61 protein-coding genes and 1 tRNA gene (2 of these 62 cut by a window edge) are annotated in these 55,471 nt (G+C 68.2%); 58 read left to right on the top strand and 4 right to left on the bottom strand.

All coding sequences use genetic code 11. The features are described 5' to 3' along the window. Positions 1-514: the 3' portion of a hypothetical protein gene (locus IE294_RS14420; protein WP_189885929.1), read on the top strand. 194 nt of this gene lie to the left of the window's left edge; 514 of the gene's 708 nt are visible here — the last part of the coding sequence; its start codon lies off the left edge, out of view; its stop codon occupies positions 512-514. Here the strand turns inward: IE294_RS14420 and IE294_RS14415 are convergent. Both IE294_RS14415 and IE294_RS14410 read right to left on the bottom strand, forming a co-directional pair. After that, on the bottom strand, positions 459-1,499 hold the full coding sequence (locus IE294_RS14415; protein ID WP_189885927.1) for an adenosine deaminase: 1,041 nt from the start codon (positions 1,497-1,499) through the stop codon (positions 459-461). The genes IE294_RS14420 and IE294_RS14415 overlap by 56 nt on opposite strands. A gap of 124 nt (positions 1,500-1,623) precedes the next feature. Next, complete coding sequence (locus IE294_RS14410; protein WP_189885925.1) at positions 1,624-2,850, bottom strand: pyridoxal phosphate-dependent aminotransferase; 1,227 nt, start codon at positions 2,848-2,850, stop codon at positions 1,624-1,626. Positions 2,851-3,110: 260 nt separating this feature from the next. Here IE294_RS14410 and IE294_RS14405 point away from each other — a divergent pair. The 54 genes from IE294_RS14405 to IE294_RS14140 all read left to right on the top strand — a co-directional run bounded on the left by IE294_RS14405 (position 3,111) and on the right by IE294_RS14140 (position 51,090). After that, positions 3,111-3,183: transfer RNA gene (locus tag IE294_RS14405), tRNA-Trp, on the top strand. Between the two features lie 106 nt (positions 3,184-3,289). Continuing rightward, positions 3,290-3,577 (top strand): preprotein translocase subunit SecE, encoded by a 288-nt coding sequence (gene secE, locus IE294_RS14400; RefSeq protein WP_014674349.1) that lies wholly within the window; start codon positions 3,290-3,292, stop codon positions 3,575-3,577. 80 nt (positions 3,578-3,657) lie between these two features. Beyond that, a complete protein-coding gene (nusG, locus tag IE294_RS14395; RefSeq protein WP_189885923.1) occupies positions 3,658-4,521 on the top strand; it encodes a transcription termination/antitermination protein NusG in 864 nt (287 codons plus the stop codon). A 169-nt stretch (positions 4,522-4,690) separates the two neighbouring features. After that, positions 4,691-5,125, top strand: a complete 435-nt coding sequence (rplK, locus tag IE294_RS14390; protein WP_014674351.1) for a 50S ribosomal protein L11 — start codon at positions 4,691-4,693, stop codon at positions 5,123-5,125. Positions 5,126-5,225: 100 nt separating this feature from the next. Then, positions 5,226-5,951, top strand: coding sequence for a 50S ribosomal protein L1 (gene rplA, locus IE294_RS14385; protein WP_014674352.1), 726 nt, complete (start codon positions 5,226-5,228; stop codon positions 5,949-5,951). A gap of 166 nt (positions 5,952-6,117) precedes the next feature. Then, entirely contained in the window at positions 6,118-7,038 is a 921-nt protein-coding gene (locus IE294_RS14380) for an SCO4651 family lipoprotein (RefSeq protein ID WP_189885921.1), read from the top strand. Between the two features lie 410 nt (positions 7,039-7,448). Beyond that, on the top strand, positions 7,449-7,979 hold the full coding sequence (rplJ, locus tag IE294_RS14375) for a 50S ribosomal protein L10 (protein WP_014674354.1): 531 nt from the start codon (positions 7,449-7,451) through the stop codon (positions 7,977-7,979). Between the two features lie 111 nt (positions 7,980-8,090). Next, positions 8,091-8,480, top strand: a complete 390-nt coding sequence (rplL, locus tag IE294_RS14370) for a 50S ribosomal protein L7/L12 (protein WP_014674355.1) — start codon at positions 8,091-8,093, stop codon at positions 8,478-8,480. 550 nt (positions 8,481-9,030) lie between these two features. Then, complete coding sequence (gene rpoB / locus IE294_RS14365) at positions 9,031-12,516, top strand: DNA-directed RNA polymerase subunit beta (RefSeq protein WP_189885919.1); 3,486 nt, start codon at positions 9,031-9,033, stop codon at positions 12,514-12,516. Positions 12,517-12,615: 99 nt separating this feature from the next. Beyond that, positions 12,616-16,515: a DNA-directed RNA polymerase subunit beta' gene (locus tag IE294_RS14360; RefSeq protein ID WP_189885917.1), complete on the top strand. Its 3,900-nt coding sequence runs from the start codon at positions 12,616-12,618 to the stop codon at positions 16,513-16,515. An 86-nt stretch (positions 16,516-16,601) separates the two neighbouring features. Continuing rightward, on the top strand, positions 16,602-17,396 hold the full coding sequence (locus IE294_RS14355) for a hypothetical protein (protein WP_189885915.1): 795 nt from the start codon (positions 16,602-16,604) through the stop codon (positions 17,394-17,396). 16 nt (positions 17,397-17,412) lie between these two features. Next, on the top strand, positions 17,413-17,835 hold the full coding sequence (locus IE294_RS14350; RefSeq protein ID WP_189885912.1) for a hypothetical protein: 423 nt from the start codon (positions 17,413-17,415) through the stop codon (positions 17,833-17,835). 271 nt (positions 17,836-18,106) lie between these two features. Further along, positions 18,107-18,478, top strand: a complete 372-nt coding sequence (gene rpsL, locus IE294_RS14345; RefSeq protein WP_003948652.1) for a 30S ribosomal protein S12 — start codon at positions 18,107-18,109, stop codon at positions 18,476-18,478. 2 nt (positions 18,479-18,480) lie between these two features. Next, positions 18,481-18,951 (top strand): 30S ribosomal protein S7, encoded by a 471-nt coding sequence (gene rpsG / locus IE294_RS14340; protein WP_014674364.1) that lies wholly within the window; start codon positions 18,481-18,483, stop codon positions 18,949-18,951. Positions 18,952-18,990: 39 nt separating this feature from the next. Continuing rightward, positions 18,991-21,117, top strand: coding sequence for an elongation factor G (fusA, locus tag IE294_RS14335; RefSeq protein WP_189885911.1), 2,127 nt, complete (start codon positions 18,991-18,993; stop codon positions 21,115-21,117). A gap of 156 nt (positions 21,118-21,273) precedes the next feature. Further along, entirely contained in the window at positions 21,274-22,467 is a 1,194-nt protein-coding gene (gene tuf / locus IE294_RS14330) for an elongation factor Tu (protein ID WP_014674366.1), read from the top strand. Positions 22,468-22,645: 178 nt separating this feature from the next. Beyond that, positions 22,646-23,398: a hypothetical protein gene (locus tag IE294_RS14325; RefSeq protein ID WP_268252787.1), complete on the top strand. Its 753-nt coding sequence runs from the start codon at positions 22,646-22,648 to the stop codon at positions 23,396-23,398. A gap of 111 nt (positions 23,399-23,509) precedes the next feature. Then, entirely contained in the window at positions 23,510-26,566 is a 3,057-nt protein-coding gene (locus tag IE294_RS14320) for a glycosyl hydrolase 115 family protein (protein WP_189885909.1), read from the top strand. A 446-nt stretch (positions 26,567-27,012) separates the two neighbouring features. Then, positions 27,013-27,321: a 30S ribosomal protein S10 gene (gene rpsJ / locus IE294_RS14315; protein ID WP_003948644.1), complete on the top strand. Its 309-nt coding sequence runs from the start codon at positions 27,013-27,015 to the stop codon at positions 27,319-27,321. Positions 27,322-27,337: 16 nt separating this feature from the next. Then, positions 27,338-27,982, top strand: coding sequence for a 50S ribosomal protein L3 (rplC, locus tag IE294_RS14310; RefSeq protein WP_014674369.1), 645 nt, complete (start codon positions 27,338-27,340; stop codon positions 27,980-27,982). 8 nt (positions 27,983-27,990) lie between these two features. After that, positions 27,991-28,647: a 50S ribosomal protein L4 gene (gene rplD / locus IE294_RS14305; RefSeq protein ID WP_189885907.1), complete on the top strand. Its 657-nt coding sequence runs from the start codon at positions 27,991-27,993 to the stop codon at positions 28,645-28,647. Next, positions 28,647-29,066, top strand: a complete 420-nt coding sequence (gene rplW / locus IE294_RS14300; protein ID WP_103812796.1) for a 50S ribosomal protein L23 — start codon at positions 28,647-28,649, stop codon at positions 29,064-29,066. Before rplD ends, rplW begins: the two co-directional genes overlap by 1 nt. A gap of 38 nt (positions 29,067-29,104) precedes the next feature. Next, positions 29,105-29,941 (top strand): 50S ribosomal protein L2, encoded by an 837-nt coding sequence (rplB, locus tag IE294_RS14295; protein ID WP_041665436.1) that lies wholly within the window; start codon positions 29,105-29,107, stop codon positions 29,939-29,941. A gap of 12 nt (positions 29,942-29,953) precedes the next feature. Beyond that, a complete protein-coding gene (rpsS, locus tag IE294_RS14290; protein WP_030641188.1) occupies positions 29,954-30,235 on the top strand; it encodes a 30S ribosomal protein S19 in 282 nt (93 codons plus the stop codon). Positions 30,236-30,278: 43 nt separating this feature from the next. Next, positions 30,279-30,626: a 50S ribosomal protein L22 gene (gene rplV / locus IE294_RS14285; protein ID WP_006130776.1), complete on the top strand. Its 348-nt coding sequence runs from the start codon at positions 30,279-30,281 to the stop codon at positions 30,624-30,626. After that, positions 30,626-31,447, top strand: a complete 822-nt coding sequence (rpsC, locus tag IE294_RS14280) for a 30S ribosomal protein S3 (RefSeq protein WP_014674374.1) — start codon at positions 30,626-30,628, stop codon at positions 31,445-31,447. The genes rplV and rpsC overlap by 1 nt, the downstream gene beginning before the upstream one ends. A gap of 5 nt (positions 31,448-31,452) precedes the next feature. Next, positions 31,453-31,872, top strand: coding sequence for a 50S ribosomal protein L16 (gene rplP / locus IE294_RS14275; protein WP_009190136.1), 420 nt, complete (start codon positions 31,453-31,455; stop codon positions 31,870-31,872). Beyond that, the gene (gene rpmC, locus IE294_RS14270; protein ID WP_003974259.1) at positions 31,872-32,096 is read left to right on the top strand and encodes a 50S ribosomal protein L29; all 225 of its coding nucleotides are present in this window, start codon (positions 31,872-31,874) and stop codon (positions 32,094-32,096) included. Before rplP ends, rpmC begins: the two co-directional genes overlap by 1 nt. Next, positions 32,096-32,380 carry a 30S ribosomal protein S17 gene (gene rpsQ, locus IE294_RS14265; protein WP_014674375.1) on the top strand — a complete coding sequence of 95 codons (285 nt, stop codon included), beginning with the start codon at positions 32,096-32,098 and terminating at the stop codon, positions 32,378-32,380. The genes rpmC and rpsQ overlap by 1 nt, the downstream gene beginning before the upstream one ends. A 133-nt stretch (positions 32,381-32,513) precedes the next feature. Continuing rightward, positions 32,514-32,882: a 50S ribosomal protein L14 gene (gene rplN / locus IE294_RS14260; RefSeq protein WP_003998823.1), complete on the top strand. Its 369-nt coding sequence runs from the start codon at positions 32,514-32,516 to the stop codon at positions 32,880-32,882. A 2-nt stretch (positions 32,883-32,884) separates the two neighbouring features. Further along, positions 32,885-33,208, top strand: coding sequence for a 50S ribosomal protein L24 (rplX, locus tag IE294_RS14255; protein WP_014674376.1), 324 nt, complete (start codon positions 32,885-32,887; stop codon positions 33,206-33,208). After that, entirely contained in the window at positions 33,208-33,765 is a 558-nt protein-coding gene (gene rplE, locus IE294_RS14250; protein WP_030345436.1) for a 50S ribosomal protein L5, read from the top strand. The genes rplX and rplE overlap by 1 nt, the downstream gene beginning before the upstream one ends. 5 nt (positions 33,766-33,770) lie before the next feature. Then, positions 33,771-33,956: a type Z 30S ribosomal protein S14 gene (locus tag IE294_RS14245; protein WP_003948630.1), complete on the top strand. Its 186-nt coding sequence runs from the start codon at positions 33,771-33,773 to the stop codon at positions 33,954-33,956. Positions 33,957-34,167: 211 nt separating this feature from the next. Next, entirely contained in the window at positions 34,168-34,566 is a 399-nt protein-coding gene (rpsH, locus tag IE294_RS14240) for a 30S ribosomal protein S8 (protein ID WP_014674378.1), read from the top strand. A 24-nt stretch (positions 34,567-34,590) separates the two neighbouring features. Beyond that, positions 34,591-35,130, top strand: coding sequence for a 50S ribosomal protein L6 (gene rplF / locus IE294_RS14235; protein ID WP_031167089.1), 540 nt, complete (start codon positions 34,591-34,593; stop codon positions 35,128-35,130). A 3-nt stretch (positions 35,131-35,133) separates the two neighbouring features. Beyond that, positions 35,134-35,517 (top strand): 50S ribosomal protein L18, encoded by a 384-nt coding sequence (gene rplR / locus IE294_RS14230; protein WP_058081557.1) that lies wholly within the window; start codon positions 35,134-35,136, stop codon positions 35,515-35,517. A 36-nt stretch (positions 35,518-35,553) separates the two neighbouring features. Next, the gene (gene rpsE, locus IE294_RS14225) at positions 35,554-36,159 is read left to right on the top strand and encodes a 30S ribosomal protein S5 (RefSeq protein WP_019753099.1); all 606 of its coding nucleotides are present in this window, start codon (positions 35,554-35,556) and stop codon (positions 36,157-36,159) included. A gap of 2 nt (positions 36,160-36,161) precedes the next feature. Beyond that, the gene (rpmD, locus tag IE294_RS14220; protein ID WP_003998814.1) at positions 36,162-36,344 is read left to right on the top strand and encodes a 50S ribosomal protein L30; all 183 of its coding nucleotides are present in this window, start codon (positions 36,162-36,164) and stop codon (positions 36,342-36,344) included. 2 nt (positions 36,345-36,346) lie between these two features. Next, complete coding sequence (rplO, locus tag IE294_RS14215; protein ID WP_014674382.1) at positions 36,347-36,802, top strand: 50S ribosomal protein L15; 456 nt, start codon at positions 36,347-36,349, stop codon at positions 36,800-36,802. Between the two features lie 188 nt (positions 36,803-36,990). Further along, entirely contained in the window at positions 36,991-38,304 is a 1,314-nt protein-coding gene (gene secY, locus IE294_RS14210; protein WP_189885905.1) for a preprotein translocase subunit SecY, read from the top strand. Beyond that, positions 38,304-38,966: an adenylate kinase gene (locus tag IE294_RS14205; RefSeq protein ID WP_014674384.1), complete on the top strand. Its 663-nt coding sequence runs from the start codon at positions 38,304-38,306 to the stop codon at positions 38,964-38,966. The genes secY and IE294_RS14205 overlap by 1 nt, the downstream gene beginning before the upstream one ends. Positions 38,967-39,066: 100 nt before the next feature. Next, positions 39,067-39,903 (top strand): type I methionyl aminopeptidase, encoded by an 837-nt coding sequence (map, locus tag IE294_RS14200; RefSeq protein ID WP_014674385.1) that lies wholly within the window; start codon positions 39,067-39,069, stop codon positions 39,901-39,903. A 162-nt stretch (positions 39,904-40,065) separates the two neighbouring features. Then, positions 40,066-40,287, top strand: a complete 222-nt coding sequence (infA, locus tag IE294_RS14195; RefSeq protein ID WP_003948620.1) for a translation initiation factor IF-1 — start codon at positions 40,066-40,068, stop codon at positions 40,285-40,287. Positions 40,288-40,347: 60 nt separating this feature from the next. Next, entirely contained in the window at positions 40,348-40,461 is a 114-nt protein-coding gene (gene rpmJ, locus IE294_RS14190; protein ID WP_003998809.1) for a 50S ribosomal protein L36, read from the top strand. A 193-nt stretch (positions 40,462-40,654) separates the two neighbouring features. Continuing rightward, positions 40,655-41,035, top strand: coding sequence for a 30S ribosomal protein S13 (rpsM, locus tag IE294_RS14185; protein ID WP_014674386.1), 381 nt, complete (start codon positions 40,655-40,657; stop codon positions 41,033-41,035). Between the two features lie 66 nt (positions 41,036-41,101). Further along, entirely contained in the window at positions 41,102-41,506 is a 405-nt protein-coding gene (gene rpsK, locus IE294_RS14180) for a 30S ribosomal protein S11 (RefSeq protein ID WP_003956432.1), read from the top strand. A 143-nt stretch (positions 41,507-41,649) separates the two neighbouring features. Next, the gene (locus tag IE294_RS14175; RefSeq protein ID WP_003966937.1) at positions 41,650-42,672 is read left to right on the top strand and encodes a DNA-directed RNA polymerase subunit alpha; all 1,023 of its coding nucleotides are present in this window, start codon (positions 41,650-41,652) and stop codon (positions 42,670-42,672) included. Positions 42,673-42,850: 178 nt separating this feature from the next. Further along, the gene (gene rplQ / locus IE294_RS14170) at positions 42,851-43,342 is read left to right on the top strand and encodes a 50S ribosomal protein L17 (RefSeq protein WP_189816460.1); all 492 of its coding nucleotides are present in this window, start codon (positions 42,851-42,853) and stop codon (positions 43,340-43,342) included. Positions 43,343-43,416: 74 nt separating this feature from the next. Beyond that, entirely contained in the window at positions 43,417-44,280 is an 864-nt protein-coding gene (gene truA / locus IE294_RS14165) for a tRNA pseudouridine(38-40) synthase TruA (protein WP_189885903.1), read from the top strand. Between the two features lie 386 nt (positions 44,281-44,666). Continuing rightward, positions 44,667-46,085: a glycosyltransferase family 2 protein gene (locus IE294_RS14160; RefSeq protein ID WP_058083980.1), complete on the top strand. Its 1,419-nt coding sequence runs from the start codon at positions 44,667-44,669 to the stop codon at positions 46,083-46,085. Beyond that, complete coding sequence (locus IE294_RS14155; protein WP_229917158.1) at positions 46,085-47,167, top strand: glycoside hydrolase family 26 protein; 1,083 nt, start codon at positions 46,085-46,087, stop codon at positions 47,165-47,167. Before IE294_RS14160 ends, IE294_RS14155 begins: the two co-directional genes overlap by 1 nt. Next, the gene (locus tag IE294_RS14150; RefSeq protein WP_189885901.1) at positions 47,164-49,005 is read left to right on the top strand and encodes a glycosyltransferase family 39 protein; all 1,842 of its coding nucleotides are present in this window, start codon (positions 47,164-47,166) and stop codon (positions 49,003-49,005) included. The genes IE294_RS14155 and IE294_RS14150 overlap by 4 nt, the downstream gene beginning before the upstream one ends. 37 nt (positions 49,006-49,042) lie before the next feature. Next, positions 49,043-50,347, top strand: a complete 1,305-nt coding sequence (locus IE294_RS14145) for a UDP-glucose dehydrogenase family protein (RefSeq protein ID WP_189885899.1) — start codon at positions 49,043-49,045, stop codon at positions 50,345-50,347. After that, entirely contained in the window at positions 50,347-51,090 is a 744-nt protein-coding gene (locus IE294_RS14140; protein WP_189885897.1) for a polyprenol monophosphomannose synthase, read from the top strand. Before IE294_RS14145 ends, IE294_RS14140 begins: the two co-directional genes overlap by 1 nt. A 12-nt stretch (positions 51,091-51,102) precedes the next feature. Here the strand turns inward: IE294_RS14140 and IE294_RS14135 are convergent, their stop codons facing one another. Then, the gene (locus tag IE294_RS14135; RefSeq protein ID WP_189885895.1) at positions 51,103-51,975 is read right to left on the bottom strand and encodes a hypothetical protein; all 873 of its coding nucleotides are present in this window, start codon (positions 51,973-51,975) and stop codon (positions 51,103-51,105) included. Positions 51,976-52,243: 268 nt separating this feature from the next. On the opposite strand from IE294_RS14135, the gene rplM reads away from it, so the two are divergent. From rplM to glmM, 3 genes are all read left to right on the top strand, one after another. Continuing rightward, positions 52,244-52,687: a 50S ribosomal protein L13 gene (gene rplM, locus IE294_RS14130; RefSeq protein WP_189885893.1), complete on the top strand. Its 444-nt coding sequence runs from the start codon at positions 52,244-52,246 to the stop codon at positions 52,685-52,687. A gap of 42 nt (positions 52,688-52,729) precedes the next feature. Then, positions 52,730-53,242: a 30S ribosomal protein S9 gene (gene rpsI, locus IE294_RS14125; RefSeq protein ID WP_003998795.1), complete on the top strand. Its 513-nt coding sequence runs from the start codon at positions 52,730-52,732 to the stop codon at positions 53,240-53,242. A gap of 178 nt (positions 53,243-53,420) precedes the next feature. Then, positions 53,421-54,779, top strand: a complete 1,359-nt coding sequence (gene glmM / locus IE294_RS14120; RefSeq protein ID WP_189885891.1) for a phosphoglucosamine mutase — start codon at positions 53,421-53,423, stop codon at positions 54,777-54,779. 98 nt (positions 54,780-54,877) lie between these two features. On the opposite strand, the gene IE294_RS14115 is transcribed toward glmM, so the two are convergent. Beyond that, positions 54,878-55,471, bottom strand: partial view of a DUF389 domain-containing protein gene (locus IE294_RS14115; protein ID WP_189885889.1) — the 3' portion only. Its footprint extends 339 nt past the window's final position; the window shows 594 of its 933 coding nt (coding positions 340-933); its start codon lies off the right edge, out of view — the gene reads right to left on this strand; its stop codon occupies positions 54,878-54,880.

The following is a 55,471-nucleotide window of genomic DNA, read 5'->3' as shown; positions in this document are numbered from 1 at the left end:
CCACGTGCCGCTGCGCGACGGCGTCCCGCCCGACGAGGGCGTCGGCGAGCTGGTCGACCTCGTCCTCGTCCACGAACGCCTCGGCCCGCGCCCCAGCCAGTGGCCCGAACTGCGCCGCAGACCACGCCAGGGCGCGCCCCTGACCGTCCGCACCGACGAGGCCCGCACCGCGCGGGACGCCGCCGCCTGGAGCGGGCGCCGGGACCGGGCGGACTTCCGGGGCGACCTGCGGCACGCCACGCACGCGCGTACCTTCTTCCTCTTCGGTCACCGGCAGGCGTTCGCCGAGACGGCCACCCGCTTCGCGGACGCGGCGGGCCGGGGGCCGTACCACAACCGTGCCGGCGAAGGGCGTATGGCGTACCTGGGGTCGTTCCTGCCCCTGGCCGATCCGCCCGGCGGCGGGCACCCCGTCGAGGTGATGGTCTCCTCCAAGCCCTGTCCGCCGTACGCCCACTTCAGGCCGCCGGGCGCGCCAGCCAGTCGTCCACGCCGGCCAGCAGCCGCTTCTTGACCTCTTCCGGGGCGGCCGACCCGCGCACCGACTGCCGGGCCAGCTCCGCGAGTTCGGCGTCCGTGAAGCCGTGGGCGTGGCGGGCGATCTCGTACTGGGCGGCCAGCCGGGAGCCGAACAGCAGCGGGTCGTCGGCGCCCAGCGCCATCGGGACGCCCGCCTCGAAGAGCGTGCGCAACGGCACGTCCTCCGGCTTCTCGTACACGCCGAGCGCCACGTTCGACGCCGGGCACACCTCACAGGTCACGCCCCGGTCGGCCAGCCGCTTCAGCAGCCGGGGGTCCTCCGCCGCCCGCACCCCGTGCCCGATCCGCGTGGCGTCCAGGTCGTCCAGGCAGTCCCGGACCGACGCCGGGCCGGTCAGCTCGCCGCCGTGCGGGGCCGACAGCAGACCGCCCTCCCGCGCGATGTGGAAGGCCCGGTCGAAGTCCCGCGCCATGCCCCGCCGCTCGTCGTTGGAGAGCCCGAAGCCGACCACACCCCGGTCCGCGTAGCGCACCGCCAGCCGGGCCAGCGTGCGCGCGTCCAGCGGGTGCTTCATCCGGTTCGCGGCCACCAGCACCCGCATGCCGAGCCCGGTCTTCCGCGAGGTCGTGTCCACCGCGTCCAGGATGATCTCCAGGGCCGGGATCAGACCGCCCAGCCGGGGCGCGTACGACGTCGGGTCCACCTGGATCTCCAGCCAGCCCGAGCCGTCCGCCAGATCCTCCTCGGCGGCCTCCCGGACCAGGCGCTGGATGTCCTCGGGCTCGCGCACACAGGAGCGCGCGGCGTCGTACAGCCGCTGGAAACGGAACCAGCCCCGCTCGTCCGTGGCCCGCAGTCTCGGCGGTTCCCCGCTGGTCAGCGCCTCCGTCAGCGCGTCGGGCAGCCGGATGCCGTACTTGTCGGCCAGTTCCAGGACGGTGCCCGGTCGCATCGAGCCGGTGAAGTGCAGGTGCAGATGGGCTTTCGGCAGCCCAGAGAGATCACGTACACGCTCCATTCCCAGATCCTGCCGTATGTCCCCGCTGTCCCGGTAGCCGTTTCCCCTCACGTGCTCTTGCTCGCACAAACGAACAGGGGCACCTCCGGGAATCCGTAGGTGCCCCTGTCCAGAAATGGACGACTCAGTCCCTGGCCTCCGCCAGCAGCTTCTGGATGCGACTCACGCCCTCGACGAGGTCCTCGTCACCGAGCGCGTACGACAGCCGCAGATAGCCCGGCGTGCCGAAGGCCTCGCCCGGGACGACCGCGACCTCGGCCTCCTCCAGGATCAGCGCGGCCAGCTCGACGGTGTCCTTCGGGCGCTTGCCGCGGATCTCCTTGCCGAGCAGCGCCTTGACCGACGGGTAGGCGTAGAAGGCGCCCTCCGGCTCCGGGCAGAGCACGCCGTCGATCTCGTTGAGCATCCGCACGATGGTCTTGCGGCGCCGGTCGAAGGCCTCGCGCATCGTCGCCACGGCGTCGAGGTCACCGGAGACGGCGGCCAGCGCGGCCACCTGGGCGACGTTGGAGACGTTCGAGGTGGCGTGCGACTGGAGGTTCGTCGCGGCCTTGACCACGTCCTTCGGGCCGATGACCCAGCCCACGCGCCAGCCGGTCATGGCGTACGTCTTCGCCACGCCGTTGACCACGATGCACTTGTCGCGCAGCTCGGGGAAGAGCCCCGCCAGGGACACGGCGGCGGCCTCGCCGTAGACCAGGTGCTCGTAGATCTCGTCGGTGAGCACCCACAGGCCGTGCTCGACGGCCCAGCGGCCGATCGCCTCGGTCTCGGTCTCGGAGTACACCGCGCCGGTCGGGTTGGACGGGGAGACGAAGAGGACCACCTTCGTCTTCTCCGTGCGTGCCGCCTCCAGCTGCTCCACCGTGACGCGGTAGCCGGTCGTCTCGTCGGCGACGACCTCGACCGGGACACCGCCGGCCAGGCGGATCGACTCCGGGTACGTCGTCCAGTACGGCGCGGGGACGATGACCTCGTCGCCCGGGTCGAGGATCGCGGCGAACGCCTCGTAGATGGCCTGCTTGCCACCGTTGGTGACCAGGATCTGCGAGACGTCGGGCTCCCAGCCGGAGTCGCGCAGCGTCTTCGCGGCGATGGCGGCCTTCAGCTCGGGGAGGCCGCCGGCCGGGGTGTAGCGGTGGTACTTGGGGTTCTTGCAGGCCTCGACGGCCGCCTCGACGATGTAGTCCGGGGTCGGGAAGTCGGGCTCACCGGCGCCGAAGCCGATCACCGGACGCCCGGCGGCCTTCAGGGCCTTGGCCTTGGCGTCCACGGCGAGGGTGGCGGACTCGGAGATCGCGCCGACTCGGGCGGAGACCCGGCGCTCGGTGGGAGGGGTTGCAGCGCTCATGCGGCCCATCGTTCCAGACCGGAAATGACCCCGGCACACGGGTTTCACAGACTGAACAGGAAGGGTCGAGGCGTGAACACGGGTCCGAATCCGGGCCCCGGCCAGGACGATCTTTGGTCACACGGCCCCGTACGGGCACTTTCTGTTCGACGCCGGGGCCCGGACCACGTACACTCTCACCTCGTTGGCCTTCAGCAGCCGCCGCCGAGCCGGTGCACACCGGGCACCCGGTCGGATGCGGTACGTTGGGGGACACACAAAGGGTCGTAGCTCAATTGGTAGAGCACCGGTCTCCAAAACCGGCGGTTGGGGGTTCAAGTCCCTCCGGCCCTGCTACACACACCGCCAGGATGTGTGCGCATGTACGTACAGCAATGCACCGCCGTGCGGCTCAGAAACCGGGCGCGGCACGGCCACGACCCGGGATCAGGTGAGGACAATGACGGACGCCGTGGGCTCCATCGACACGCCTGATGCCCAGGACGAGGTGTCCGAGTCCAAGAAGAGGGCTCGCAAGGGCGGCAAGCGCGCCAAGAAGGGCCCGCTCAAGCGCCTGGCCACCTTCTACCGACAGATCATCGCGGAGCTCCGCAAGGTCGTCTGGCCCTCGCGCAACCAGCTCACCTCGTACACCACCGTGGTGATCTTCTTCGTCGCCATCATGATCGCCCTGGTGACCGTGATTGACTATGGGCTCAACCACGCGGCCAAGTACGTCTTCGGCTGAGCCAAGAGCGAAGGGCGCCGTGGTACCGGCGCCCGTTTTCGCATGTTCCACCCCTATGTATCCAGGAAGAAGCAGCCATCGTGTCTGACCCGAACCTGAACGACGACGCCACCGAGCCCCGAGGGCTGGCTGCCGAGACGGTGGACGACGAGCTCGACATCGTCGAGGGCGCGGACGAGCAGGACGAGTTCGAGGCTGCCGAGGCCGAGGCGGGTGAGCCGGCCGAGGAGGCCGCCCTGCACGCCGAGGACGAGGACGAAGAGGCCGACGAGGCCGACGAGGAGGCCGCCGTCGCGGAGGCCGCCGAGGAAGGGCCCGCCGCTCCGGTGGACCCGGTCGAGGCCCTGCGCGAGGAACTGCGCACCCTGCCCGGCGAGTGGTACGTCATCCACACCTACGCCGGCTACGAGAACCGCGTGAAGACCAACCTGGAGCAGCGCGCCGTCTCGCTGAACGTCGAGGACTACATCTTCCAGGCCGAGGTGCCGCAGGAGGAGGTCGTCCAGATCAAGAACGGCGACCGCAAGACGATCAAGCAGAACAAGCTGCCGGGTTACGTCCTGGTCCGCATGGACCTGACGAACGAGTCCTGGGGCGTCGTCCGCAACACCCCGGGTGTCACCGGCTTCGTCGGCAACGCCTACGACCCGTACCCGCTGACCCTGGACGAGATCGTCAAGATGCTCGCCCCGGAGGCCGAGGAGAAGGCCGCTCGCGAGGCCGCCGAGGCCGAGGGCAAGCCCGCCCCGCAGCGCAAGGTCGAGGTCCAGGTGCTGGACTTCGAGGTCGGCGACTCGGTCACCGTCACGGACGGCCCGTTCGCCACGCTTCAGGCGACCATCAACGAGATCAACCCCGACTCGAAGAAGGTCAAGGGCCTGGTGGAGATCTTCGGCCGCGAGACGCCGGTCGAGCTCTCCTTCGACCAGATCCAGAAGAACTAGTCCATTTCTGGACGTACCGCTTCCGTGCAGGTCAGGCGGGCTGGTTCAGCCCTCCTGACCTGCACGGTTTTTGGCCGCGCATCTATACCCGTTATCGTTGTGCGGTATGCCTGCATCCGGGTGGTCCCCGGAGGCGGGCAGGACCCGAACCGAAAGGACCCGGAGAGCTATGCCTCCCAAGAAGAAGAAGGTCACGGGGCTCATCAAGCTCCAGATCCAGGCCGGCGCCGCCAACCCGGCTCCGCCGGTCGGCCCGGCGCTGGGTCAGCACGGCGTCAACATCATGGAGTTCTGCAAGGCCTACAACGCCGCGACCGAGTCGCAGCGCGGTTGGGTCATCCCGGTGGAGATCACGGTCTACGAGGACCGCTCCTTCACCTTCATCACCAAGACGCCGCCGGCCGCGAAGATGATCCTCAAGGCCGCGGGCATCGAGAAGGGCTCCGGCGAGCCGCACAAGACCAAGGTCGCCAAGATCACCGAGGCGCAGGTCCGCGAGATCGCCCAGACCAAGATGGCCGACCTGAACGCGAACGACCTGGACGCCGCCGCGAAGATCATCGCCGGTACCGCGCGTTCCATGGGCGTCACGGTCGAGGGCTGACCCCAACCCCCCAGTAGTCATGCGGCCGTAGCCGGTCGCACGTGGCAGGGCCTGCTCGGCCCAGGGACCACGACTCCTTCAGAACACACAGGAGCAAGTTGTGAGCAAGCGCAGCAAGGCTCTCCGCGCTGCGGACGCCAAGGTCGACCGGGAGAAGCTGTACGCCCCGCTCGAGGCCGTCCGTCTGGCCAAGGAGACCTCCACGACCAAGTTCGACGCGACCGTCGAGGTGGCCTTCCGTCTGGGTGTCGACCCGCGCAAGGCCGACCAGATGGTCCGTGGCACCGTGAACCTTCCGCACGGCACCGGCAAGACCGCCCGGGTCCTGGTCTTCGCGACCGGTGACCGTGCTGCGGCCGCGGAGGCCGCCGGCGCCGACATCGTCGGCTCCGACGAACTGATCGACGAGGTGGCGAAGGGCCGTCTGGACTTCGACGCCGTCGTCGCCACCCCGGACCTCATGGGCAAGGTCGGCCGCCTCGGCCGCGTCCTCGGCCCGCGTGGTCTGATGCCGAACCCGAAGACCGGCACCGTCACCCCCGACGTCGCCAAGGCCGTCACCGACATCAAGGGCGGCAAGATCGAGTTCCGCGTCGACAAGCACTCGAACCTGCACTTCATCATCGGCAAGGCGTCCTTCGACGACTCCAAGCTGGTGGAGAACTACGGCGCCGCGCTGGAGGAGATCCTCCGTCTGAAGCCGTCCGCCGCCAAGGGCCGCTACATCAAGAAGGCCGCGGTCAGCACCACCATGGGCCCCGGCATCCCGGTCGACCCGAACCGCACCCGCAACCTCCTCGTCGAGGAGGACCCGGCCGCCGTCTGAGCCCGTAGCTCAGCCCGGTAGCCGCGTCAGGTACGCGTGAAGAAGAGGGCGGGCCCTGGAACCTTCGAGGTTCCGGGCCCGTCCTTTCTTTGTGCGACTTTTCGCACGACTGTCAGTGGCCTGGCATACCGTGCAGGCACAGGACACGCATCAGGGGTGGGAGCAGATGATGAGCACGACCGTGCGCCGGGTGGCCCTTTCCGCAGCCGTGGTGGCCGCCCTGACCGGAGTGGCCGCGTGCGGCTCCTCCGACTCCGGCAAGGACGGCGGTGACAAGGCGGCCGGCAAGACCGCGGCGCACGTCAGCCCCATCGCCGCCCTGCGCTCCGCCGAGAAGTCCACCGACAAGGCCGACTCCGCCAAGGTGCGCTCCACCACGTCCATCGGCGACCTCATGTCGATGACCGCGAACGGCGCCCTCACCTGGGGCGACGGCCTCAAGGGCAACCTCACCATCACCTACACCGGCGGCCAGATGGCCGAGCTGATGAAGAAGGCCGGCACGCAGTCGATGGAGGCCCGGTACCTGCCGGACGCCTACTACGCGCACATGAGCGACGCCTACGCCCAGCAGGCGGGCGGCGGCAAGCACTGGATCAAGTACTCCTACGACGACCTCGCCAAGCTCGGCGGCGCCTCCGGTTCGTACATGAAGGACCAGATCCAGAACGCCACGCCGAACCAGTCCGTGAAGATGCTGCTGGCCTCCGGTGACGTCAAGAAGGTCGGCGAGGAGACGGTCTCCGGCGTCCACACCACCCACTACTCGGGCACGCTGAACGTCGCCGACCTCGCGGGCAGGACCAGCGACCTCAGCGCCGAGCAGCTGTCGGCCCTGAAGAAGCAGCTCAGCCAGGCCGGCGTCACCACCGACACCGTCGACATCTGGATCAACGACCAGGACCTGCTGGTCAAGAAGACCGAGAAGGCCGACACGGCCAACGGCGCCATGACCAACACCTCCTTCTACAGCGACTACGGCGTGAAGGTGACCGCCGAGGCACCCCCGGCCGGCGACACCAAGGACTTCGCGGACATGCTGAAGTCCGGCGGCACGCTGACGGGCGGCACCGGCACCACCTCCTGACCTCCCTGACCCCGGCGGCCCTCACGGCCCTCCGAGGCGCGCTCAGCGCCCCTCGGAGGGCCTGCCGCCCTTCACCCTGCCCGCCCGGCCGGCGGAGCCCGCTGTGCCCCGGCCGGAGCGGTCGTAAACGGCCGATTTGCTCGATGGAGCCCCCGTCCCGTACTCTCTTCGAGAAGCCAAAGACCGCTGGTCGTTGCCGCGCTCTCGAACGAGGGTGCGGTGGCCGAAGGATCCGCTGAAAAGTGGGCGACCCGCGCAGGTGACAGTGGAAGAACTCCCGGAGCGCGCGCGCCGAGCGTGTGTGCGGCCGGTCGAGTCCGCCCCGTGCGCCTGCGCCGGGGCGTTTCGTTTTCCCCAGTCCTCCTTCGGGTCCGCGCGGTCCGAATCACCCGGAAGGAGGCCGAGGCTCTATGGCGAGGCCCGACAAGGCTGCCGCGGTTGCGGAGCTGACGGACAAGTTCCGCAGCTCCAACGCCGCCGTGCTGACCGAGTACCGCGGTCTCACCGTGGCGCAGCTCAAGACGCTGCGCCGGTCGCTCGGTGAGAACGCCCAGTACGCCGTGGTGAAGAACACGCTGACCAAGATTGCGGCCAAGGAGGCCGGGATCACGCTGGAGGACCAGCTCTTCGCTGGACCGACGGCCGTCGCCTTCGTCACCGGTGACCCGGTGGAGTCGGCGAAGGGTCTGCGTGACTTCGCCAAGGACAACCCCAATCTCGTCATCAAGGGCGGTGTCCTTGAGGGCAAGGCCCTCTCCGCCGACGAGATCAAGAAGCTTGCGGACCTTGAGTCCCGCGAGGTTCTGCTCAGCAAGCTGGCCGGTGCCTTCAAGGCGAAGCAGTCCCAGGCTGCCTCCGTCTTCCAGGCGCTGCCGTCGAAGCTCGTCCGCACCGTGGACGCGCTGCGCGCCAAGCAGGCCGAGCAGGGCGGTGCCGAGTAATTCGGCTCGCTTTCTGACCCGCACCAACGGCGCGGGTCGCAGCGGGCCGACGTACGCCCGCCTTATCCAGTACATCCGGCACCTGCCGATTTGAGTGGAAGGACCGCCATCATGGCGAAGCTCACCCAGGACGAGCTGCTTGCCCAGTTCGAGGAGATGACCCTCATCGAGCTCTCCGAGTTCGTGAAGGCCTTCGAGGACAAGTTCGACGTCACCGCTGCCGCCGCTGCCCCGGTCGTCGTTGCCGGCGGTGCCGCCGGTGGCGCCGAGGCCGCTGCCGAGGAGGAGAAGGACGAGTTCGACGTCATCCTCACCGGCGCCGGCGACAAGAAGATCCAGGTCATCAAGGTCGTGCGTGAGCTGACCTCCCTGGGTCTGAAGGAGGCCAAGGACCTCGTCGACGGCACCCCGAAGCCGGTCCTCGAGAAGGTCAACAAGGAGCAGGCCGACAAGGCCGCCGAGGCCCTCAAGGGCGCCGGCGCGTCCGTCGAGGTCAAGTAAGACCTTCGCGACCGTCGAAACGGCCCCCTAGGGCTGTAACGCGAACGCACCGAAGGGCGATCATCCATCCGGGTGGTCGCCCTTCGGCGTTCCCCGGGGTCCGGCCTGGGCTGCCTTGCACCTCTGTTCGTGAGGGGTAAGGTGATCTTCGTCGTGTCTCCCGTTGCTCCGGTTCGGGCAAGGAACCCTTGACGAACCGCACGCAGCGCGCAATTCTCAGGACGCGTCGTCACAAGGATCCGAATCCGAGGCATGGATCGGCGACGAAGAGGGCAGTATCAACGTGCGTTGAGGGCAGGCATGCCGAGGGCGTTGACAAGGGCGTTGAGGGCAACGAGGGTCTTCGAAAACCCGCACTGGACATCAGTGTGCCAAGTGGCTACACTGACCCTTTGCGCTGCCTGTTAGCTGTCCCCTGCCCGTCACCAGGGGTCTGCCCTCACTTGAGCACAGTCGACCTAAGCCCCCCTGGCCTGGGGTTTCCGTCCCTGTGTATGGGAGAGGGACCGGTACGCGCGTAGTGAGTCCGAGCCCTCGGAAGGACCCCCTCTTGGCCGCCTCGCGCACTGCCTCGACCGCGAATACGAACAACGGCGCCAGCACCGCCCCGCTGCGCATCTCCTTTGCAAAGATCAAGGAGCCCCTCGAGGTTCCGAACCTGCTCGCGCTGCAGACCGAGAGCTTTGACTGGCTGCTCGGCAACACCGCTTGGCAGACTCGGGTCGAGGAGGCTCTTGAGAACGGTCAGGACGTCCCCACCAAGTCCGGTCTGGAGGAGATCTTCGAGGAGATCTCCCCGATCGAGGACTTCTCCGGGTCGATGTCGCTGACGTTCCGGGACCACCGCTTCGAGCCGCCCAAGAACTCGATCGACGAGTGCAAGGAGCGCGACTTCACGTACGCCGCCCCGCTCTTCGTCACCGCCGAGTTCACCAACAACGAGACCGGCGAGATCAAGTCCCAGACCGTCTTCATGGGCGACTTCCCGCTCATGACGAACAAGGGCACTTTCGTCATCAACGGCACCGAGCGTGTCGTGGTGTCCCAGCTGGTCCGTTCCCCCGGTGTCTACTTCGACTCCAGCATCGACAAGACGTCCGACAAGGACATCTTCTCCGCCAAGATCATCCCGTCCCGGGGTGCCTGGCTGGAGATGGAGATCGACAAGCGCGACATGGTCGGTGTCCGTATCGACCGCAAGCGCAAGCAGTCGGTCACCGTGCTGCTGAAGGCGCTCGGCTGGACGACCGAGCAGATCCTTGAGGAGTTCGGCGACTACGAGTCGATGCGCGCCACCCTGGAGAAGGACCACACCCAGGGCCAGGACGACGCGCTGCTCGACATCTACCGCAAGCTGCGCCCGGGCGAGCCTCCCACGCGTGAGGCCGCGCAGACGCTGCTGGAGAACCTCTACTTCAACCCCAAGCGCTACGACCTCGCCAAGGTCGGCCGCTACAAGGTCAACAAGAAGCTGGGCGCCGACGCTCCGCTGGACGCGGGCATCCTGACCGTCGAGGACATCATCTCGACGATCAAGTACCTGGTGCAGCTGCACGCCGGCGAGACGGAGACCACCGGTGACAACGGCGACACGATCGTCGTCGAGACCGATGACATCGACCACTTCGGCAACCGTCGTCTGCGCAGCGTCGGCGAGCTCATCCAGAACCAGGTCCGCACGGGTCTGGCGCGTATGGAGCGTGTCGTCCGCGAGCGGATGACGACCCAGGACGTCGAGGCGATCACGCCGCAGACCCTGATCAACATCCGGCCGGTCGTCGCCTCCATCAAGGAGTTCTTCGGCACCAGCCAGCTGTCCCAGTTCATGGACCAGAACAACCCGCTGTCGGGTCTCACCCACAAGCGCCGTCTGTCGGCTCTCGGCCCGGGTGGTCTCTCCCGTGAGCGGGCCGGCTTCGAGGTCCGTGACGTGCACCCGTCGCACTACGGCCGTATGTGCCCGATCGAGACGCCGGAAGGCCCGAACATCGGTCTGATCGGCTCGCTCGCCTCCTACGGCCGGGTCAACGCGTTCGGCTTCGTCGAGACCCCGTACCGCAAGGTCATCGACGGCCAGGTCACCGACGAGGTCGACTACCTGACCGCCGACGAGGAGGACCGCTTCGTCATCGCGCAGGCCAACGCGCCGCTGACGAACGACCTCCGGTTCGAGGAGAGCCGCGTGCTCGTCCGCCGTCGTGGCGGCGAGGTCGACTACGTCGGCCCCGAGGACGTGGACTACATGGACGTCTCGCCGCGCCAGATGGTGTCGGTCGCGACCGCCATGATCCCCTTCCTCGAGCACGACGACGCCAACCGTGCCCTCATGGGCGCGAACATGATGCGCCAGGCCGTTCCGCTGATTAAGTCGGAGGCCCCGCTCGTCGGTACCGGCATGGAGTACCGCTCCGCCGTCGACGCCGGCGACGTCGTCAAGGCCGAGAAGGCCGGTGTGGTCCAGGAGGTCTCCGCGGACTACATCACCACCGCCAACGACGACGGCACGTACATCACGTACCGCCTGGCCAAGTTCGCCCGCTCCAACCAGGGCACCTCGGTCAACCAGAAGGTCATCGTCAACGAGGGCGACCGTGTCGTCGAGGGCCAGGTCCTCGCCGACGGCCCGGCCACCCAGAACGGCGAGATGGCCCTCGGCAAGAACCTGCTCGTGGCGTTCATGCCGTGGGAGGGTCACAACTACGAGGACGCGATCATCCTGTCGCAGCGCCTCGTGCAGGACGACGTCCTCTCCTCGATCCACATCGAGGAGCACGAGGTCGACGCCCGTGACACCAAGCTCGGCCCCGAGGAGATCACCCGGGACATCCCGAACGTCTCCGAGGAGGTCCTCGCCGACCTGGACGAGCGCGGCATCATCCGCATCGGTGCCGAGGTCATCGCCGGTGACATCCTCGTCGGCAAGGTCACCCCGAAGGGTGAGACCGAGCTGACGCCGGAGGAGCGCCTGCTGCGCGCGATCTTCGGTGAGAAGGCCCGTGAGGTGCGTGACACCTCGCTGAAGGTGCCGCACGGCGAGACCGGCAAGGTCATCGGTGTGCGCGTCTTCGACCGCGAGGAGGGCGACGAGCTGCCGCCGGGCGTGAACCAGCTGGTCCGCGTCTACGTCGCGCAGAAGCGCAAGATCACCGACGGTGACAAGCTCGCCGGCCGTCACGGCAACAAGGGTGTCATCTCCAAGATCCTGCCGATCGAGGACATGCCGTTCCTGGAGGACGGCACCCCGGTCGACATCATCCTCAACCCGCTGGGTGTGCCGTCCCGAATGAACCCGGGACAGGTCCTGGAGATCCACCTCGGCTGGCTCGCCAGCCGCGGCTGGGACGTCTCCGGCCTCGCGGAGGAGTGGGCCCAGCGCCTCCAGGTCATCGGCGCCGACCAGGTCGCCCCCGGCACCAACGTCGCGACCCCGGTCTTCGACGGTGCCCGTGAGGACGAGCTGGCGGGTCTGCTCCAGCACACCATCCCGAACCGGGACGGCGAGCGCATGGTGCTCCCGACCGGTAAGGCGCGGCTGTTCGACGGCCGTAGCGGTGAGCCGTTCCCGGACCCGATCTCGGTCGGCTACATGTACATCCTGAAGCTGCACCACCTGGTCGACGACAAGCTGCACGCCCGCTCGACCGGCCCGTACTCGATGATCACCCAGCAGCCGCTGGGTGGTAAGGCGCAGTTCGGTGGCCAGCGGTTCGGTGAGATGGAGGTGTGGGCCCTTGAGGCCTACGGCGCCGCGTACGCCCTCCAGGAGCTGCTGACCATCAAGTCCGACGACGTCACCGGCCGCGTGAAGGTCTACGAGGCCATCGTCAAGGGCGAGAACATCCCCGAGCCCGGCATCCCCGAGTCCTTCAAGGTGCTCATCAAGGAGATGCAGTCGCTCTGCCTGAACGTGGAGGTGCTGTCCAGCGACGGTATGTCCATCGAGATGCGCGACACCGACGAGGACGTCTTCCGCGCTGCGGAGGAGCTCGGTATCGACCTGTCCCGGCGCGAGCCGAGCAGCGTCGAAGAGGTCTGACGGGAGTCCGGCGGGGCCCTGACCCACAAGGGCCCCGCCGACCCCCAGGCCCCCGTTTCAGACCACAGACTTAACGACCCTGAGAGGGATTGACGCATAGTGCTCGACGTCAACTTCTTCGACGAGCTCCGGATCGGCCTGGCCACCGCTGACGACATCCGTCAGTGGAGCCACGGCGAGGTCAAGAAGCCCGAGACCATCAACTACCGCACCCTCAAGCCCGAGAAGGACGGACTCTTCTGCGAGAAGATCTTCGGTCCGACCCGGGACTGGGAGTGCTACTGCGGCAAGTACAAGCGCGTCCGCTTCAAGGGCATCATCTGCGAGCGCTGTGGCGTCGAGGTCACGCGTGCCAAGGTGCGCCGTGAGCGGATGGGCCACATCGAGCTGGCCGCCCCCGTCACGCACATCTGGTACTTCAAGGGTGTCCCCTCGCGCCTCGGCTACCTGTTGGACCTGGCGCCGAAGGACCTTGAGAAGGTCATCTACTTCGCCGCGTACATGATCACGTACGTCGACGAGGAGCGTCGTACCCGCGACCTGCCCTCCCTGGAGGCGCACGTCTCGGTCGAGCGTCAGCAGATCGAGAACCGCCGGGACGCCGACCTGGAGGGCCGTGCCAAGAAGCTTGAGTCCGACCTGGCCGAGCTGGAGGCCGAGGGCGCCAAGGCCGACGTGCGCCGCAAGGTGCGCGAGGGTGCCGAGCGCGAGATGAAGCAGCTGCGCGACCGCGCGCAGCGCGAGATCGACCGCCTCGACGAGGTGTGGAACCGGTTCAAGAACCTCAAGGTCCAGGACCTGGAGGGCGACGAGCTGCTCTACCGCGAGCTGCGCGACCGCTTCGGCACCTACTTCGACGGCTCGATGGGCGCCGCGGCGCTTCAGAAGCGCCTGGAGTCCTTCGACCTGGAGGAAGAGGCCGAGCGTCTCCGCGAGATCATCCGCACCGGCAAGGGCCAGAAGAAGACCCGTGCCCTGAAGCGGCTGAAGGTCGTCTCCGCGTTCCTCCAGACCTCCAACAGCCCCAAGGGCATGGTCCTGGACTGCGTCCCGGTCATCCCGCCGGACCTGCGTCCGATGGTGCAGCTGGACGGTGGCCGCTTCGCGACCTCCGACCTGAACGACCTGTACCGCCGTGTCATCAACCGCAACAACCGCCTGAAGCGCCTCCTCGACCTCGGTGCCCCCGAGATCATCGTGAACAACGAGAAGCGCATGCTCCAGGAGGCCGTCGACGCGCTCTTCGACAACGGCCGTCGTGGTCGCCCGGTCACGGGCCCCGGCAACCGTCCGCTGAAGTCGCTGTCCGACATGCTGAAGGGCAAGCAGGGTCGCTTCCGTCAGAACCTGCTCGGCAAGCGAGTCGACTACTCGGCGCGTTCCGTCATCGTCGTCGGCCCGCAGCTGAAGCTGCACCAGTGCGGTCTGCCCAAGGCCATGGCGCTGGAGCTCTTCAAGCCGTTCGTGATGAAGCGCCTGGTCGACCTGAACCACGCGCAGAACATCAAGAGCGCCAAGCGCATGGTGGAGCGCGGTCGCACCGTCGTGTACGACGTCCTCGAAGAGGTCATCGCCGAGCACCCGGTGCTGCTGAACCGTGCGCCCACCCTGCACCGCCTCGGCATCCAGGCCTTCGAGCCGCAGCTGGTCGAGGGCAAGGCCATCCAGATCCACCCGCTCGTCTGCACCGCGTTCAACGCGGACTTCGACGGTGACCAGATGGCCGTGCACCTGCCGCTGTCCGCGGAGGCGCAGGCCGAGGCCCGCATCCTGATGCTGTCCTCGAACAACATCCTCAAGCCGGCCGACGGCCGTCCGGTGACGATGCCGACCCAGGACATGGTCCTCGGTCTGTTCTTCCTCACCACCGACGGCGAGCTGCGTGACACCAAGGGCGAGGGCCGCGCGTTCGGCTCCACGGCCGAGGCGATCATGGCGTTCGACGCCGGCGAGCTCGCGCTCCAGTCGGCCGTGGACATCCGCTTCCCGGTGGGCACCATCCCGCCGCGCGGCTGGACCCCGCCGGCGCGCGAGGAGGGTGAGCCCGAGTGGCAGCAGGGTGACTCCTTCCGCCTGCGCACCACCCTGGGCCGCGCGCTCTTCAACGAGCTGCTGCCCGAGGACTACCCGTTCGTGGACTACTCGGTGGGCAAGAAGCAGCTCTCCGAGATCGTCAACGACCTCGCCGAGCGCTACCCGAAGGTCATCGTGGCGGCGACGCTCGACAACCTGAAGGCGGCCGGCTTCTACTGGGCGACCCGTTCCGGTGTCACCGTGGCCATCTCCGACGTCGTCGTTCCCGAGGCGAAGAAGGAGATCGTCCGCGGCTACGAGGCGCAGGACGAGAAGGTCCAGAAGCAGTACGAGCGCGGTCTCATCACCAAGGAAGAGCGCACTCAGGAACTCATCGCGATCTGGACCAAGGCGACCAACGAGGTCGCCGAGGCGATGAACGAGAACTTCCCCAAGACGAACCCCATCTTCATGATGGTTGACTCGGGTGCCCGAGGAAACATGATGCAGATGCGGCAGATCGCCGGTATGCGTGGTCTGGTGTCGAACGCGAAGAACGAGACGATCCCGCGGCCCATCAAGGCCTCGTTCCGTGAGGGTCTGTCCGTGCTGGAGTACTTCATCTCCACGCACGGTGCCCGTAAGGGTCTGGCGGACACCGCTCTGCGTACCGCCGACTCGGGTTACCTCACCCGTCGTCTGGTCGACGTCTCCCAGGACGTCATCATCCGCGAGGAGGACTGCGGCACCGACCGTGGCCTGCGGCTGCGGATCGCCGACCGTGGCGCCGACGGCGTGCTGCGCAAGGCGGACGACGTCGAGACGTCCGTGTACGCGCGCTGCCTCGCCGAGGACATCGTGGTCGACGGCCAGGTGCTGGCCCCGGCCGGCACCGACCTGGGCGACGTCCTCATCGAGGAGCTCGTCGGCCGTGGCGTCGAGGAGGTCAAGACCCGCTCGGTCCTGACCTGCGAGTCCGCCGTCGGTACCTGCGCGATGTGCTACGGCCGCTCGCTGGCCACCGGCAAGCTGGTCGACATCGGTGAGGCGGTCGGCATCATCGCCGCCCAGTCCATCGGTGAGCCCGGTACCCAGCTGACGATGCGTACCTTCCACACCGGTGGTGTGGCCGGTGACGACATCACCCAGGGTCTGCCGCGTGTCGTCGAGCTCTTCGAGGCCCGTACCCCGAAGGGTGTCGCCCCGATCTCCGAGGCCTCCGGCCGCGTCCGGATCGAGGAGACCGAGAAGACCAAGAAGATCGTCGTCACCCCGGACGACGGCAGCGACGAGACGGCGTACCCGATCTCGAAGCGTGCCAAGGTCCTGGTCCGCGAGGGCGACCACGTCGAGGTGGGCCAGCAGCTCACCGTGGGTGCCACCAACCCGCACGACGTGCTGCGCATCCTGGGTCAGCGTGCCGTCCAGGTCCACCTGGTCGGCGAGGTCCAGAAGGTGTACAACTCGCAGGGTGTGTCGATCCACGACAAGCACATCGAGATCATCATCCGGCAGATGCTCCGCCGCGTGACGATCATCGAGTCCGGCGACGCCGAGCTGCTGCCCGGCGAGCTGGTCGAGCGCTCCCGCTTCGAGCAGGAGAACCGTCGTGTGGTCCAGGAGGGCGGTCACCCGGCCTCCGGTCGTCCGCAGCTGATGGGTATCACCAAGGCCTCGCTGGCGACCGAGTCCTGGCTGTCGGCGGCGTCCTTCCAGGAGACGACGCGAGTCCTCACCGACGCGGCGATCAACGCCAAGTCGGACTCGCTCATCGGCCTCAAGGAGAACGTCATCATCGGTAAGCTCATCCCGGCCGGTACGGGTCTGTCCCGCTACCGCAACATCCGGGTCGAGCCGACCGAGGAGGCCAAGGCCGCGATGTACTCGGCCGTCGGCTACGACGACATCGACTACTCGCCGTTCGGCACGGGCTCCGGCCAGGCCGTGCCGCTGGAGGACTACGACTACGGTCCGTACAACCAGTAAGCGAGCAGCTTGAACTGACGGGCGGCCACTCCTTGCGGGGTGGCCGCCCTTCGGCGTGTTCGGGCACGATGTTCTCCGCAGGCCAAGTGCCCAGTGTGAAAAGGGTGTTGGGGGAATATCTGGTGGAGACGGCCCGTGTCTTCTTCGGTCTGACGGCCGCCTTGGTGGTGCCTCTGGGGCTGGGCTGGCAGCGCACGCGGCCCGGCCCGGCGGCCGTCGTGGTGCTTGTCTGGAGCGCTTACACCGTCTTCCCCTACATGGATCGCCTGCGGCCCTGGATCGCACTCTCCGCGGCCGTCCTGGCGGCTCTGGGGGTGATGCTCTGGCAGCGCCCCGAGAACCCTTGGCGGTCGGGATTCCCGGATATGCGGTTGTGGACGTCCGGGGCGCTTGCCCCGCCGAGGCGACTCGGTATGGCCGCTCTCGCGGCGGCGCTGCTCCTGTCCGGCTGGACTGTCGGCGAAAGGTCGTTCTCCCTCCTGGTGGAACTACTCAGAAGTGACCGCACGGCCGTGTTCGTCTCCGCGCTGCTCATCGCGGTCTTCGGGGGCGGCACGCTGGCGAAGACCGCTACAGAGCCGGTCCGGCGCGAGATAGAGGCGTTGGAGGAGGGACCTCAGCGATCGGCCGCGATGGAGTTCATGAACGGCGGGTCGGCCATCGGGAGACTAGAGAGAGGGCTTCTCTTCGCCTTCCTCGCAGCCGGCCAGCCAGAAGCGGCCGCCCTGGTCCTCGCGGCGAAGTCACTGGCCCGGGTCCCGAGTGCCGAACACGGCAAGCACGCGTCCGAATACTTTCTGATCGGTACCCTGGCCAGTGTCATAGCAGCGTTGGCGATGAGCATGGCCGCACGCTCGGCGGTCGGGCTGCCAGTCCTCTAGGAGCCGGGGAGATGCTTTGGAGCTGGCCGGCCACCCTCTGATCCGTGAGTTGTGCTCGCTCAAGCTGCCGACCGCCGATTACGTGGTGGCAGGCAGCGGCCCGCTCCTCGCGCACGGCCTGCGGAGCGTCGTACACGATCTGGATGTCGTCGCCAGGGGAGACGCCTGGGAGGCCGTCCTGCGGCTCGGGGATCCGGAGGTGCCGCCTTCCGGGTTCGGCCGCCTGGTGTCGCTCTTCGACGGAGACATAGAGGTCTTCGACCGCTGGCTGCCGGGGTCCCCCGATCCCGATCGGATGATCGAGAGCGCGGAACTGGTGGAGGGGATTCCCTTCTCGCCGCTGTATGAGGTCCTGACCTGGAAGGAGCGGCTGGGGAGGCGGAAGGATCAAGAAGACGTCAAGCTGATCCGTGACTACCTGGCGCACTCAGCCGGTTGAATGCCGGCCCTGTCAAGAGCTGGCGTGTCGCTGCCCACCCCATTTGTTTTGACCGCAGCGAATGAGGTAGGTACGCTCAGACCTTGTGCCTGGGGTGTGCCCTGGCTCCTGTGCGTGCCTGCAAACCGCATGGCGAGCCGCGACCGGCCACCGTAATCTGCGCCCTTTCCGTCTTGCGGCGGGAGTCTGACGGATTCGACACACCCGACCGCGTGGGTCGGCGACGTTCCAGGTTAGCTGTACCCATCGGCACACAGAAACCGGAGAAGTAGTGCCTACGATCCAGCAGCTGGTCCGCAAGGGCCGGCAGGACAAGGTCGAGAAGAACAAGACGCCCGCACTCGAGGGTTCCCCTCAGCGTCGTGGCGTCTGCACGCGTGTGTTCACGACCACCCCGAAGAAGCCGAACTCGGCCCTCCGCAAGGTCGCGCGTGTGCGTCTGACCAGCGGCATCGAGGTCACCGCTTACATTCCGGGTGAGGGACACAACCTGCAGGAGCACTCCATCGTGCTCGTGCGCGGCGGCCGTGTGAAGGACCTGCCGGGTGTTCGCTACAAGATCATCCGCGGCTCGCTCGACACCCAGGGTGTCAAGAACCGCAAGCAGGCTCGCAGCCGTTACGGCGCCAAGAAGGAGAAGTAAGAATGCCTCGTAAGGGCCCCGCCCCGAAGCGCCCGGTCATCATCGACCCGGTCTACAGCTCTCCTCTGGTGACCTCCCTGATCAACAAGGTGCTGCTGAACGGCAAGCGCTCCACCGCCGAGCGCATCGTCTACGGCGCCATGGAGGGCCTGCGCGAGAAGACCGGCAACGACCCGGTCATCACGCTCAAGCGCGCTCTTGAGAACATCAAGCCGACCCTTGAGGTCAAGTCCCGCCGTGTCGGTGGCGCCACCTACCAGGTGCCGGTCGAGGTCAAGCCCGGCCGTGCCAACACCCTGGCGCTGCGCTGGCTGGTCGGTTACTCCCGCGCCCGTCGCGAGAAGACCATGACCGAGCGCCTCCTCAACGAGCTTCTCGACGCCTCCAACGGCCTCGGTGCGGCCGTGAAGAAGCGCGAGGACACCCACAAGATGGCCGAGTCCAACAAGGCCTTCGCGCACTACCGCTGGTAGTCGCTACCCACATCGAGACCGAGAGAAGACTGAAGCCTTATGGCTACCACTTCACTTGACCTGGCCAGGGTCCGAAACATCGGGATCATGGCCCACATCGACGCGGGCAAGACGACCACCACCGAGCGGATCCTGTTCTACACCGGTGTGTCTTACAAGATCGGTGAGGTCCACGACGGCGCTGCCACCATGGACTGGATGGAGCAGGAGCAGGAGCGTGGCATCACGATCACCTCTGCTGCCACCACCTGTCACTGGTCGCTGGAAGACGTCGACCACACCATCAACATCATCGACACCCCGGGTCACGTCGACTTCACCGTCGAGGTGGAGCGCTCCCTGCGCGTGCTCGACGGTGCTGTCACGGTGTTCGACGGCGTCGCCGGCGTGGAGCCCCAGTCCGAGACGGTGTGGCGTCAGGCGGACCGCTACGGCGTTCCGCGTATCTGCTTCGTCAACAAGCTCGACCGCACCGGTGCCGAGTTCCACCGCTGTGTCGACATGATCTCCGACCGTCTGGGCGCGCAGCCGCTGGTCATGCAGCTGCCGATCGGTGCCGAGGCGGACTTCAAGGGCGTCGTCGACCTGGTGAAGATGAAGGCCCTGGTCTGGTCGGCCGAGGCGACCAAGGGCGAGATGTACGACACCGTCGACATCCCCGCCACGCACACCGAGGCCGCCGAGGAGTGGCGCGGCAAGCTGGTCGAGGCCGTCGCCGAGAACGACGAAGAGATCATGGAGCTGTACCTGGAGGGCGAGGAGCCCACCGAGGAGCAGCTGTACGCCGCGATCCGTCGTATCACCATCGCCTCCGGCAAGGGCACCGGCACCACGGTCACCCCGGTGTTCTGTGGCACCGCGTTCAAGAACAAGGGCGTCCAGCCCCTGCTCGACGCGGTCGTGCGCTACCTGCCGTCCCCGGTCGACATCGAGGCCATCGAGGGCCACGACGTCAAGGACCCGGAGACGGTCATCAAGCGCAAGCCGTCCGACGAGGAGCCGCTGTCCGCGCTGGCGTTCAAGATCATGAGCGACCCGCACCTGGGCAAGCTCACCTTCGTCCGCGTGTACTCCGGCCGCCTGGAGTCCGGCAGCTCTGTGCTGAACTCCGTCAAGGGCAAGAAGGAGCGCATCGGCAAGATCTACCGCATGCACGCCAACAAGCGTGAGGAGATCGAGTCGGTGGGCGCCGGCGACATCGTCGCCGTCATGGGCCTGAAGCAGACCACCACCGGTGAGACGCTGTCCGACGACAAGCAGCCGGTGATCCTGGAGTCCATGGACTTCCCGGCGCCGGTCATCCAGGTCGCCATCGAGCCCAAGTCGAAGGGCGACCAGGAGAAGCTGGGCGTCGCGATCCAGCGCCTGGCCGAGGAGGACCCGTCCTTCCAGGTCCACTCGGACGAGGAGACCGGCCAGACCATCATCGGCGGTATGGGCGAGCTGCACCTCGAGGTGCTCGTCGACCGTATGCGCCGTGAGTTCAAGGTCGAGGCCAACGTCGGCAAGCCGCAGGTGGCGTACCGCGAGACCATCCGCAAGGCGGTCGAGAAGGTCGAGTACACCCACAAGAAGCAGACGGGTGGTACCGGTCAGTTCGCCCGCGTCATCATTGCGGTCGAGCCGATCGAGAGCGGCGACGCCTCGTACGAGTTCGTCAACAAGGTGACCGGTGGCCGCGTGCCGAAGGAGTACATCCCTTCGGTCGACGCCGGTGCGCAGGAGGCCATGCAGTTCGGCATCCTCGCCGGTTACGAGATGACCGGTGTCCGCGTCACGCTGCTCGACGGTGCCTACCACGAGGTGGACTCCTCCGAGCTGGCGTTCAAGATCGCCGGTTCGCAGGCCTTCAAGGAGGCCGCGCGCAAGGCCAGCCCTGTGCTCCTTGAGCCGATGATGGCCGTCGAGGTCACCACGCCCGAGGACTACATGGGTGAGGTCATCGGCGACATCAACTCCCGCCGTGGCCAGATCCAGGCCATGGAGGAGCGGGCTGGTGCCCGCGTCGTGAAGGGCCTCGTGCCCCTGTCGGAGATGTTCGGCTACGTCGGCGACCTCCGCAGCAAGACGTCGGGTCGCGCAAGCTACTCGATGCAGTTCGACTCCTACGCCGAGGTTCCGCGGAACGTCGCCGAGGAGATCATCGCGAAGGCCAAGGGCGAGTAACGCACCGCGTTCACACGCCGTAGGCTTGACTCCGGAGCCTCCAGGGGCAAACGTCCGCAATCGCGAGCGTTTGCCCCGGGTTCCGGGCCTTTACAGCAAAGATCACCTGGCGCCGATGAAGTAAGGCGTACAGAACCACTCCACAGGAGGACCCCAGTGGCGAAGGCGAAGTTCGAGCGGACTAAGCCGCACGTCAACATCGGCACCATCGGTCACATCGACCACGGTAAGACGACCCTCACGGCCGCCATTACCAAGGTGCTGCACGACGCGTACCCGGACCTGAACGAGGCCACCCCGTTCGACAACATCGACAAGGCTCCTGAGGAGCGTCAGCGCGGTATCACCATCTCCATCGCGCACGTCGAGTACCAGACCGAGGCGCGTCACTACGCCCACGTCGACTGCCCGGGTCACGCGGACTACATCAAGAACATGATCACGGGTGCGGCGCAGATGGACGGCGCCATCCTCGTGGTCGCCGCCACCGACGGCCCGATGCCGCAGACCAAGGAGCACGTGCTCCTGGCCCGCCAGGTCGGCGTTCCGTACATCGTCGTCGCCCTGAACAAGGCCGACATGGTGGACGACGAGGAGATCCTGGAGCTCGTTGAGCTCGAGGTCCGTGAGCTCCTCTCCGAGTACGAGTTCCCCGGCGACGACGTTCCGGTCGTCAAGGTCTCCGCGCTCAAGGCCCTTGAGGGCGAGCAGGAGTGGGTGGACTCCGTCCTCAACCTGATGAAGGCCGTCGACGAGTCGATCCCGCAGCCGGAGCGCGACGTCGACAAGCCGTTCCTCATGCCGATCGAGGACGTCTTCACGATCACCGGTCGCGGTACGGTCGTCACCGGCCGTATCGAGCGTGGTGTCCTCAAGGTCAACGAGACCGTCGACATCATCGGCATCAAGACCGAGAAGACCACCACCACGGTCACCGGCATCGAGATGTTCCGCAAGCTGCTCGACGAGGGCCAGGCCGGTGAGAACGTCGGTCTGCTCCTCCGTGGCATCAAGCGCGAGGACGTCGAGCGCGGCCAGGTCATCATCAAGCCGGGCTCGGTCACCCCGCACACCGAGTTCGAGGCGCAGGCCTACATCCTGTCCAAGGACGAGGGTGGCCGCCACACGCCGTTCTTCAACAACTACCGTCCGCAGTTCTACTTCCGCACGACGGACGTGACCGGCGTGGTGACCCTCCCCGAGGGCACCGAGATGGTCATGCCGGGTGACAACACCGAGATGAAGGTGGAGCTCATCCAGCCCGTCGCCATGGAAGAGGGCCTGAAGTTCGCCATCCGTGAGGGTGGCCGCACCGTGGGCGCCGGCCAGGTCACCAAGATCGTCAAGTAAGTTCCGCTTGCTTGGGGCATGATGGCTTGAGGGTCAGTCCCTGACCCGAAGGTCTCGACCTGCGAGAGGCCCGTACGACTCCGGTCGTACGGGCCTCTTCGTATGTCCACGGGCCTCTTCGCGTGCCCCACCGGGCCTCTTCGTGTGGCCCGCCGGGGGACCGCATACGGTTCTCCGGGTGAGGAAGAGGACCTTGATACACGCGGGGCTGCAAACCGTCGTCCCCTGGCTGGCCGTGGGGGCCGTGGTGATCGCCATGGCGTGGCAGCAGGGCCTGTTCTCCTGGGGCGCTTCGGCCGTGACGGGCCCGGCCCGCACGATCGCGCTGCCGGGAGGCGGCTTCTCCGACGGCGACCGGTGCGGGGTCAAGGGCTACCACTACTTCCCGCTGCCCGCGTCCGCGTCGGCACCCCCTGCGGCGGAGTCCCCGGCCCCGGTGCCCGGCCCGCGGCTCGTCCTCGGCTCCTACGGCTACGAGAAGCCGTCCCGCGCCCCCGGCCGCTTCACCATCGGCCTGCTCTTCGCACCGGGTCCCAAGGGGTCGCCGGAGCTGTCGCGGACCCTGGGCGGCGAGGGTGTCGCCGTGGAGATCGAGGGGCCGCGGGGGCTGGTCGGCGGAGCGCACGGCCTGCCCGTCACCTGGGATTCCGCCCCGAAGTCCGGCACCGGTGACAGCGCCGAGCTGTCCCTGCCGCTGGAGGCGCTGTGCCCCGGGCAGGACGCGAGGGACGTGATGCGGCGGCTCCAGGCGCCGATCGACTCCTCGAACACCATCACCGGACAGCCGGCCTACACCCTGACCGTGTCGGTGCGTGACCCGGGGATCGGAGCGCAGCGCAGGGCGATCGGCCTCCCGCTGGGCGGCAACCTGCTCAGCGCCGACAATCTGGTGCCGGAGGAGTCCTTCATGCTCGCGGGCGCGGCGTACTGACGGCTCCGAAACTATTCGGCGCGTACGACCCGTTCCCCCCGGCGCCGCGTCCCCCCACTATTTGTCATGCCGGTGAGCAAATAGATGCCGGAGGGGCTGGAGGGGTGAGGTATGTCGTCTGCGCACGTCAGCCGCAGGACGGTGCTCGGCGGGACGGTCCTGGGCGCCGGACTGGCCGCGATGCCCGTGGGGGTCCCCGGGACCGCGTCCGCCGCTCCGGGGGACGGGCTCCAGGTGACGGACCCGGGGGCGTACATCTCGTTCACGGGCGGGGTGTTCTCCCTGGTCGGCGCCCCCGTGGTGGTGAGCGCGGAGGACCACCCCGGGGTCGTGCGGGTGGCCGGGGACCTCCGGGACGACCTCGCGCGCGTGACCGGCGTCCGCCCCGGCACGACGATCGGCCGCTACCCGGTCCTGCTCGGCACGATCGGCCGCAGCCCGCTCGTCGACGGCCTGATCCGGTCCGGGAAGCTCGACGTCACGGGCGTGCGGGGCAGCTGGGAGACCTCGCTCCAGACGGTCGTGGAGCACCCGATGCCCGGTGTGGAGCGGGCGTTCGTCATCGCGGGCAGCGACCCGCGGGGCACGATCTTCGGGGCGTACGACGTCTCGTACGGCATCGGGGTCTCGCCCTGGCACTGGTGGGACGACGTACCGCCGGCCCGGCGCGACGCGGTCTGGGTGAAGGCCGGCCGCTTCACCCAGGGGACGCCGGCGGTGAAGTACCGGGGCGTCTTCATCAACGACGAGAACCCGGCGCTCGGCACCTGGGCACCGGCCTACTTCGGCCAGGGGAAGGCACCGGGCTACCCCGGCGGCTTCACCGCCGACTTCTACGCGAAGGTCTTCGAGGTCCTGCTGCGCCTGAAGGGCAACTACCTGTGGCCGGCGGTGTGGGGCCGGGCGTTCGCGGAGGACGACCCGGACAACCACCGGCGCGCGGCCGAGTACGGCATCGTCATGGGTACGTCCCACGAGGCGCCGATGATGCGGGGCATCGAGGAGTGGAACCGGCACGCCGGCTCCGGGACCGACCCCTACGAAGGCACGGGCGAGTGGTCGTACCGACGCAACCCGGAGGCGATCCGCGCGTACTGGCGCGCCGGCATCCAGCGCATGGTCGACCAGGGCTTCGAGGGCGTCGTCACCCTCGGCATGCGCGGCAACGGCGACACCGGCCTGCCCGACGGCGACGGCATCGAACTGATGCAGCAGATCATCGCCGACCAGCGCCGCATCATCGAGGAGGTGACCGGCAGGCCGGCGGCCGAGACCCCCCAGGTGTGGACCCTCTACAAGGAGGTCCAGCGCTACTGGGACCGGGGCCTGCGCGCCCCGGACGACGTCACCGTGGTCCTCACGGACGACAACTGGGGCAACATCCGCAAGCACCCGGACGGCTCCCGCGCCGGCGGGTACGGCCTCTACTACCACTTCGACTACGTCGGCGCCGGCCGCAACTACAAGTGGGTCGACACCGCGAACCTCCGGAACGTCTGGGACCAGCTCCACCAGGCCCACGCCTACGGCAACCACGGCCTGTGGGTGGTCAACGTCGGTGACCTGAAGGGCAACGAACTGCCGACGGAGTTCTTCCTCGACTACGCCTGGAATCCCGACGCCTGGCCGCTGGAGCGTCTCGGGGCGTGGGAGGAGCGCTACGCCCGCCAGAACTTCGGCGAGGCGCAGGCGAAGGAGATCGCGTCGCTGCTGGCGGCCTACGGCCGGCTCCAGGCCCGCCGCAAGCCGGAGCTGCTGAACCGCCGGATCACCCTCTCCGGCGACCAGGTCGTGTACGACGACCGGCAGAGCCCGTACTACTTCGCGCACCGGGAACTGGAACGGGTCACCGAGGAGTGGCGCGCGCTGGGCCGCCGCGCGGAACGCGTCGAGCGCAGACTGCCGGAGCGGCTGCGGGACGCGTGGTTCGAACTGGCCGGCTACGCGGTCACGGCGACCGCGAACCTGTACGCGCTGCGGGAAGCGGAGTTCACGAACCTGCTGTACGCGGCGCAGGGCCGGGCCGCGACGAACGACCGCGCGGCACAGGCGGAAGCCGCCCTCGGACAGGACCTCGCCCTCGCCGACCGCTTCAACTCCCGTGTCGCCGACGGCAAATGGCAGGGCTTCCAGACCCAGCCCCACATCGACTACGGGGACGTCGACCGCTACGGCCCCAACGCGGGCTGGCAGCAGCCGGAGAAGGACAACGTCGCCCTGCCCGACGTCCTCTTCCCGGCGGTACGGCGCATCGACGTGCCCGGGGCGGCGGAGCTGGGCGTGTCGGTGGACGGCGCGCAGGACGCGGGGGAGTGGTGGCCGGGAGGTTCTTCCTCGACCGCGTCCCTGCCGCCGTTCAGCCCGTACCAGACCCGCCCGCAGCAGTACGTGGAGATCTTCAACCGGGGCCGTACGCCCTTCCCGTACGAGGTCTCGGTCTCGGCGCCCTGGCTGCGGGTGGACCGCCCGCGCGGCCGGGTGGACCAGCAGGTCCGCCTGGAGGTACGGGTGGACTGGTCACGGCTGCCCGCCGACCGGGCGGAGGCGACCCTGACGGTGCGCGGGGCGGGGACGGCGGTGCCGGTGCGGTGCGTGGCGGAGCGCCCGTCGGGGGTGGAGCCGCGGGGCTTCGTGGAGGCCGGCGGCTACGTGGCGATCGACGCCGGGCACTACGACCGGGCGGTCGGGCCGTGGCGCCGTATCGACGGCATCGGACGGACCGGCGCGGGCATGACCCCGTGGCCGGTGACGTCCCCGAGCCGTACCCCGGGCGGCGACACACCTCGCCTGGAGTACGAGGTGACGCTGCTGTCCGCCCCCGGCGAGGTGACGGTCTGGGCCCATCTGTCCCCCCGGAACCCGGCCGTCCCCGGCGTCTTCGGCCTGCGCTACGGCGTCTCGCTGGACGACGGCCCGATCCGGACCGTGGACATCACGGCGGGCGCGGACGACGGCGCGCTGAACACGGTCTGGGCCCGGCACACCTCGGACAACGTCAACGCGACGGCGACCACGCACACCGTGACGGAGCCGGGCGTCCACCGGCTGAAGGTCTGGATGGTGGACCCGACGGTGGTGGTGCAGCGCCTGCTGATCGACACGGGCGGGCTGCCGGAGCTGTACCTGGGGCCGCTGGAGAGCCTGCGGGCGGGGGACGAGCACGCGTAGACCGGCTGGACCGGCCCTGCCCGCCGACCCCGGTTTGACCTACGTCACCTTCGGGGTAATCTCTTCGGCTCGATTGGCGGAGGCGCTGCCCCATATGGCAGACTGTCCGAGTTGCTCGGTCGAGTGTTGATGCTGCGCGCCTCCCGCCGGGAGGACCGGAAGCGAGTCCCACAGTACTCGTCGTCCTAACTGCCCTCGGGCAGCACTGGGACGGACGTACGGGAATCTTCCGGGAAGCGTGGGCGCGGCACCGGCCAGGCGCCCGGTGGGCCCGAGGTCCCCGGTCCGCGGTTCCGGAAGGGCCGTGTCAATCCCGCAGGGATGTTCGAACAAGGGGCATCCGTGTCAGCGGGAGTGCGACACACCCGACCGCGTGGGTCGGAGAACGAGGAAGCAGGAACCACCGGGTTCCAGAGCGTGAGAAGAGACAGGACTACTGAGTAGCCATGGCGGGACAGAAGATCCGCATCCGGCTCAAGGCCTACGACCACGAGGTCATCGACTCCTCGGCGAAGAAGATCGTCGAGACGGTGACCCGTACCGGTGCGTCGGTCGCGGGCCCGGTGCCGCTGCCCACTGAGAAGAACGTGTACTGCGTCATCAAGTCGCCGCACAAGTACAAGGACTCGCGCGAGCACTTCGAGATGCGCACGCACAAGCGCCTGATCGACATTCTCGACCCGACCCCCAAGACCGTTGACTCTCTGATGCGACTCGACCTCCCGGCCGGTGTCGACATCGAGATCAAGCTCTGAGGCTGGTGGGCTGAGAATGGCTAAGCAGATCAAGGGCATCCTGGGCGAGAAGCTCGGCATGACGCAGGTGTGGGACGAGAACAACCGTGTTGTTCCGGTCACCGTCGTCAAGGCCGGCCCCAACGTCGTCACCCAGGTCCGTACGAACGACGTCGACGGCTACGAGTCGGTCCAGATCGCCTTCGGCGAGATCGACCCGCGCAAGGTGAACAAGCCCCTCAAGGGCCACTTCGCCAAGGCCGACGTCACCCCGCGCCGCCACCTCGTCGAGATCCGTACCGCTGACGCCAGCGAGTACACCCTCGGCCAGGAGATCACCGCCGAGGTGTTCGAGGCCGGCGTCAAGGTCGACGTCACCGGCAAGAGCAAGGGCAAGGGCTTCGCCGGTGTCATGAAGCGCCACAACTTCCGTGGCCTCGGCGCCGGACACGGCACCCAGCGCAAGCACCGCTCCCCCGGTTCCATCGGTGGCTGCGCCACCCCGGGCCGTGTGTTCAAGGGCCTCCGCATGGCGGGTCGCATGGGCAACGAGCGGGTCACCACCCAGAACCTGACCGTCCACGCCGTTGACGCGGAGAAGGGTCTGCTGCTCATCAAGGGCGCGGTTCCCGGTCCGAACGGCGGCCTCGTCCTGGTCCGCACCGCGGCCAAGGGGGCCTGAGGTAACCGATGAGCACTGTTGACATCCTTTCGCCGGCGGGCGAGAAGGCCGGTTCCGTCGAGCTCCCCGCGGAGATCTTCGACGCCAAGGTCAGCGTTCCGCTGATCCACCAGGTCGTCGTCGCGCAGCTGGCCGCTGCCCGTCAGGGCACGCACAAGACCAAGACCCGCGGTGAAGTCCGTGGTGGCGGCAAGAAGCCGTACCGCCAGAAGGGCACCGGTCGCGCCCGCCAGGGTTCGACCCGCGCGCCGCAGTTCGCCGGTGGTGGCGTCGTGCACGGTCCCGTGCCGCGCGACTACTCGCAGCGCACCCCGAAGAAGATGAAGGCCGCCGCCCTGCGCGGTGCCCTCACCGACCGGGCGCGTCACAACCGCATCCACGTCGTCTCCGGCGTGGTCGAGGGCGGGAGCCCCAGCACCAAGGCCGCCAAGTCGCTGTTCGGCAAGATCTCGGAGCGCAAGAACCTGCTCCTGGTCGTCGACCGCGCCGACGAGGCCGCGTGGCTGTCCGCCCGCAACCTGCCCCAGGTCCACATCCTGGAGCCGGGCCAGCTGAACACGTACGACGTTCTCGTCTCGGACGACGTGGTCTTCACCCAGACCGCTTTCGAGTCCTTCGTCGCCGGCCCGAACAAGGCCAACGACACCGAAGGGAGCGAGGTCTGATGGCCATCCGTCACCCCGCCATTGCCTCGAAGGCCGCCAAGGCCGCCAAGGCCGCGCGCGTCGCCAAGGCGCGCCGTCACGCCGCCGAGGGCAAGAACACCGTCGAGACCCCGCTCAGCAAGTCGTACACGGACCCCCGTGACGTCCTGCTGAAGCCGGTCGTCTCCGAGAAGAGCTACGCGCTCCTCGACGAGAACAAGTACACGTTCATCGTCGACCCGAACGCCAACAAGACCCAGATCAAGCAGGCCGTCCAGGCGGTCTTCGACGTCAAGGTCACCGGGGTCAACACGATCAACCGCCAGGGCAAGCGCAAGCGGACCCGCACCGGCTTCGGCCAGCGCGCGGGCACCAAGCGCGCGATCGTGACCCTCGCCGAGGGCGACCGTATCGACATCTTCGGCGGTCCGACCGCGTAAGCGGGTCGGATCGTCCGATATCGGACGAGGACTGAGAAATGGGAATCCGCAAGTACAAGCCGACTACGCCGGGCCGTCGTGGCGCCAGCGTCGCCGACTTCGTCGAGGTCACGCGGTCCACGCCGGAGAAGTCGCTGGTCCGTCCCCTGCACAGCAAGGGCGGCCGTAACAACGCCGGTCGTGTGACCGTTCGCCACCAGGGTGGCGGACACAAGCGCGCCTACCGTGTGATCGACTTCCGTCGTCACGACAAGGACGGCGTGCCGGCGAAGGTCGCGCACATCGAGTACGACCCCAACCGCACCGCGCGCATCGCGCTGCTGCACTACGCCGACGGCGAGAAGCGCTACATCCTCGCCCCGCGCAACCTCCAGCAGGGCGACACCGTGGAGAACGGTCCCGGGGCCGACATCAAGCCGGGCAACAACCTGGCCCTCCGCAACATCCCGGTCGGTACCACGATCCACGCGATCGAGCTCCGTCCCGGTGGCGGTGCCAAGTTCGCCCGCTCCGCGGGTGCCTCGGTGCAGCTGCTCGCCCGTGAGGGCGCCATGGCGACCCTCCGTATGCCGTCCGGTGAGATCCGCATGGTGGACGCGCGCTGCCGCGCCACCGTCGGCGAGGTCGGCAACGCCGAGCAGAGCAACATCAACTGGGGCAAGGCGGGCCGCAAGCGGTGGCTGGGCGTTCGCCCGACCGTCCGTGGTGTGGTCATGAACCCGGTTGACCACCCGCACGGTGGTGGTGAGGGCCGGACCTCCGGTGGTCGCCACCCTGTGTCCCCGTGGGGCAAGAAGGAAGGCCGTACTCGTTCGCCCAAGAAGGCGTCGAACAAGTACATCGTCCGCCGCCGCAAGACGAACAAGAAGCGCTAAGGACGGGTTGAGATGCCTCGTAGCTTGAAGAAGGGGCCCTTCGTCGACGACCACCTGATGAAGAAGGTGGACACGCAGAACGAAGCCGGCACCAAGAACGTCATCAAGACCTGGTCCCGTCGCTCGATGATCGTCCCGGCCATGCTCGGCCACACGATCGCGGTGCACAACGGCAAGACCCACATCCCGGTGTTCGTCACCGAGTCGATGGTCGGCCACAAGCTCGGCGAGTTCTCGCCGACGCGCACCTTCCGGGGCCACGTCAAGGAAGACCGGAAGTCGAAGCGCCGCTAGCAGCGGATCGCATTCAGACACGTAAGTAACTGAAGGGACAACCATGGAAGCCAGGGCCCAGGCGCGGTACATCCGCGTCACGCCCATGAAGGCCCGCCGCGTGGTGGACCTCATCCGTGGCATGGACGCCACGGAGGCCCAGGCCGTCCTGCGATTCGCTCCGCAGGCCGCCTCGGTGCCGGTGGGCAAGGTGCTGGACAGCGCCATCGCCAACGCCGCGCACAACTACGACCACACCGATGTCGACAGCCTCTTCATCTCCGAGGCCTACGTCGACGAGGGCCCGACCCTGAAGCGGTTCCGTCCGCGTGCCCAGGGCCGTGCCTACCGGATCCGCAAGCGGACCAGCCACATCACCGTGGTCGTCAGCAGCAAGGAAGGAACCCGGTAATGGGCCAGAAGGTAAACCCGCACGGGTTCCGGCTCGGTGTCACGACCGACTTCAAGTCGCGTTGGTACGCCGACAAGCTGTACAAGGACTACGTCAAGGAAGACGTCGCCATCCGTCGGATGATGACGTCCGGTATGGAGCGCGCCGGCATCTCCAAGGTCGAGATCGAGCGCACCCGTGACCGCGTGCGTGTGGACATCCACACCGCTCGTCCGGGCATCGTCATCGGCCGCCGTGGCGCCGAGGCCGACCGCATCCGCGGTGACCTCGAAAAGCTCACGGGCAAGCAGGTCCAGCTGAACATCCTCGAGGTCAAGAACCCCGAGACGGATGCTCAGCTCGTGGCCCAGGCCGTCGCCGAGCAGCTCTCCTCCCGCGTCTCCTTCCGTCGGGCCATGCGCAAGAGCATGCAGTCCGCCATGAAGGCCGGCGCCAAGGGCATCAAGATCCAGTGCGGTGGCCGCCTCGGCGGCGCCGAGATGTCCCGCTCGGAGTTCTACCGCGAGGGCCGTGTGCCCCTGCACACGCTCCGCGCGAACGTGGACTACGGCTTCTTCGAGGCCAAGACGACCTTCGGCCGCATCGGTGTGAAGGTCTGGATCTACAAGGGCGACGTCAAGAACATCGCCGAGGTCCGCGCCGAGAACGCTGCCGCCCGTGCGGGTAACCGCCCGGCCCGCGGTGGCGCCGACCGCCCGGCCCGTGGTGGCCGCGGTGGCGAGCGGCGCGGTCGCAAGCCGCAGCAGGCTGCCGGCGCCGAGGCCCCCAAGGCCGAGGCTCCCGCCGCCGCTCCGGCTGAGAGCACCGGAACGGAGGCCTGACCGTCATGCTGATCCCCCGTAGGGTCAAGCACCGCAAGCAGCACCACCCGAAGCGCAACGGTATGTCCAAGGGTGGGACGCAGGTTGCGTTCGGCGAGTACGGCATCCAGGCGCTGACCCCGGCCTACGTGACGAACCGCCAGATCGAGGCGGCTCGTATCGCGATGACCCGTCACATCAAGCGTGGCGGCAAGGTCTGGATCAACATCTACCCGGACCGTCCCCTCACCAAGAAGCCGGCCGAGACCCGCATGGGTTCCGGTAAGGGTTCTCCGGAGTGGTGGATCGCCAACGTCAAGCCCGGACGCGTCATGTTCGAGCTGTCGTACCCCAACGAGAAGATCGCCCGTGAGGCGCTGACGCGTGCGGCCCACAAGCTGCCGATGAAGTGCCGGATCGTCAAGCGCGAGGCAGGTGAAGCGTGATGTCGGCCGGTACCAAGGCGTCCGAGCTGCGCGAGCTGGGCAACGAGGAGCTTCTGGCGAAGCTCCGCGAGGCCAAGGAAGAGCTGTTCAACCTCCGCTTCCAGGCGGCGACGGGTCAGCTCGAGAACCACGGTCGGCTGAAGGCCGTCCGCAAGGACATCGCGCGGATCTACACCCTGATGCGTGAGCGCGAGCTGGGCATCGAGACGGTGGAGAGCGCCTGATGAGCGAGAGCAACGTGACTGAGAACACCGAAGCCCGAGGCTTCCGCAAGACCCGTGAGGGTCTGGTCGTCAGCGACAAGATGGACAAGACCGTCGTCGTCGCCGTCGAGGACCGTGTGAAGCACGCGCTGTACGGCAAGGTCATCCGCCGTACGAACAAGCTCAAGGCCCACGACGAGCAGAACGCTGCGGGCGTCGGCGACCGCGTCCTCCTCATGGAGACCCGGCCGCTGTCCGCGACGAAGCGCTGGCGCGTCGTCGAGATCCTCGAAAAGGCCAAGTAGTTCCGTAAGGGAACTCCTTACGCAAGGTATTCCTGCGGGGCAGACCCCGCAGGTCAGTTCCGCCAGGCTCGGCAGGGGCTCCCCCTGAAAGGGCAGCCCCTGCCGGGAACCGGCAGACGATCAGGAGATAGACGTGATCCAGCAGGAGTCGCGACTGCGTGTCGCCGACAACACTGGTGCGAAGGAGATCCTTTGCATCCGTGTGCTCGGTGGCTCCGGTCGCCGCTACGCGGGCATCGGTGACGTCATCGTCGCCACCGTCAAGGACGCGATCCCCGGTGGCAACGTGAAGAAGGGTGACGTCGTCAAGGCGGTCATCGTTCGCACCGTCAAGGAGCGCCGCCGCCCGGACGGCTCGTACATCCGCTTCGACGAGAACGCCGCCGTCATTCTGAAGAACGACGGCGACCCTCGCGGCACCCGCATCTTCGGCCCGGTCGGGCGTGAGCTGCGCGAGAAGAAGTTCATGAAGATCATCTCGCTGGCTCCGGAGGTGCTGTAAGCATGAAGATCAAGAAGGGCGACCTGGTCCAGGTCATCACCGGCAAGGACAAGGGCAAGCAGGGCAAGGTCATTGCCGCTTACCCGCGCGAGGAGCGTGTCCTGGTCGAGGGTGTCAACCGGGTCAAGAAGCACACCAAGGCCGGTCCGACCGCCAGCGGTTCCCAGGCCGGCGGCATCGTGACCACCGAGGCCCCGATCCACGTGTCCAACGTCCAGCTGGTCGTGGAGAAGGACGGCCAGAAGGTCGTCACGCGTGTCGGCTACCGCTTCGACGAAGAGGGCAACAAGATCCGCGTTGCCAAGCGGACGGGTGAGGACATCTGATGGCTACCACCACCACTCCGCGTCTGAAGCAGAAGTACCGCGAGGAGATCGCGGGCAAGCTGCGTGACGAGTTCAAGTACGAGAACGTCATGCAGGTCCCGGGCCTCGTCAAGATCGTGGTCAACATGGGTGTGGGCGACGCCGCCCGCGACTCCAAGCTGATCGAGGGCGCCATCCGCGACCTCACCACGATCACCGGTCAGAAGCCGGCCGTCACCAAGGCCCGCAAGTCCATCGCGCAGTTCAAGCTGCGTGAGGGTCAGCCGATCGGTGCCCACGTCACGCTTCGTGGCGACCGCATGTGGGAGTTCCTGGACCGCACCCTGTCGCTCGCGCTGCCGCGCATCCGCGACTTCCGCGGCCTGTCCCCCAAGCAGTTCGACGGCCGTGGCAACTACACCTTCGGTCTCACGGAGCAGGTCATGTTCCACGAGATCGACCAGGACAAGATCGACCGTGTCCGGGGTATGGACATCACCGTGGTGACCACGGCGACCAACGACGAAGAGGGCCGTGCCCTTCTCCGTCACCTCGGCTTCCCGTTCAAGGAGGCGTGAGCGAGATGGCGAAGAAGGCTCTCATCGCGAAGGCTGCTCGCAAGCCCAAGTTCGGTGTGCGTGGCTACACCCGCTGCCAGCGCTGCGGTCGCCCCCACTCCGTGTACCGCAAGTTCGGCCTGTGCCGCGTGTGCCTTCGTGAGATGGCTCACCGTGGCGAGCTGCCGGGCGTGACCAAGAGCTCCTGGTAATCCCGACTTTTAGGGATACCTGGACCTCTCGGTAAGCAACCGGGACGGCAGGGGCGCCTGCCCTCATGGCTTAGGCTAGGAGGGTTGGGCCTCTGCCGCCCTGAACGACTTACTACGCCGTAGGTCCCCGCGCCGCACCCGTCCCGTCCATGTACGGGGAGAGGGATGGCGCATATAGGAAACCCCGGCGAGAAAGGCCACAGGCCAATTCATGACCATGACTGATCCGATCGCAGACATGTTGACGCGTCTGCGGAACGCGAACTCGGCGTACCACGACTCGGTGTCGATGCCGCACTCCAAGATCAAGTCTCACATCGCGGAGATCCTCCAGCAGGAGGGCTTCATCACGGGCTGGAAGGTCGAGGACGCCGAGGTCGGCAAGAACCTCGTCCTGGAGCTGAAGTTCGGCCCCAACCGTGAGCGCTCCATCGCGGGCATCAAGCGGATCTCCAAGCCCGGTCTCCGGGTGTACGCGAAGTCCACCAACCTGCCGAAGGTGCTCGGCGGCCTCGGCGTGGCGATCATCTCCACGTCGCACGGGCTCCTCACCGACAAGCAGGCCGGCAAGAAGGGCGTGGGTGGGGAAGTCCTCGCCTACGTCTGGTAGCAGAAGGGAACGGAGGAAACAGCTATGTCGCGCATCGGCAAGCTCCCCATCGCGGTTCCCGCCGGCGTGGACGTCACCATCGACGGCCGGACGGTCGCGGTCAAGGGCCCCAAGGGCTCGCTGACCCACACCGTTGCCGCGCCGATCGACATCGCTAAGGGCGAGGACGGCACCCTCCAGGTGACCCGCCCGAACGACGAGCGTCAGAGCAAGGCCCTGCACGGCCTCTCCCGCACGCTGGTGGCGAACATGATCACCGGCGTGACCCAGGGTTACGTGAAGAAGCTCGAAATCAGCGGTGTCGGTTACCGAGTGACCGCCAAGGGTTCGAACCTGGAGTTCGCTCTCGGTTACAGCCACCCGATCCTGGTCGAGGCCCCCGAGGGCATCACCTTCAAGGTGGAGACCCCGACCCGTTTCTCGGTCGAGGGCATCGACAAGCAGAAGGTCGGCGAGGTTGCGGCCAACATCCGCAAGCTGCGCAAGCCCGACCCGTACAAGGCCAAGGGCGTCAAGTACGAGGGCGAAGTCATCCGCCGCAAGGTCGGAAAGGCGGGTAAGTAAGCCATGGCATACGGGCAGAAGATCCTCAAGGGCGACGCCTACAAGCGCGCCGCGATCAAGCGCCGTCACATCCGGATCCGCAAGCGGATCTCCGGTACGGCGGAGCGTCCCCGTCTGGTCGTGACCCGCTCCAACCGCCACATCGTGGCGCAGGTGATCGACGACCTGAAGGGTCACACCCTGGCGTCGGCGTCCACCCTGGACGCGTCGATCCGTGGCGGCGAGACCGACAAGTCCGCGCAGGCCAAGCAGGTCGGCGCCCTGGTCGCCGAGCGTGCCAAGGCCGCCGGTGTCGAGGCCGTCGTGTTCGACCGTGGTGGCAACCAGTACGCCGGGCGCATCGCCGCCCTGGCGGACGCCGCCCGCGAAGCCGGGCTCAAGTTCTGAGCCGCTTGTAGCTAGCGGAAAGAGAGAGGTAATCCAATGGCTGGACCCCAGCGCCGCGGAAGCGGTGCCGGTGGCGGCGAGCGGCGGGACCGGAAGGGCCGTGACGGCGGCGCTGCTGCCGCCGAGAAGACCGCGTACGTCGAGCGCGTCGTCGCGATCAACCGCGTCGCCAAGGTTGTGAAGGGTGGTCGTCGCTTCAGCTTCACCGCGCTGGTCGTGGTGGGCGACGGTGACGGCACCGTGGGTGTCGGATACGGCAAGGCCAAGGAGGTGCCGGCCGCCATCGCCAAGGGCGTTGAGGAGGCCAAGAAGCACTTCTTCAAGGTCCCCCGGATCCAGGGCACCATCCCGCACCCCATCCAGGGTGAGAAGGCTGCCGGCGTCGTGCTGCTCAAGCCCGCGTCCCCGGGTACCGGTGTTATCGCCGGTGGTCCGGTGCGTGCCGTGCTGGAGTGCGCCGGTATCCACGACGTGCTGTCGAAGTCGCTCGGCTCCGACAACGCCATCAACATCGTGCACGCGACCGTGGAGGCCCTGAAGGGTCTTCAGCGTCCCGAGGAGATCGCGGCCCGCCGTGGTCTGCCGCTCGAGGACGTCGCTCCCGCGGCCCTGCTGCGTGCGCGTGCCGGGGCGGGTGCGTAATCATGGCGCAGCTCAAGATCACGCAGGTCAAGTCCTACATCGGCAGCAAGCAGAACCACCGTGACACCCTGCGGTCGCTTGGTCTCAAGGGGATCAACACCGTGGTCGTCAAGGAGGACCGCCCCGAGTTCCGCGGAATGGTGCACACCGTCCGCCACCTCGTGACGGTCGAGGAGGTCGACTGATCATGGCGGAGCAGAACCCGCTCAAGATCCACAACCTCCGTCCCGCCCCGGGCGCCAAGACCGCCAAGACCCGTGTGGGTCGTGGTGAGGCGTCGAAGGGTAAGACGGCCGGTCGTGGTACCAAGGGCACCAAGGCCCGCTACCAGGTTCCGGAGCGCTTCGAGGGCGGCCAGATGCCGCTGCACATGCGCCTCCCGAAGCTGAAGGGCTTCAAGAACCCGTTCAAGACCGAGTACCAGGTCGTGAACCTCGACAAGCTGGCCGCGCTGTACCCGGAGGGTGGCGAGGTCACCGTCGAGGGTCTCGTCGCCAAGGGTGCCGTTCGCAAGAACAGCCTCGTCAAGGTCCTCGGCCAGGGCGAGATCTCCGTGGCGCTCCAGGTGACGGTCGACGCCGTCTCCGGCTCCGCCAAGGAGAAGATCACCGCCGCCGGCGGCACGGTCACCGAGCTCGTCTGAGTCCTTCGGACGACTTCTCGATGACGTAAACGATCCCGACCGGGGATACCTCACAATGAGGTATCCCCGGTTGGTCGTTCCTAGGGGGGCAGTGTCGCCGGTAAGGTGGCCTGCACTGTTCTTTTTCGTATTCGTCGAACTCAGACCGTCACCCTTGACGCAGTTGCGCGGGGGTCGCAGGAGGCACCGTGCTCACCGCGTTCGCCCGGGCGTTCAGGACGCCCGACCTGCGCAAGAAGCTGCTCTTCACGCTGGGCATCATCGTGGTCTACCGGGTCGGTACCCACGTCCCGATCCCCGGCGTGAACTACAAGGCAGTCCAGACCTGTGTGAACGAGGCCCAGGGCAACCAGGGCCTGTTCGGCCTCGTGAACATGTTCAGTGGTGGCGCGCTGCTGCAGATCACGGTCTTCGCGCTCGGCATCATGCCGTACATCACGGCCAGCATCATCCTTCAGCTGCTGACCGTGGTCATCCCGCGCCTGGAAGCCCTGAAGAAGGAGGGCCAGGCCGGCACGGCGAAGATCACGCAGTACACCCGCTACCTCACCGTGGCGCTCGCCATCCTCCAGGGCACCGGCCTCGTCGCCACCGCCCGCAGCGGCGCGCTCTTCAGCGGCTGCTCGGTCGCCACGAGCATCGTCCCGGACCAGGCGATCTTCACCACGATCACCATGGTCATCTGCATGACCGCGGGCACGGCCGTCGTGATGTGGCTCGGCGAGCTGGTCACCGACCGCGGCATCGGCAACGGCATGTCGATCCTGATGTTCATCTCGATCGCCGCGACCTTCCCGTCCGCGCTGTGGGCCATCAAGAAGCAGGGCACGCTGGCCGGCGGCTGGATCGAGTTCGGCACCGTCATCGCGGTGGGCCTGGTCATGGTCGCGCTCGTCGTCTTCGTCGAGCAGGCCCAGCGCCGCATCCCGGTGCAGTACGCGAAGCGCATGATCGGACGCCGTTCCTACGGTGGCACGTCCACGTACATCCCGCTCAAGGTGAACCAGGCGGGTGTGATTCCCGTCATCTTCGCCTCCTCGCTGCTCTACATCCCGGCGCTCGTGGCGCAGTTCGCGGGAGGCAAGTCGGGCTGGAAGACCTGGGTCGAGCAGAACCTCACCAAGGGCGACCACCCGATTTACATCACTTCGTACTTCTTGCTCATCGTTTTCTTCGCGTTCTTCTATGTGGCGATCTCCTTCAACCCCGAGGAAGTAGCCGACAACATGAAGAAGTATGGTGGCTTCATCCCGGGCATCCGGGCTGGCCGACCGACCGCTGAGTACCTGAGCTACGTGCTCAACCGGATCACCTGGCCGGGTTCGCTGTATCTGGGTCTGATCGCTCTCGTACCGACACTGGCGTTGGTGGGCTTCGGAGCAAGCCAGAACTTCCCCTTCGGCGGGACCAGCATCCTGATCATCGTGGGTGTCGGCCTCGAGACGGTGAAGCAGATCGAGAGCCAGCTCCAGCAGCGCAATTACGAAGGGTTCCTCCGCTGATGCGTATCGTCCTCGTCGGGCCGCCGGGTGCCGGTAAGGGAACGCAGGCCGTCCGGCTCGCTGAGAAGCTGGGTGTCCCGCACATCTCCACGGGCGACCTGTTCCGGGCCAACATCAGTCGGCAGACGGAGCTGGGCAAGCTCGCGAAGTCCTACATGGACGCCGGCAACCTCGTGCCCGACGAGGTGACGATCGCGATGGCCAAGGACCGCATGGAGCAGCCGGACGCGGAGAACGGCTTCCTGCTGGACGGCTTCCCGCGCAACGTCTCGCAGGCGGAGGCGCTGGACGAGCTGCTGCGGACCGAGGGCATCACGCTGGACGCCGTGCTGGACCTGGAGGTCCCCGAGGACGAGGTCGTCAAGCGCATCGCCGGCCGGCGCATCTGCCGGAACGACTCCTCCCACGTCTTCCACGTGACGTACAGCCCGCCGAAGCAGGAGGGTGTCTGCGACGTCTGCGGCGGCGAGCTGTACCAGCGCGACGACGACTCCGAGGAGACCGTCCGCAAGCGGCTGGAGGTCTACCACACGCAGACCGAGCCGATCATCGACTACTACAAGGCGCAGGGCCTGGTCGTGACGATCTCCTCCCTGGGCCCGGTGGACGAGATCACGCGGCGGGCGCTGGAGGCCCTCAAGCGCGAGAAGGCCGAGAAGTAGCTCCCGGCCCTTCCGGCCGCGGTGCCCTGCCGAGGGTGCCGCGGCCGTACTGTTGTACAGGTACCCAGTCGATGTGAGTGACGGAGAGCGCAGGCCCCCCATGGTGCAGATCAAGACCCCCGAGCAGATCGCGAAGATGCGGGCGGCGGGCCTGGTCGTAGCCGCCATCCACGCGGCCACGCGCGAGGCCGCGGTGCCGGGCGCCACCACCAAGGACCTGGACGAGGTGGCCCGCAAGGTGCTCGCCGAGCACGGCGCCAAGTCGAACTTCCTGGGCTACGGCGGCTTCCCCGCGACCATCTGCACCTCCGTGAACGACGTGGTCGTCCACGGCATCCCCTCCGACGACGTCGTCCTCAAGGACGGCGACATCATCTCGATCGACTGCGGCGCGATCGTCGACGGCTGGCACGGCGACGCGGCCTACACCGCGTTCGTGGGCTCCGGTCACGCCCCGGAGCTGATCGAGCTGTCCCGGGTGACGGAAGAGTCGATGTGGGCCGGTATCGCGGCCATGAAGCAGGGCAACCGCCTGGTCGACATCTCCCGGGCGATCGAGACGTACATCCGCCGCCAGCCCAAGCCGGGCGGCGGCCGGTACGGGATCATCGAGGACTACGGCGGCCACGGCATCGGCACCGAGATGCACATGGACCCGCACCTGCTGAACTACGTCGACCGCCGGCGCGGCAAGGGCCCCAAGCTGGTCCCGGGCTTCTGCCTCGCGATCGAGCCGATGGTGTCGCTGGGCACTCCGCGCACCGAGGTCCTGTCGGACGACTGGACGGTCATCACCACCGACGGCACCTGGTCCTCCCACTGGGAGCACTCCATCGCCCTGACGGAGCAGGGGCCGCTGGTCCTCACCGCCCCCGACGGAGGCAAGGCCAAGCTGGCCGAGTACGGCATCACGGCCGCTCCCGACCCGCTCGCATAGGGATCACCCCCATGGGGCAGACTTCATCGATTCGCCTTTCCGGGTGCGCCGACGTAGACTGACTCGTCGGCTCTCGTGCACCCGCATGTCCGCATGCTCCCGCAAGGGAATCCCAGGGATCGCCTGAGAGTCGATCAAGGTAGTCGATTCGAAGGGCGAAGCGTGGCCAAGAAGCAAGGTGCCATCGAGATCGAGGGCACTGTCGTCGAGTCTCTGCCGAACGCCATGTTCAAGGTCGAGCTCCAGAACGGCCACCAGGTCCTGGCACACATCAGCGGCAAGATGCGTATGCACTACATCCGCATCCTCCCTGACGACCGGGTCGTGGTGGAGCTGTCTCCGTACGACCTGACGCGTGGCCGGATCGTCTACCGGTACAAGTAGATCTTGCCCGCGCCCCGGGCCCGCCCGGTGCGATGGCACTGACCCGGAGAACCTCACCCCATGAAGGTCAAGCCGAGCGTCAAGAAGATCTGCGACAAGTGCAGGGTGATCCGCCGTCACGGCCGGGTCATGGTCATCTGCGAGAACCCGCGCCACAAGCAGCGCCAGGGCTGACGCACGACCATCACCCTCTGCACCTCTATCGCAGAGTTTTCGCGCGACGCGAGCTGAATATGTTCATACGCAGAGCCCGAGCCACCCAGCTCGACACCCCCGGTTCGGAGGCCGGGGACCCGGTTCGTACCTAGTACGGCGGCCGGGAGCCGGTTCTGCGGAAGACCTCCGAAGATTCACCAGGAGCCATTGAATGGCACGCGTTTCCGGTGTCGACATCCCGCGCGACAAGCGCGTGGAGATCGCCCTCACCTACGTGTTCGGCATCGGCCGGACCCTCTCGAAGGAGACGCTGGCTGCGACCGGCGTCGACCCGAACACCCGCGTTCGTGACCTGTCCGAAGAGCAGCTGGTCGCGATCCGCGAGTACGTCGACAACAACATCAAGACCGAGGGTGACCTCCGTCGCGAGATCCAGGCCGACATCCGCCGCAAGGTCGAGATCGGTACCTACCAGGGTCTCCGTCACCGTCGCGGTCTGCCCGTCCGCGGTCAGCGCACCAGCACCAACGCCCGCACCCGCAAGGGCCCGCGTCGCGCCATCGCCGGCAAGAAGAAGCCGGGCAAGAAGTAGTCCGCAGCGGACACCTGTCCACGGTCTTCGCTGTAGGACCGACCACCTCCCTCTAGGAGTTTGTAGATGCCCCCCAAGGGACGTCAGGGCGCTGCCAAGAAGGTGCGCCGCAAGGAAAAGAAGAACGTCGCTCACGGCCACGCGCACATCAAGAGCACGTTCAACAACACGATCGTGTCGATCACGGACCCGTCCGGCAACGTGATCTCCTGGGCCTCCGCCGGCCACGTCGGCTTCAAGGGCTCCCGGAAGTCCACGCCGTTCGCCGCGCAGATGGCCGCCGAGTCGGCTGCCCGCCGCGCCCAGGAGCACGGCATGCGCAAGGTCGACGTGTTCGTCAAGGGCCCGGGTTCCGGTCGTGAGACCGCGATCCGCTCCCTCCAGGCCACGGGTCTTGAGGTCGGCTCCATCCAGGACGTCACCCCGACCCCGCACAACGGCTGCCGTCCGCCGAAGCGTCGTCGCGTCTGACGCTTCCCAGGTCGCTGGTCGCGGGCGGCACGGCTCTTTCGGGTCGTGCCGCCCGTACCCTTGCAGTACCCGCGCTTTTCCGGGCGCGGTCTCCGTCGGACGTCAAATAGCGGGCGTCCACGAAAGAAGGATCTGATCCACACATGCTGATCGCTCAGCGTCCCTCGTTGACCGAAGAGGTCGTCGACGAGTTCCGCTCCCGGTTCGTGATCGAGCCGCTGGAGCCGGGCTTCGGCTACACCCTCGGCAACTCCCTCCGCCGTACCCTCCTCTCCTCGATCCCGGGTGCCGCCGTCACCTCGATCCGGATCGACGGCGTGCTGCACGAGTTCACCACCGTGCCGGGCGTCAAGGAGGACGTCACCGACCTGATCCTCAACATCAAGCAGCTGGTCGTCTCCTCGGAGCACGACGAGCCGGTCGTGATGTACCTGCGCAAGCAGGGTCCGGGTCTGGTCACCGCCGCCGACATCGCGCCCCCGGCCGGTGTCGAGGTGCACAACCCCGACCTGGTCCTCGCCACGCTCAACGGCAAGGGCAAGCTGGAGATGGAGCTGACGGTCGAGCGTGGCCGCGGTTACGTCTCCGCCGTGCAGAACAAGCAGGTGGGCCAGGAGATCGGCCGTATCCCGGTCGACTCGATCTACTCGCCGGTTCTGAAGGTCACGTACAAGGTCGAGGCCACGCGTGTCGAGCAGCGCACCGACTTCGACAAGCTGATCGTCGACGTCGAGACCAAGCAGGCGATGCGTCCGCGTGACGCCATGGCCTCCGCCGGTAAGACGCTGGTCGAGCTGTTCGGTCTCGCGCGCGAGCTGAACATCGACGCCGAGGGCATCGACATGGGTCCGTCCCCGACGGACGCCGCGCTCGCCGCCGACCTGGCGCTGCCGATCGAGGAGCTGGAGCTCACCGTTCGGTCGTACAACTGCCTCAAGCGTGAGGGCATCCACTCCGTGGGTGAGCTGGTCGCGCGCTCCGAGGCCGACCTCCTGGACATCCGCAACTTCGGTGCGAAGTCCATCGACGAGGTCAAGGCGAAGCTGGCCGGCATGGGCCTGGCCCTCAAGGACAGCCCGCCCGGATTCGACCCGACCGCTGCCGCGGACGCGTTCGGTGCCGATGACGACGCGGACGCCGGGTTCGTGGAGACCGAGCAGTACTGAGCGCTCCGCGGGGAGGCCGTACTGCTTCTGCGGGCCGGTTGTGGCTGGTCGCGCAGTTCCCCGCGCCCCTTCCGGGGCGCCCCTTCGGGGACGCCCCGGATCTCCGACGAGCAACCGCTCGCTCGGATACTGACCCCGGTACCTGATACGGCCGGGGCAGACACACAGGAGAAAGAACATGCCGAAGCCCACCAAGGGTGCCCGTCTGGGCGGCAGCGCCGCGCACGAGAAGCTCCTCCTCGCGAACCTGGCGAAGAGCCTCTTCGAGCACGGCCGCATCACCACCACCGAGGCGAAGGCGCGCCGTCTGCGTCCGTACGCCGAGCGTCTGATCACCAAGGCGAAGAAGGGTGACCTTCACAACCGCCGTCAGGTGCTTCAGGTCATCACGGACAAGGGCATCGTCCACACGCTCTTCACCGAGATCGGCCCGCGGTACGAGAACCGTCCCGGTGGCTACACCCGTATCACCAAGATCGGTAACCGCCGTGGCGACAACGCGCCCATGGCCGTCATCGAGCTGGTCGAGGCGCTGACGGTTGCCCAGCAGGCGACCGGCGAGGCCGAGGCCGCCACCAAGCGTGCGGTCAAGGAGGCCGAGGAGGCCAAGGCCGAGGAGACCACGGTCGAGGAGACCGAGGCCCCCGCCGAGGAGTCCAAGGACGCCTGAGGCTCTGCCTGACGCGGGAAGCGGGTTCGCCCTTCGGGGCGGGCCCGCTTTCGCGTACTTGAGAGGATCTGTACGTGAGTGACGAAGTACAGCCCGGCCATGTCCGTCTCCGTCTCGACCTGTCGTACGACGGCACCGGCTTCCACGGCTGGGCGAAGCAGGCCGGTGGCAGGCGGACCGTGCAGGGGGAGATCGAGGACGCCCTGCGGACGGTGACCCGGTCCCGGGAGACCTATGAGCTGACGGTCGCCGGGCGGACCGACGCCGGGGTGCACGCGCGCGGGCAGGTGGCGCACGTGGACCTGCCCGAGGGTGTCTGGCGTGAGCATCACGAGAAGCTGCTCAAGCGGCTCGCCGGCCGGCTGCCGAAGGACGTGCGGGTGTGGGCGCTCAGACAGGCGCCGAGCGGTTTCAACGCGCGGTTCTCGGCCGTGTGGCGGAGGTACGCGTACCGGGTGACCGACAACCCGGGCGGTGTGGACCCGCTGCTGCGCAGCCATGTGCTGTGGCACGACTGGCCGCTGGACGTGGACGCCATGAACGAGGCCGCCCGTGCGCTGCTCGGGGAGCACGACTTCGCCGCCTACTGCAAGAAGCGGGAAGGGGCGACCACGATCCGCACGCTCCAGGAGCTGAGACTGGTCCGGGGGGAGGACGGGATCATCACCGCCACCGTGCGCGCGGACGCCTTCTGCCACAACATGGTGCGGTCGCTGATCGGCGCGCTGCTGTTCGTGGGGGACGGGCACCGGGGGCCGGAGTGGCCCGGGAAGGTGCTGGCCGCCCGGGTGCGGGACTCCGCCGTGCATGTCGTACGGCCGCACGGGCTGACGCTGGAGGAGGTCGGCTATCCGGCCGACGAACTGCTGGCGGCCCGGAGCAAGGAGGCGCGGAACAAGCGGACCCTTCCCGGAGCATCGCGCTGCGAAACCTGTTAGTTACGTTGCATTTCGCTGAGCTTATGCCACATGTCTGGACTTACCGGACGTAACCCTTCTTGGCAGCCCTTACGTGTTCCATACCTCTCGGATACAGTTGCGCCTCCCGGCCAGAAGTTCGACAGGGGTGGCCGGGGTTGGCTGGGGGGTCGACGGGCGGCCGGTTACGCCCGGGGTTGGACAACGGCATGACTTCAGTGGGTTCCGTGCGGACCGGGGGGCGGCGCGCGGCGCGCCGGAGTGGCGGGCGGCGACGGGCCGGGCGGGGCGGGAACCCCGCGCTCGGACTGCTGCCGCTGCCGCCGACGGACCGGGAGAAGTACTCCTACGCGCACCGGCACCTGTGGATCCTGACCATCAGCTCGCTGGTCAGCTTCTGCTGTCTGGTGGTGAGCCAGTTCAAGCTGGCCCAGTCCACGCCTGTGCTGTGGATCTACACGCCGCTGCTGGTGTTCACGGTGGTCTACTACCTGGTGTCGCTGCGGGTGAACGGCTTCACCCGGGACTTCGACATCGCCCACCACCGGCGGCTGGTGCAGAACTGGCGGCCCGAGGTCTACCCGTCCGTCGACGTGTTCCTGCCGGTGTGCGGGGAGCCCATCGAGGTGCTGCACAACACCTGGCGGCACGTGCGGGCCATGGCCGACCGGTACCCCGGGGTCTGCGTGCCGTTCGTGCTGGACGACGGCGCGAGCCCGGAGCTGGCCGCGATGGCCCGGGACTTCGGGTTCCGCTACGGCACCCGGGAGAACCGGGGCTGGTTCAAGAAGGCCGGCAACCTGCACTTCGGCTTCGCCCAGTCCGACGGCGAGTACATCCTCATCCTGGACGCCGACTTCACCCCGCGCGCCGATCTGCTGGAGGAACTGCTGCCGTACATGGACGCCGACCCGCGGATCGGCATCGTCCAGTCCCCGCAGTACTTCCGGGTGCTCGACTCGCAGAACTGGATCGAGCGCGGCGCGGGCGCGGTGCAGGAGCTGTTCTACCGGTCCGTGCAGGTGTCGCGGCAGGGCAGTGACGGCGCCATCTGCGTCGGTTCCTGCGCGATCTACCGGCGGGCGGCCCTGGAGACCAACGGCGGCACCACCCTGATCGAGCACTCCGAGGACGTGCACACCGGCTTCGACCTGCGCGGGCTCGGCTGGGACCTGAGGTACGTCCCGGTCGCGGTGTCCACCGGGGTGTGCCCGGACACCGCGGGCGCCTTCTTCAACCAGCAGTACCGCTGGTGCTCGGGCTCGATGAGCCTGCTCGGCAGCCGCAAGTTCTGGCAGGCGAAGATCAGGATGTCGAGCCGGCTGTGCTACATGTCCGGGTTCTTCTACTACATCCACACCGCGCTGTTCACCTTCGCGGCGCCGGTCATCCCGATCGTGCTGCTGCTGATGATGCCGGAGAAGCTCAAGGTGGAGCATCTGCTCCTGGTGCTGCCCAGCATCCTCTACACCACGATCGTCTTCCCGATGTGGCACCGGGCGCCGTACCGCCTGGAGGCGTGGGCGGCCCGCATGATGTACGGCTGGGCGCACGTCTTCGCCATCTGGGACATCCTGCGCAAGAACCGGATGGGCTGGCAGCCGACCGGTTCCTCCGGCGCCAAGAAGAACAAGACGCGGCGCTTCTGGATCGGGATGTGGGCCTGGAGCGGCGGCACGGCACTGATCTGGGTCACCGCGGCGGTGTACCGGACGTTCACCATGAACGCCCCGGACTTCGCCCTGATCCTGTCCTCCGGGTTGTTCTACGCGCTGGTCGTGGGCCGGGTCCTGGTCCAGCCGCGCTCGGGGGCGGAGGCCGCCTGATGCGACTGAAGAAACGATTCCGCAGCGACCGTACGGCCCGGCCCGGCCGCGGCCGTACGCTCCGGTTCCACCGCCGCCGGCCGGCCCGCGCCGCGCTGGCCGGCGTCCTCGCCGGTGTCCTCGCGCTGAGCGGCTGCTCGCTGCTCGGCGACGACTCCGGCGACTCGCCGGCGTCCGGCGGCACCGCCGCCCCGCACGCCACGGCGGGCGCCGGCCAGGACGTCCCCTACGACGTCACCCCCCTGCTGAAGCCGGCGAAGAAGTACTTCGGCGCGTCGGTGCCCGGCGCGCCGACCTCCATGAAGAACGTCGACGCGTACACGAGGATGACCGGCAAGCAGCCGAACCTGGTCGAGTACTACGCCGGCTGGGGCGACGGCTTCGACGCCACCGGGGTGCGCAACGCCTGGGCCGAGGGCGCGCTGACGCTGATGTCCTGGGAGCCCTTCGACACCCCGCTCGCCGACATCGCGGCGGGCGAGTCGGACGCGTACCTCAAGAAGTACGCGACCGCGGTCCGCGAGCTGAACCTGCCCGTGGTGATCGACTTCGCGGACGAGTTCAACGGCCACTGGGAGAAGTGGGGCACGAAGGACGTGACCCCGGCCCAGTACGTGGCCGCCTGGCGGCACATCCACCAGACCTTCGTGGACGCGGGCGCCACCAACGTCATCTGGGCCTGGTCGCCCAACATCGTCAACCCGGTCCCGGACGTGAAGCTCAAGCCGTACTACCCGGGCGACGCCTATGTCGACTGGGTCGGACTGATCGGCTACTTCACCGCCGGCGAGGACAACTCCTTCGACAGCGTCTTCGGGACCACCCGCGACCGGGTCCGCACCTTCACCAAGAAGCCGATCCTGCTGCTGGAGACCGGCGCCGTGCCCGGCGAACGGCGGCGGGCCGACATCCGCAACCTGTTCGCGGGCGTCGCGGCGGACGACGACATGCTCGGCTTCATCTGGTTCAACCACAAGAAGCGCGCCGACTGGCGGCTGGAGGCGAGCCCGCTGGCGCTGAAGGAGTTCAAGCGCCTGGCCGCCGACGACCGGTTCGGCTTCGACGTACGGAAGCCGTCATGAGTTCACGACCCGAGTACTACGTCCCGCAGCCGTACGACCCGTACGCGGACGACGACCCGCAGGGCGGCTGGTTCAACTCCGACGGCTACGTCACGCGCCGGTCCCAGGGCTACGAGACGGCCCAGGGACAGGGGACACCCCAGGGGTACGACGCCGTCCAGGCCCACGACGCCGCCCAGGGGTACGACGCCCCCCAGGAGTACGACTACGACCCCCGGACCCCTGCGTACCAGCAGCAGGACGACCAGCCGACGTACGCCCTGCACACGGTCGCCGAGCCGGCGGCGCCCGCCGAGCCCGGGTACACCGTGCCCGAGACGCCCGAGGTCGGCTGGGACATGGCCGCCAGCCGGCGGCGCGCCTGGGTCAGCCGGGCGGTGCTGCTGTTCGTCCTGGCCGTCCAGGCGGTGCTCTCGCTGCGGCTGTCCAACACGGCGTTCCAGGACGAGGCCCTGTACCTGGCCGCCGGACACGCCGAGTTGCAGCACCTGCTGCACGGCACCCCGCTGCCCATCGACTACGGGGCGTACTTCTCCGGCTCGCCGCAGCTGTACCCGGTGCTCGCCGCCGCCGTCGACGGCCGCTTCGGGCTCACCGGGGCCCGTGTCCTGAGCCTGGCCTTCATGCTGGGCACCACCGCGCTGCTGTACTCCTTCACCCGGCGGCTCTTCAACGAGCGGGCCGCGCTGGCCGGCGCGGCGCTCTTCGCCGTGGTCCAGTCGACCGTCGTCATGGGGTACTTCGCCACCTACGACGCCGCCGCGGTGTTCCTGCTGGCCCTGGCCACCTGGATCGTCGTCCGCACCGACCGGGCGCCCGTGGCCGCCGTGCTGCTCGCCGCGCCGGTCGCCGTCCTCGCCGTCGGCGTGAAGTACGCGGCCGCCCTGTACCTGCCGACTATCGTCGTGCTCGCCCTGCTCACCGGCTGGCCGCACAAGGGCGGCAAGGCATTCCTGCGGATGCTGCTCCTCGCGCTCGGCATCGGCGCCCTGCTGGCGGCCGGCATGTACAGCACCGACCTGCTCGACGGTGTGCGGCAGACCACGACCAACCGCGCCCACGGCTCCGACAGCGCCGCCTTCCTGCTCCAGCGGTCGGCCCAGTGGGGCGGCCTGATGTTCCTCACGGCCGTCGGCGGCGCCCTCTCCTACGTGCGGCGCAGCCGGATGAACGAGTCGCCGGCCGCCCAGCGGCTCGGCAACCCCGGCTGGCGCTGGCGGGCCCTGCTCGGGCTGGTGCTGTGCGGCACCGCGCTGCTCGCACCCGCCTACCAGATGCACCTGGGGACCGTGGTCTCGCTGTTCAAGCACGTCGGCTTCGGCCTGCTTTTCGCCGCGCCGATGGCCGGTGTCGGCGTGACCCGGCTGATCGGAGCGCACTTCCGCTACCCCCAGCTCGGCATCATGCTGTGGACGGCGACGCTCTGCCTCGGCATCCAGCAGGCGGACTGGCGCTTCGGCGTCTGGCCCGACTCCTCGAAGATGATCCAGGTCATCGACTCCCACGTGGACCGCAAGGGCCACTACCTCGCCTCGACGCCCGAGGTGCCCGTCTACTACCTGCGCGACAAGACCAGCCACCGGCAGTGGCAGGGCGTCTTCGCGCTGGAGTACACGGACCGGAAGGGCACGTACCACAAGGGTGACGCCGCCTACCGCGCGGCGCTGCGCGACGGCGAGTTCGACCTGATCGTCCTGGACGGTCTCACCAACCCCCGGGTGGACGCCGTCGTCGCGGACGCGGTCAAGGGCAATCCGCACTACCGGCTCCTCGCCGACCTGCCCTTCCGCAACTCCAGCGGCACCGGCCACTACCGCATCTGGGTCAAGACCGCCTGACGCACCCGAAGGATCCGAAGCAAGAAAGGCCGTTCCCTTGCGGCTCACCGTCATCGGCACCGGCTACCTCGGTGCCACCCACGCCGCCTGCATGGCGGAACTCGGCCACGACGTGCTCGGCGTCGACGTCGACCCGGAGAAGGTCGCCGCGCTGAGCGCAGGCCGCGTGCCCTTCCACGAGCCCGGACTGCCCGAGCTGATCGCGAAGCACACCGCGAGCGGCCGGCTGCGCTTCACCACCTCCTTCGCCGAGGCCGGGTCCTTCGGCGAGGTGCACTTCGTGTGCGTCGGCACCCCGCAGCGCGCGGACTCCGGCGCCGCCGACCTCAGCCACGTCGACGCCGCCTTCGCCGCCCTGGCCGCGCACGCGGCGCCCGACGCGCTGGTCGTGGGCAAGTCCACCGTGCCCGTCGGCACGGCGGAGCGGCTGGCGCGGACGTACGCCACCGAGGTCGCCTGGAACCCGGAGTTCCTGCGCGAGGGCTTCGCGGTCGAGGACACGCTGCGGCCGGACCGGCTGGTGTTCGGCGTGGAAAGCGCCCGCGCCGAGACGATCCTCCGCGCGGTCTACGCCCCGGTCCTCGCCGCCGGCACCCCGCTCGTCACCGCCGACTTCCCGACCGCCGAGCTGGTCAAGACGGCCGCCAACGCCTTCCTCGCCACCAAGATCTCCTTCATCAACGCGATGGCCGAGGTCTGCGAGGCGGCCGGCGGCGATGTGCGCACCCTCGCCGAGGCGCTGGGCCACGACGACCGGATCGGCCCGCAGTTCCTGCGCGCCGGGATCGGCTTCGGCGGCGGCTGCCTGCCCAAGGACATCCGCGCCTTCGCGCACCGCGCCGACGAACTGGGCGTCCCGCTGACGTTCCTGCGCGAGGTCGACGCGATCAACATGCGGCGCCGGGACCGGGTGGTGGAGCTGGCCCGCGAGCTGTGCGGGCCGGACGTGCTCGGCGCCCGGGTCACCGTCCTCGGTGCCGCCTTCAAGCCCGGCTCCGACGACATCCGGGACTCGCCGGCGCTGGCCGTGGCCGCCCGGCTGCGGCTGGAGGGCGCCGATGTCACCGTCCACGACCCCGAGGCGATGGACAATGCCCGCAAGGCGTTCCCGTTGCTCGGGTACGCGCTGAGCCTGGAGGACGCGCTGCGCGGGGCCGACCTGGTGCTGCATCTGACCGAGTGGCCGCAGTTCCGGGCGATCGACCCGGAACGGGCCGCGGCGCTGGTGGCCCGCCCCCGGATCGTGGACGGACGAGGGGTGCTCGACGCGGACCGCTGGACCGCGGCGGGCTGGCGGCTTTGGGCGCTGGGCACTCCGGCGCCCGCAGGGGAGGGACACTGATGGCACAGGGCGAGCTGCCGGTCACCGTGGTGATGCCGACGTACAACGAGGCGGCGAACCTGCCGGGGATGGCCGAGGCGGTGCTGGGACTGCCGCTGGACGGGCTGCGTCTGAAGGTCGTCGACGACTCCAGCCCGGACGGCACCGGGCGGATCGCCGAGGAGCTGGCGGCGCGGTACAACAGCGGCGGGCGGCGCCGGATGAGCGTGCTGCACCGCACCGAGAAGGACGGGCTGGGACGGGCGTACACGGCCGGGATGTCCGCCGCGCTGGCGGAGGGCGCCGCGTACGTCGTCCAGATGGACGCCGACGGCAGCCATCCGGTGGAGGCCGTGCCCCGCATGCTGGAGGCGGCCCTCGCCTCCGGCGCCGGTCTCGTCGTGGGCAGCCGGTACGTCGAGGGCGGCTCGCTGGACGAGCGGTGGGGCGCGCACCGGGTGCTGCTGTCCCGCTTCGCCAACCGGTACGCGCGCGCCGTGCTCGGCACCGAGATCCAGGACATCACGGCCGGCTTCAACCTGTGGTCGGCGGCGACGCTCAGGGACGTGGACCTGTCGTCCCTGGACAGCGCGGGCTACAGCTTCCAGGTGGAGCTGAAGTACAAGGCCGTACGCGCCGGGCACACGGCCGTGGAGATCCCGATCCGGTTCGCCGAGCGGACGGAGGGTGCCTCCAAGATGACCCTGCGCACCCAGCTGGAGTCGGCCGTGGTGCCGCTGCGGCTCCGGCTGAAGCGGCAGTAGGCGCGCGCCCGGCTACCGGGCGGCGGCCGAGGCCTGGACCTGGCCGCGGCGGTGGATCTGGTTGGCGGTGAACTGGGCGAGGTCGTTGCCGGCGGCGAACACCTTGGTGTCCTTGGTCGTGACGTCCTTGCCGCTGGTGAAGCCGGAGATCGTGAAGTAGGCGTAGCGGCCGTAGGCGTTCCTGGTCGAGCGGCAGAACGCGCCGTCGCAGAAGGGCTTGACGCCCTTGCCGAACAGCGAGCGCACGATGCTCCGGTCGTCGGTCCGGCCCTTGGCCTTGGTGGCCCGGTCCGCGTCGTCGAAGACGGCGACGCCGACGGTGACCGCGATGTCGCCGTTCGTGTAGGTCACGCGCATCAGGCGGGTGCAGCCGTTGCCGGTGAGGATCTTGGGGAGGGTGCCGCCGGCGGCGGTGGCACAGCTCTCGGTGTCGGCCGTCGGGCCCTTCTTGTACACCGTGCCGCCCATGGTCAGCTGCGTGCCCGGGAACAGGGTGTCCGGGCTCAGCGGGGCGGTGTCCTTCTTGGCGCTGGATATGAAGTCCGTGGGGTCCAGCGGCGGCGGCGCGCTGGTGGGTGCGAAGGACGGCGTCGCGGTGCCCGTGCCGGGCAGCGATCCGCTGGCGGGCAGGTTGCTGGGACCGGCCTGCGGCTCACCGCCGTTCGCGGAGACGACGGCCAGGGCGACCGCCGTGCCTATCGCGACGGTGGCGAGCGCGCCGCCGGCTATGAACAGCAGCTTGCGGCGCTTGTTCCGTGTCTCCGAGGCCTCGGCGAGCGCGGCCCAGTCGGGGGTCCCGTCGTCGGATCCGCTGTTCCACGGCTGCTGGGAATTCGGTTTCCAGGGATCCCATTGAGACTGGGGTCCCCCCTGCCCGTAACTCATGGGGCGCATCTTAGACGGGGGGCCGGTGGTGCGGGGTCCCTCTGACGGCCTGCCTCGTTTTGACCCGTCCGGGGGCTGCCCGGTAACCTACTTCTTCGTTGTGTATTGGCTTGCTCATTCTCACGGGACGGGCCCTTACACCGGTCCACCGGGCCGATGACCAGCGACCCCACGCACGCGGTTTGCGTCGCCGCCGTGGGTCAAGGCTGTCGTGATCGTTTCGGTGACCTTGTTTAGGACCATTCACTCGAAGCGAAGGCTACGAACCGTGCGTACGTACAGCCCCAAGCCCGGCGATGTGACGCGCCAGTGGCACGTCATCGACGCTCAGGACGTTGTCCTGGGCCGTCTCGCCACCACCGCTGCGACCCTCCTGCGGGGCAAGCACAAGCCGATCTACGCGCCGCACGTCGACGCTGGTGACTTCGTCATCATCATCAACGCCGACAAGGTGCACCTGTCCGGTAACAAGCGGACCCAGAAGATGGCGTACCGCCACTCCGGTTACCCGGGTGGTCTGCGCTCCGTCCGCTACGACGAGCTGCTCGACAAGAACCCCGAGAAGGCCATCGAGAAGGCCGTCAAGGGCATGCTCCCCAAGAACTCCCTGGGCCGTCAGATGCTCACGAAGCTGAAGGTCTACAAGGGTGACCAGCACCCGCACGCCGCCCAGCAGCCGGTGCCGTTCGAGATCACCCAGGTCGCGCAGTAAGTCCGGCCACCCCCTAAGACTGAAGAGAATCTGAGGAGAATCGTGGCCGAGACCACTGCCGAGCAGCCGCTCGAAGAGCTTGACATCGACAGCTACACCACCGAGTCCGAGGTCCCCGTCGAGGGCGAGTACACCTCGGAGTCCCTGGCCTCCCGCTTCGGCGAGCCGCAGCCGGCCGCCGGCCTGGGCCGCCGCAAGAACGCCATCGCCCGCGTCCGGATCGTCCCGGGCACCGGCAAGTGGAAGATCAACGGTCGCACCCTTGAGGACTACTTCCCGAACAAGGTGCACCAGCAGGAAGTCAACGAGCCGTTCAAGGTCCTGGAGCTCGAGGGCCGTTACGACGTCATCGCCCGCATCGCGGGTGGCGGTGTCTCCGGCCAGGCCGGTGCGCTCCGTCTCGGTGTCGCCCGTGCGCTGAACGAGGCCGACGTCGACAACAACCGTGGCCCGCTGAAGAAGGCCGGCTTCCTGCGCCGCGACGACCGCGCGGTCGAGCGGAAGAAGGCCGGTCTGAAGAAGGCCCGCAAGGCCCCGCAGTACAGCAAGCGCTAATCAGCAGCTGCCTGCTCGTACTCCGAACGCCCCGGCGGCACGCCACTTGTGCCGTCGGGGCGTTCGTTTATCCCCGCCAAGGGCGTATAACGACACAAGACGCTCAAAGGCTTGTGTGATCGGATGTCATGGCGTCTGCCATCATCCCGGCAGCAAGGACGCTTCCTCAGGAGGACAAGTGGGACGACTCTTCGGCACGGACGGCGTGCGCGGTGTCGCCAACGCGGATCTGACGGCCGAGATGGCGCTCGGCCTCTCCGTCGCCGCGGCGCACGTGCTGGCCGAGGCGGGCACCTTCGAGGGCCACAAGCCGACGGCCGTGGTCGGACGGGACCCGCGCGCGTCCGGGGAGTTCCTGGAAGCTGCGATGGTCGCCGGCCTGGCCAGCGCGGGCGTGGACGTCCTGCGCGTCGGCGTGCTGCCGACGCCCGCGGTGGCACACCTGACCGGAGCGCTCGGCGCCGACCTCGGCGTGATGCTCTCCGCCAGCCACAACGCCATGCCGGACAACGGCATCAAGTTCTTCGCGCGCGGCGGCCACAAACTCGCCGACGAGCTGGAGGACCGGATCGAGGCGGTCTACGACGCGCACCGGCACGGCGAACCGTGGGAGCGTCCGACGGGCGCCGGGGTCGGGCGCGTGCGGTCGTACGAGGAGGGCTTCGAGCAGTACGTCGCCCACCTGCTCGCGGTGCTGCCCAACCGGCTCGACGGGCTGAAGATCGTCCTGGACGAAGCGCACGGCGCGGCCTCGGGGGTCTCGCCGGAGGCGTTCGCCCGGGCCGGCGCCCAGGTCGTCACGATCGGCGCCGAGCCGGACGGCCTCAACATCAACGACGGCTGCGGCTCGACCCACATGGACAAGCTCAAGGCCGCGGTCGTCGAGCACGGCGCGGACCTCGGCATCGCGCACGACGGCGACGCCGACCGCTGCCTGGCCGTGGACCACACGGGTGAGGAGGTCGACGGCGACCAGATCCTCGCCGTGCTCGCGCTGGCGATGCGGGAGCGTTCCGCACTGCGCTCCGACACCGTCGTCGCGACCGTGATGTCCAACCTCGGCTTCAAGCTGGCCATGGAGCGCGCGGGCATCCGGCTCGTGCAGACGGCCGTGGGCGACCGGTATGTGCTGGAGGAGATGAAGGAGCACGGATACGCCCTCGGCGGCGAGCAGTCCGGGCACGTCATCATCCTCGACCACGCGACCACCGGCGACGGCACGCTGACCGGGCTGCTGCTGGCGGCCCGGGTCGCGCAGACCGGCCGTACGCTGCGGGAGCTGGCCTCCGTCATGGAGCGGCTGCCGCAGGTGCTGATCAACGTGCCCGACGTGGACAAGTCGCGGGTGCGTACGTCGGCCGACCTCGCCGCCGCCGTGTCCGAGGCCGAGCGGGAACTCGGGGAGACGGGGCGGGTGTTGCTGCGTCCTTCCGGTACCGAGCCGCTGGTGCGGGTGATGGTCGAGGCCGCCGACATCGAGCAGGCCCGCTCTGTCGCCGGGCGGCTCGCCGACGCCGTGAAGTCGGCCCTCGGATAGTTCCGGGTGCGGGGCGCGGGGACCTGTGCGGGCGCGGGCCGCGGCCCCGCCGTGGCCGATCGCGCGGTTCCCGCGCCCCCGGACCGGCTGCGTCGCCCTCAGCGGGGGCGCCGCCGTTGTCTCGTCCAGAAGTACTTCTGCGCGAGCAGGGTGAGCGTTCCCGCCAGGATGATGCCCAGCAGGTTCAGCAGGAGCTGGGCCGTCGAGCCACTCGTCTGGGACGTGTCGCCGTAGGCCAGTGCCACCGCCGCGTTGGCGGCGGCCGGGACCGTGGTCACCGAGATGGCGACACCCACCAGCGCGCCCGACTTGGCGGAGGTCAGGGACAGCGTGCCGGCGATGCCGGCGAGGACCGCCACGATGAGCGAGAAGGCGTCCGGGGCGTACACGAAGGCCGTGTTGGGGCGCTCGCCCTCCAGGTCGGACCGGTGGAAGAGCCCGATGGCGTCCATGAACAGGGTGAAGCCGACCGTCACCGCCATCGCCAGCGCGAAGCCCACCAGCAGCGCGGTCAGCGAGCGCCGTGCCAGGCGCGGACGGCGTCGCACGAGGGCCGTGCAGATACCGGCCAGCGGGCCGAACTCCGGTCCCACCGCCATCGCGCCCACGATCAGGATCGCGTTGTCCAGCACGACACCGCAGGCCGCGATCATCGTGGCCAGGGTGATGAAGGCCGCGTAGGTGACCGACAG

The sequence above is a fragment of the Streptomyces canarius genome, assembly GCF_014650735.1.
Classification (GTDB): domain Bacteria; phylum Actinomycetota; class Actinomycetes; order Streptomycetales; family Streptomycetaceae; genus Streptomyces; species Streptomyces olivaceoviridis.
The sequence above is the reverse complement of the archived record's forward strand: the minus strand, read 5'-3'. Positions and strand labels throughout refer to the sequence as shown.

Excerpts from the sequence above, each read along its gene's own strand:
- rplL (WP_014674355.1), top strand. The coding sequence starts at position 8,091 with ATGGCGAAGCTCACCCAGGACGAGCTGCTTGCCCAGTTCGAGGAGATG.
- rplB (WP_041665436.1), top strand. The coding sequence starts at position 29,105 with ATGGGAATCCGCAAGTACAAGCCGACTACGCCGGGCCGTCGTGGCGCC.
- rplW (WP_103812796.1), top strand. The coding sequence starts at position 28,647 with ATGGCCATCCGTCACCCCGCCATTGCCTCGAAGGCCGCCAAGGCCGCC.
- rpmC (WP_003974259.1), top strand. The coding sequence starts at position 31,872 with ATGTCGGCCGGTACCAAGGCGTCCGAGCTGCGCGAGCTGGGCAACGAG.
- rplO (WP_014674382.1), top strand. The coding sequence starts at position 36,347 with ATGGCGGAGCAGAACCCGCTCAAGATCCACAACCTCCGTCCCGCCCCG.
- IE294_RS14380 (WP_189885921.1), top strand. The coding sequence starts at position 6,118 with ATGATGAGCACGACCGTGCGCCGGGTGGCCCTTTCCGCAGCCGTGGTG.
- rpsC (WP_014674374.1), top strand. The coding sequence starts at position 30,626 with ATGGGCCAGAAGGTAAACCCGCACGGGTTCCGGCTCGGTGTCACGACC.
- map (WP_014674385.1), top strand. The coding sequence starts at position 39,067 with ATGGTGCAGATCAAGACCCCCGAGCAGATCGCGAAGATGCGGGCGGCG.
- rpsH (WP_014674378.1), top strand. The coding sequence starts at position 34,168 with ATGACCATGACTGATCCGATCGCAGACATGTTGACGCGTCTGCGGAAC.
- rplQ (WP_189816460.1), top strand. The coding sequence starts at position 42,851 with ATGCCGAAGCCCACCAAGGGTGCCCGTCTGGGCGGCAGCGCCGCGCAC.
- rpsJ (WP_003948644.1), top strand. The coding sequence starts at position 27,013 with ATGGCGGGACAGAAGATCCGCATCCGGCTCAAGGCCTACGACCACGAG.
- rplF (WP_031167089.1), top strand. The coding sequence starts at position 34,591 with ATGTCGCGCATCGGCAAGCTCCCCATCGCGGTTCCCGCCGGCGTGGAC.
- IE294_RS14135 (WP_189885895.1), bottom strand. The coding sequence starts at position 51,975 with ATGAGTTACGGGCAGGGGGGACCCCAGTCTCAATGGGATCCCTGGAAA.
- IE294_RS14155 (WP_229917158.1), top strand. The coding sequence starts at position 46,085 with ATGCGACTGAAGAAACGATTCCGCAGCGACCGTACGGCCCGGCCCGGC.
- IE294_RS14175 (WP_003966937.1), top strand. The coding sequence starts at position 41,650 with ATGCTGATCGCTCAGCGTCCCTCGTTGACCGAAGAGGTCGTCGACGAG.
- IE294_RS14415 (WP_189885927.1), bottom strand. The coding sequence starts at position 1,499 with ATGGAGCGTGTACGTGATCTCTCTGGGCTGCCGAAAGCCCATCTGCAC.
- rplE (WP_030345436.1), top strand. The coding sequence starts at position 33,208 with ATGGCTACCACCACCACTCCGCGTCTGAAGCAGAAGTACCGCGAGGAG.
- IE294_RS14320 (WP_189885909.1), top strand. The coding sequence starts at position 23,510 with ATGTCGTCTGCGCACGTCAGCCGCAGGACGGTGCTCGGCGGGACGGTC.
- rplD (WP_189885907.1), top strand. The coding sequence starts at position 27,991 with ATGAGCACTGTTGACATCCTTTCGCCGGCGGGCGAGAAGGCCGGTTCC.
- rplC (WP_014674369.1), top strand. The coding sequence starts at position 27,338 with ATGGCTAAGCAGATCAAGGGCATCCTGGGCGAGAAGCTCGGCATGACG.
- rplR (WP_058081557.1), top strand. The coding sequence starts at position 35,134 with ATGGCATACGGGCAGAAGATCCTCAAGGGCGACGCCTACAAGCGCGCC.
- rpsG (WP_014674364.1), top strand. The coding sequence starts at position 18,481 with ATGCCTCGTAAGGGCCCCGCCCCGAAGCGCCCGGTCATCATCGACCCG.
- IE294_RS14205 (WP_014674384.1), top strand. The coding sequence starts at position 38,304 with ATGCGTATCGTCCTCGTCGGGCCGCCGGGTGCCGGTAAGGGAACGCAG.
- IE294_RS14245 (WP_003948630.1), top strand. The coding sequence starts at position 33,771 with ATGGCGAAGAAGGCTCTCATCGCGAAGGCTGCTCGCAAGCCCAAGTTC.
- rplP (WP_009190136.1), top strand. The coding sequence starts at position 31,453 with ATGCTGATCCCCCGTAGGGTCAAGCACCGCAAGCAGCACCACCCGAAG.
- IE294_RS14410 (WP_189885925.1), bottom strand. The coding sequence starts at position 2,850 with ATGAGCGCTGCAACCCCTCCCACCGAGCGCCGGGTCTCCGCCCGAGTC.
- rplV (WP_006130776.1), top strand. The coding sequence starts at position 30,279 with ATGGAAGCCAGGGCCCAGGCGCGGTACATCCGCGTCACGCCCATGAAG.
- rpsK (WP_003956432.1), top strand. The coding sequence starts at position 41,102 with ATGCCCCCCAAGGGACGTCAGGGCGCTGCCAAGAAGGTGCGCCGCAAG.
- rpsM (WP_014674386.1), top strand. The coding sequence starts at position 40,655 with ATGGCACGCGTTTCCGGTGTCGACATCCCGCGCGACAAGCGCGTGGAG.
- rpmJ (WP_003998809.1), top strand. The coding sequence starts at position 40,348 with ATGAAGGTCAAGCCGAGCGTCAAGAAGATCTGCGACAAGTGCAGGGTG.
- rpsS (WP_030641188.1), top strand. The coding sequence starts at position 29,954 with ATGCCTCGTAGCTTGAAGAAGGGGCCCTTCGTCGACGACCACCTGATG.
- rpsE (WP_019753099.1), top strand. The coding sequence starts at position 35,554 with ATGGCTGGACCCCAGCGCCGCGGAAGCGGTGCCGGTGGCGGCGAGCGG.
- secE (WP_014674349.1), top strand. The coding sequence starts at position 3,290 with ATGACGGACGCCGTGGGCTCCATCGACACGCCTGATGCCCAGGACGAG.
- IE294_RS14150 (WP_189885901.1), top strand. The coding sequence starts at position 47,164 with ATGAGTTCACGACCCGAGTACTACGTCCCGCAGCCGTACGACCCGTAC.
- rpsQ (WP_014674375.1), top strand. The coding sequence starts at position 32,096 with ATGAGCGAGAGCAACGTGACTGAGAACACCGAAGCCCGAGGCTTCCGC.
- fusA (WP_189885911.1), top strand. The coding sequence starts at position 18,991 with ATGGCTACCACTTCACTTGACCTGGCCAGGGTCCGAAACATCGGGATC.
- rplK (WP_014674351.1), top strand. The coding sequence starts at position 4,691 with ATGCCTCCCAAGAAGAAGAAGGTCACGGGGCTCATCAAGCTCCAGATC.
- rpmD (WP_003998814.1), top strand. The coding sequence starts at position 36,162 with ATGGCGCAGCTCAAGATCACGCAGGTCAAGTCCTACATCGGCAGCAAG.
- rplX (WP_014674376.1), top strand. The coding sequence starts at position 32,885 with ATGAAGATCAAGAAGGGCGACCTGGTCCAGGTCATCACCGGCAAGGAC.
- rplJ (WP_014674354.1), top strand. The coding sequence starts at position 7,449 with ATGGCGAGGCCCGACAAGGCTGCCGCGGTTGCGGAGCTGACGGACAAG.
- IE294_RS14140 (WP_189885897.1), top strand. The coding sequence starts at position 50,347 with ATGGCACAGGGCGAGCTGCCGGTCACCGTGGTGATGCCGACGTACAAC.